The sequence below is a fragment of the Nocardiopsis trehalosi NBRC 14201 genome (genome assembly GCF_001552555.1).
GTDB classification, from domain to species: Bacteria; Actinomycetota; Actinomycetes; order Streptosporangiales; family Streptosporangiaceae; genus Nocardiopsis_B; species Nocardiopsis_B trehalosi.
This window is the reverse complement of record NZ_BCRK01000001.1, coordinates 1-56024: the sequence shown is the minus strand read 5'-3', so window position 1 is coordinate 56024 and position 56024 is coordinate 1. Positions and strand designations below refer to the sequence as shown.

At 75.7% G+C, this 56024-nt stretch carries 54 protein-coding genes and 2 pseudogenes (1 of these 56 running past the window's edge); 23 read left to right on the top strand and 33 right to left on the bottom strand.

The genetic code is table 11. The features are described 5' to 3' along the window. A protein-coding gene (locus NT8_RS00280; protein WP_217999035.1) for a HelD family protein crosses the window boundary here: on the bottom strand, positions 1–489 show its 5' end (the start). It extends 1476 nt beyond the left edge of the window; the window shows 489 of its 1965 coding nt (coding positions 1–489); its start codon is at positions 487–489; its stop codon lies off the left edge, out of view. Between the two features lie 555 nt (positions 490–1044). Between NT8_RS00280 and NT8_RS00275 the strand changes: the two genes are divergently transcribed. Next, the gene (locus NT8_RS00275) at positions 1045–1260 is read left to right on the top strand and encodes a hypothetical protein (protein ID WP_067962526.1); all 216 of its coding nucleotides are present in this window, start codon (positions 1045–1047) and stop codon (positions 1258–1260) included. Between the two features lie 462 nt (positions 1261–1722). On the opposite strand, the gene NT8_RS00270 is transcribed toward NT8_RS00275, so the two are convergent. Further along, positions 1723–2172 (bottom strand): SgcJ/EcaC family oxidoreductase, encoded by a 450-nt coding sequence (locus tag NT8_RS00270; RefSeq protein ID WP_217999034.1) that lies wholly within the window; start codon positions 2170–2172, stop codon positions 1723–1725. Between the two features lie 91 nt (positions 2173–2263). On the opposite strand from NT8_RS00270, the gene NT8_RS00265 reads away from it, so the two are divergent. Beyond that, on the top strand, positions 2264–2752 hold the full coding sequence (locus NT8_RS00265; RefSeq protein ID WP_067962517.1) for a MarR family winged helix-turn-helix transcriptional regulator: 489 nt from the start codon (positions 2264–2266) through the stop codon (positions 2750–2752). 939 nt (positions 2753–3691) lie between these two features. Here NT8_RS00265 and NT8_RS00255 read toward each other — a convergent pair. Continuing rightward, positions 3692–3874, bottom strand: coding sequence for a hypothetical protein (locus tag NT8_RS00255; RefSeq protein WP_067962511.1), 183 nt, complete (start codon positions 3872–3874; stop codon positions 3692–3694). Positions 3875–4041: 167 nt separating this feature from the next. Between NT8_RS00255 and NT8_RS00250 the strand changes: the two genes are divergently transcribed. Together NT8_RS00250 and NT8_RS00245 are read left to right on the top strand one after the other, a co-directional pair. Then, the gene (locus NT8_RS00250) at positions 4042–4701 is read left to right on the top strand and encodes a PhzF family phenazine biosynthesis protein (protein WP_245645974.1); all 660 of its coding nucleotides are present in this window, start codon (positions 4042–4044) and stop codon (positions 4699–4701) included. Between the two features lie 53 nt (positions 4702–4754). Next, entirely contained in the window at positions 4755–5438 is a 684-nt protein-coding gene (locus tag NT8_RS00245; RefSeq protein WP_067962507.1) for a maleylpyruvate isomerase family mycothiol-dependent enzyme, read from the top strand. A 220-nt stretch (positions 5439–5658) separates the two neighbouring features. Here NT8_RS00245 and NT8_RS00240 read toward each other — a convergent pair whose 3' ends face one another. After that, positions 5659–6621 (bottom strand): alpha/beta hydrolase, encoded by a 963-nt coding sequence (locus NT8_RS00240; RefSeq protein WP_067962501.1) that lies wholly within the window; start codon positions 6619–6621, stop codon positions 5659–5661. Positions 6622–6752: 131 nt separating this feature from the next. Here NT8_RS00240 and NT8_RS00235 point away from each other — a divergent pair, with 131 nt between their 5' ends. Continuing rightward, complete coding sequence (locus tag NT8_RS00235; RefSeq protein ID WP_067962499.1) at positions 6753–7406, top strand: TetR/AcrR family transcriptional regulator; 654 nt, start codon at positions 6753–6755, stop codon at positions 7404–7406. Between the two features lie 414 nt (positions 7407–7820). On the opposite strand, the gene NT8_RS00230 is transcribed toward NT8_RS00235, so the two are convergent. Then, positions 7821–8396, bottom strand: coding sequence for a helix-turn-helix domain-containing protein (locus tag NT8_RS00230; protein WP_067962497.1), 576 nt, complete (start codon positions 8394–8396; stop codon positions 7821–7823). A 435-nt stretch (positions 8397–8831) separates the two neighbouring features. Between NT8_RS00230 and NT8_RS00225 the strand changes: the two genes are divergently transcribed. From NT8_RS00225 to NT8_RS00215, 3 genes are all read left to right on the top strand, one after another. Next, a complete protein-coding gene (locus NT8_RS00225) occupies positions 8832–9539 on the top strand; it encodes a B3/B4 domain-containing protein (RefSeq protein ID WP_067962494.1) in 708 nt (235 codons plus the stop codon). 82 nt (positions 9540–9621) lie between these two features. Further along, positions 9622–10518 (top strand): dihydrodipicolinate synthase family protein, encoded by an 897-nt coding sequence (locus tag NT8_RS00220; protein ID WP_067962491.1) that lies wholly within the window; start codon positions 9622–9624, stop codon positions 10516–10518. A gap of 284 nt (positions 10519–10802) precedes the next feature. Further along, entirely contained in the window at positions 10803–11444 is a 642-nt protein-coding gene (locus NT8_RS00215; protein ID WP_067962488.1) for a GNAT family N-acetyltransferase, read from the top strand. 30 nt (positions 11445–11474) lie between these two features. On the opposite strand, the gene NT8_RS00210 is transcribed toward NT8_RS00215, so the two are convergent. The 3 genes from NT8_RS00210 to NT8_RS00200 form a co-directional block, all read right to left on the bottom strand. Next, positions 11475–11681, bottom strand: a complete 207-nt coding sequence (locus NT8_RS00210; RefSeq protein WP_067962471.1) for a hypothetical protein — start codon at positions 11679–11681, stop codon at positions 11475–11477. A gap of 112 nt (positions 11682–11793) precedes the next feature. Beyond that, the gene (locus NT8_RS00205; protein WP_067962468.1) at positions 11794–13086 is read right to left on the bottom strand and encodes an alpha/beta fold hydrolase; all 1293 of its coding nucleotides are present in this window, start codon (positions 13084–13086) and stop codon (positions 11794–11796) included. Between the two features lie 44 nt (positions 13087–13130). Then, a complete protein-coding gene (locus tag NT8_RS00200) occupies positions 13131–14366 on the bottom strand; it encodes an epoxide hydrolase family protein (protein ID WP_067962466.1) in 1236 nt (411 codons plus the stop codon). A gap of 468 nt (positions 14367–14834) precedes the next feature. On the opposite strand from NT8_RS00200, the gene NT8_RS00195 reads away from it, so the two are divergent. After that, the gene (locus tag NT8_RS00195; RefSeq protein ID WP_067962462.1) at positions 14835–16916 is read left to right on the top strand and encodes a prolyl oligopeptidase family serine peptidase; all 2082 of its coding nucleotides are present in this window, start codon (positions 14835–14837) and stop codon (positions 16914–16916) included. A gap of 15 nt (positions 16917–16931) precedes the next feature. Here NT8_RS00195 and NT8_RS00190 read toward each other — a convergent pair whose 3' ends face one another. Next, entirely contained in the window at positions 16932–17507 is a 576-nt protein-coding gene (locus NT8_RS00190) for a helix-turn-helix domain-containing protein (RefSeq protein WP_067962460.1), read from the bottom strand. A gap of 87 nt (positions 17508–17594) precedes the next feature. Here NT8_RS00190 and NT8_RS00185 point away from each other — a divergent pair, with 87 nt between their 5' ends. Continuing rightward, positions 17595–18224 (top strand): SAM-dependent methyltransferase, encoded by a 630-nt coding sequence (locus tag NT8_RS00185; RefSeq protein ID WP_067962458.1) that lies wholly within the window; start codon positions 17595–17597, stop codon positions 18222–18224. Between the two features lie 31 nt (positions 18225–18255). Beyond that, on the top strand, positions 18256–18747 hold the full coding sequence (locus NT8_RS00180; protein ID WP_067962455.1) for a DinB family protein: 492 nt from the start codon (positions 18256–18258) through the stop codon (positions 18745–18747). Between the two features lie 25 nt (positions 18748–18772). Here NT8_RS00180 and NT8_RS00175 read toward each other — a convergent pair whose 3' ends face one another. Further along, entirely contained in the window at positions 18773–19795 is a 1023-nt protein-coding gene (locus tag NT8_RS00175; RefSeq protein ID WP_067962453.1) for a saccharopine dehydrogenase NADP-binding domain-containing protein, read from the bottom strand. A gap of 114 nt (positions 19796–19909) precedes the next feature. On the opposite strand from NT8_RS00175, the gene NT8_RS00170 reads away from it, so the two are divergent. Beyond that, positions 19910–20878 carry a helix-turn-helix domain-containing protein gene (locus tag NT8_RS00170; RefSeq protein WP_067962452.1) on the top strand — a complete coding sequence of 323 codons (969 nt, stop codon included), beginning with the start codon at positions 19910–19912 and terminating at the stop codon, positions 20876–20878. 37 nt (positions 20879–20915) lie between these two features. Here the strand turns inward: NT8_RS00170 and NT8_RS00165 are convergent, their stop codons facing one another. Further along, a complete protein-coding gene (locus tag NT8_RS00165; RefSeq protein ID WP_067962449.1) occupies positions 20916–21338 on the bottom strand; it encodes a hypothetical protein in 423 nt (140 codons plus the stop codon). Positions 21339–21378: 40 nt separating this feature from the next. Then, positions 21379–22506, bottom strand: coding sequence for an alpha/beta hydrolase (locus NT8_RS00160; RefSeq protein WP_067962447.1), 1128 nt, complete (start codon positions 22504–22506; stop codon positions 21379–21381). A 173-nt stretch (positions 22507–22679) separates the two neighbouring features. Here NT8_RS00160 and NT8_RS00155 point away from each other — a divergent pair, with 173 nt between their 5' ends. Further along, entirely contained in the window at positions 22680–23366 is a 687-nt protein-coding gene (locus tag NT8_RS00155; protein ID WP_157515420.1) for a hypothetical protein, read from the top strand. Positions 23367–23650: 284 nt separating this feature from the next. On the opposite strand, the gene NT8_RS00150 is transcribed toward NT8_RS00155, so the two are convergent. The 7 genes and pseudogenes from NT8_RS00150 to NT8_RS00125 all read right to left on the bottom strand — a co-directional run bounded on the left by NT8_RS00150 (position 23651) and on the right by NT8_RS00125 (position 28105). Continuing rightward, positions 23651–24259 (bottom strand): hypothetical protein, encoded by a 609-nt coding sequence (locus NT8_RS00150; protein WP_067962441.1) that lies wholly within the window; start codon positions 24257–24259, stop codon positions 23651–23653. A 114-nt stretch (positions 24260–24373) separates the two neighbouring features. After that, positions 24374–25082 (bottom strand): annotated as a pseudogene (locus tag NT8_RS28190) (Tn3 family transposase); the annotation flags it as partial. A 34-nt stretch (positions 25083–25116) separates the two neighbouring features. Continuing rightward, positions 25117–25494, bottom strand: a pseudogene (locus tag NT8_RS00140) (DUF4158 domain-containing protein); the annotation flags it as partial. Beyond that, on the bottom strand, positions 25437–25592 hold the full coding sequence (locus NT8_RS31570) for a hypothetical protein (protein ID WP_449406606.1): 156 nt from the start codon (positions 25590–25592) through the stop codon (positions 25437–25439). The pseudogene NT8_RS00140 and the gene NT8_RS31570, both read right to left, overlap by 58 nt. Positions 25593–25767: 175 nt before the next feature. Continuing rightward, complete coding sequence (locus NT8_RS00135; protein ID WP_067962435.1) at positions 25768–26235, bottom strand: transposase; 468 nt, start codon at positions 26233–26235, stop codon at positions 25768–25770. Positions 26236–26387: 152 nt separating this feature from the next. Next, positions 26388–27128 (bottom strand): DUF3159 domain-containing protein, encoded by a 741-nt coding sequence (locus tag NT8_RS00130; RefSeq protein ID WP_245645972.1) that lies wholly within the window; start codon positions 27126–27128, stop codon positions 26388–26390. A gap of 317 nt (positions 27129–27445) precedes the next feature. Beyond that, positions 27446–28105, bottom strand: coding sequence for an SDR family NAD(P)-dependent oxidoreductase (locus NT8_RS00125; protein WP_067962715.1), 660 nt, complete (start codon positions 28103–28105; stop codon positions 27446–27448). A gap of 263 nt (positions 28106–28368) precedes the next feature. Between NT8_RS00125 and NT8_RS00120 the strand changes: the two genes are divergently transcribed. Further along, positions 28369–28971 (top strand): hypothetical protein, encoded by a 603-nt coding sequence (locus NT8_RS00120; RefSeq protein ID WP_067962428.1) that lies wholly within the window; start codon positions 28369–28371, stop codon positions 28969–28971. 120 nt (positions 28972–29091) lie between these two features. Then, positions 29092–29724, top strand: a complete 633-nt coding sequence (locus NT8_RS00115; protein ID WP_067962425.1) for a hypothetical protein — start codon at positions 29092–29094, stop codon at positions 29722–29724. Between the two features lie 117 nt (positions 29725–29841). On the opposite strand, the gene NT8_RS00110 is transcribed toward NT8_RS00115, so the two are convergent. Further along, positions 29842–35301 (bottom strand): ATP-binding protein, encoded by a 5460-nt coding sequence (locus NT8_RS00110; protein ID WP_067962424.1) that lies wholly within the window; start codon positions 35299–35301, stop codon positions 29842–29844. Positions 35302–35681: 380 nt separating this feature from the next. Beyond that, on the bottom strand, positions 35682–36845 hold the full coding sequence (locus tag NT8_RS00105; RefSeq protein WP_067962421.1) for an MFS transporter: 1164 nt from the start codon (positions 36843–36845) through the stop codon (positions 35682–35684). 54 nt (positions 36846–36899) lie between these two features. Here NT8_RS00105 and NT8_RS00100 point away from each other — a divergent pair, with 54 nt between their 5' ends. From NT8_RS00100 to bla, 3 genes are all read left to right on the top strand, one after another. Then, complete coding sequence (locus NT8_RS00100) at positions 36900–37646, top strand: AraC family transcriptional regulator (RefSeq protein WP_067962417.1); 747 nt, start codon at positions 36900–36902, stop codon at positions 37644–37646. A gap of 63 nt (positions 37647–37709) precedes the next feature. Next, positions 37710–38189: a MarR family winged helix-turn-helix transcriptional regulator gene (locus NT8_RS00095; protein WP_067962416.1), complete on the top strand. Its 480-nt coding sequence runs from the start codon at positions 37710–37712 to the stop codon at positions 38187–38189. A gap of 274 nt (positions 38190–38463) precedes the next feature. Continuing rightward, complete coding sequence (gene bla / locus NT8_RS00090) at positions 38464–39378, top strand: class A beta-lactamase (protein ID WP_067962415.1); 915 nt, start codon at positions 38464–38466, stop codon at positions 39376–39378. 49 nt (positions 39379–39427) lie between these two features. On the opposite strand, the gene NT8_RS00085 is transcribed toward bla, so the two are convergent. Both NT8_RS00085 and NT8_RS00080 read right to left on the bottom strand, forming a co-directional pair. Further along, positions 39428–40909: an MFS transporter gene (locus NT8_RS00085; RefSeq protein ID WP_067962413.1), complete on the bottom strand. Its 1482-nt coding sequence runs from the start codon at positions 40907–40909 to the stop codon at positions 39428–39430. A gap of 41 nt (positions 40910–40950) precedes the next feature. After that, on the bottom strand, positions 40951–42069 hold the full coding sequence (locus NT8_RS00080; protein ID WP_067962411.1) for an FAD-dependent monooxygenase: 1119 nt from the start codon (positions 42067–42069) through the stop codon (positions 40951–40953). A 205-nt stretch (positions 42070–42274) separates the two neighbouring features. Between NT8_RS00080 and NT8_RS00075 the strand changes: the two genes are divergently transcribed. Continuing rightward, positions 42275–42883 carry a TetR/AcrR family transcriptional regulator gene (locus NT8_RS00075; RefSeq protein ID WP_067962712.1) on the top strand — a complete coding sequence of 203 codons (609 nt, stop codon included), beginning with the start codon at positions 42275–42277 and terminating at the stop codon, positions 42881–42883. A 197-nt stretch (positions 42884–43080) separates the two neighbouring features. Here the strand turns inward: NT8_RS00075 and NT8_RS00070 are convergent, their stop codons facing one another. Further along, positions 43081–43962, bottom strand: a complete 882-nt coding sequence (locus NT8_RS00070; RefSeq protein WP_067962409.1) for a class I SAM-dependent methyltransferase — start codon at positions 43960–43962, stop codon at positions 43081–43083. A gap of 222 nt (positions 43963–44184) precedes the next feature. On the opposite strand from NT8_RS00070, the gene NT8_RS00065 reads away from it, so the two are divergent. Further along, on the top strand, positions 44185–44592 hold the full coding sequence (locus NT8_RS00065; RefSeq protein WP_067962407.1) for a YciI family protein: 408 nt from the start codon (positions 44185–44187) through the stop codon (positions 44590–44592). After that, positions 44589–45734: an RNA polymerase sigma factor gene (locus tag NT8_RS00060; protein ID WP_067962405.1), complete on the top strand. Its 1146-nt coding sequence runs from the start codon at positions 44589–44591 to the stop codon at positions 45732–45734. Before NT8_RS00065 ends, NT8_RS00060 begins: the two co-directional genes overlap by 4 nt. Positions 45735–45761: 27 nt before the next feature. Here NT8_RS00060 and thrS read toward each other — a convergent pair whose 3' ends face one another. The 4 genes from thrS to NT8_RS00040 all read right to left on the bottom strand — a co-directional run bounded on the left by thrS (position 45762) and on the right by NT8_RS00040 (position 49864). Continuing rightward, entirely contained in the window at positions 45762–47039 is a 1278-nt protein-coding gene (gene thrS, locus NT8_RS00055; protein ID WP_281203360.1) for a threonine--tRNA ligase, read from the bottom strand. A gap of 121 nt (positions 47040–47160) precedes the next feature. After that, a complete protein-coding gene (locus tag NT8_RS00050) occupies positions 47161–47580 on the bottom strand; it encodes an SgcJ/EcaC family oxidoreductase (RefSeq protein ID WP_157515419.1) in 420 nt (139 codons plus the stop codon). Positions 47581–47630: 50 nt separating this feature from the next. After that, positions 47631–49007, bottom strand: a complete 1377-nt coding sequence (locus NT8_RS00045) for a serine hydrolase domain-containing protein (protein ID WP_067962399.1) — start codon at positions 49005–49007, stop codon at positions 47631–47633. A gap of 350 nt (positions 49008–49357) precedes the next feature. Continuing rightward, entirely contained in the window at positions 49358–49864 is a 507-nt protein-coding gene (locus NT8_RS00040) for an FBP domain-containing protein (protein WP_067962396.1), read from the bottom strand. Between the two features lie 78 nt (positions 49865–49942). On the opposite strand from NT8_RS00040, the gene NT8_RS00035 reads away from it, so the two are divergent. Beyond that, complete coding sequence (locus tag NT8_RS00035; protein WP_067962394.1) at positions 49943–50527, top strand: TetR/AcrR family transcriptional regulator; 585 nt, start codon at positions 49943–49945, stop codon at positions 50525–50527. A gap of 128 nt (positions 50528–50655) precedes the next feature. Continuing rightward, positions 50656–52341 carry a bifunctional NAD(P)/FAD-dependent oxidoreductase/class I SAM-dependent methyltransferase gene (locus NT8_RS00030; protein WP_067962391.1) on the top strand — a complete coding sequence of 562 codons (1686 nt, stop codon included), beginning with the start codon at positions 50656–50658 and terminating at the stop codon, positions 52339–52341. 80 nt (positions 52342–52421) lie between these two features. On the opposite strand, the gene NT8_RS00025 is transcribed toward NT8_RS00030, so the two are convergent. The 5 genes from NT8_RS00025 to NT8_RS00005 all read right to left on the bottom strand — a co-directional run. Further along, a complete protein-coding gene (locus tag NT8_RS00025) occupies positions 52422–53180 on the bottom strand; it encodes a methyltransferase domain-containing protein (RefSeq protein WP_067962388.1) in 759 nt (252 codons plus the stop codon). 91 nt (positions 53181–53271) lie between these two features. Beyond that, positions 53272–53778 (bottom strand): hypothetical protein, encoded by a 507-nt coding sequence (locus NT8_RS00020; RefSeq protein ID WP_067962385.1) that lies wholly within the window; start codon positions 53776–53778, stop codon positions 53272–53274. 42 nt (positions 53779–53820) lie between these two features. Continuing rightward, positions 53821–54393, bottom strand: a complete 573-nt coding sequence (locus tag NT8_RS00015) for a GNAT family N-acetyltransferase (protein WP_067962380.1) — start codon at positions 54391–54393, stop codon at positions 53821–53823. A gap of 56 nt (positions 54394–54449) precedes the next feature. Next, entirely contained in the window at positions 54450–55085 is a 636-nt protein-coding gene (locus NT8_RS00010) for an isochorismatase family protein (RefSeq protein ID WP_174549490.1), read from the bottom strand. Between the two features lie 83 nt (positions 55086–55168). Then, positions 55169–56024 (bottom strand): GlxA family transcriptional regulator (locus NT8_RS00005; protein WP_067962375.1); only part of this gene is annotated, 856 nt, incomplete at its 5' end.

The following is a 56024-nucleotide window of genomic DNA, read 5'->3' as shown; positions in this document are numbered from 1 at the left end:
CTGCACCACGGTCACCCCGCGGTGGCGGGAGCGGACGATCGCGTCCTGCTCGGCCTGCAGTGTCGCGACGGCCGCGTGCATCCTGCCGGTACGCCGGGCCGACAGCGCCTCGGTCAACGGGCCGTCGCCCACGACGTCGTCGTCGGTCGGGGCGGACCCGTCCAGCAGTTCGTCGCTCACCGAGACGACCGTGCGCTCCTCGACGCGCAGGTGCCGGCGCCGCCGCAGGCCCATCGGGTGGACCGGTGTCGCCTCGTAGAAGGGCCGCGCCGCGTTGGCGCGCCAGTCCACGAGCAGGGGCAGGTCGTCGTCCTCCGTGCGCAGCCCGATGCGCCCGATGCGCAGGGCCGTGCCGTCCGTCCAGTCGACGCGCCCGAAGACCAGCCCTTTCTCGGCGCCCTCCAGCCGGCCGATCTCCTTGGCCAGGCGCTCGGCGGCGACCTGCCGCTCGTATGCCTCACCGGCGTTCTCCGCCGGGGCCTTCAGCACGCGCGCCCGTTGTTCGCGCGCCTCGGAAAGCCGCTCGGTGAGCAATTCATATAGGGAGGACACGTGATCCCGCTCTGATTCGACCGCGCGCACAGTGGGATCGTTCACATTCGACAACAGATGGCTCCTTCGATTCGCGCCACACCTTACAGCCGGGTTCGCGGTGGGATAAGTCTTGACTTGCCTGACGGGGTTTGCCCTCGTGACCAGGCATCCGGTTCGGCGCCCTCTTCCCGTCGTCGCGAACGAGCGGCCGATGTCGGGGGAGCGGCGTCGGCATTCATGACGGCCGACGGGTCGGCGTATCACGCATTACGCATATCCGCATATCGGTGATCGCACCCCTGGTGTGCACCCGCCTTATCAATAGGCCTGCCCTTGAAGGCCGGCGGCGTTCCGTCGCGCGGGGGAAACGCGCGGGAAAGGGCCGCCCGGGGGTTCGGTGCCGACCGAGGCCGCCCGCCACCGAACCGTGGCGTGCCGTGCGGCACGGCGTTCACGCCCCCTGGAGAACGGGTGCGGCGCCGTCGCGGAGGAAGGCGTACCGTCGCGGTCATGGGCGAGTCGACGGAACACGTGGTCCACCTGGCGGGCAAGGTCAAGAACGGCGTCGCCATGCCGCTGTGCCGTCGGGCGACCGCCGGGGACGTGGTCCGCGACGACCCGGACCGCGCCACGTGCGCACGCTGCCTGGACGCCGCCCGCGCCGACAGGGACGCGGCGGAGCGCTGGTACCGCGATCAGGGGGACCACTACGGCGAGACGCTCTGACCGGCCGCCGGTAGGCCTCGGCCCCTGGAGCCACGGCACCCGCGCGGCGCCGCGCGTATCGCGGCGATCACGCGGTCACCGGCCGCACCGGGCCGTCGACGAGTGAGCCTGGCTGGGAATGGGTGGGCGACATCCACGCGGGGCAGCTCCGGCAGCCCGCCCGGAGGAGAGCGTCGTGAACCTCGCACCGCCGGAGCGGAGCAGATCCTGAGCGTCTCGGAGACCCTGGGCAAGGCCATCGACCACTACGCCCGCCTTCTCCTGGACGCCCTCGACGCCCCGTTCGCCGACCCGGAGGCGGCCCGAAGGCGGCCCACTCGAACCGGCGGAGCGTGCTGAACACCTGTGTCGTCCGGCGCGGTCGCCCCGCGCTTCCGGCCAGGCCCCCGACGGTCACCGTCGGGGGCCTCGGCGTCGTGCCGCTCCTCGGGCGTCACTTCGGACATGCGTACTGGGGGTTCATCACCGCGCTGCGGGGATGAGGCCGGGGGAGGTCATGAAGGAGATGGCCTCCAGGAGCGGCTTGCGCTGGGTGTTGTGGAAGGCGGCGATGCGCCACTGCCCGTCCGCCTCGCGCACGAAGGTCAGGGTCTGCACCTTGGAGGGCTTCCCGGGGGCGCGGCCGCCCTTGTAGGTGTCGCCACGGCCGGTGACCACGGCGGTGTCCGGGCCGTAGAAGCGGATGTCGACGATCTCGTCGGCCAGCTTCGTGCCCTTGAGGTACTTGGCGAACAGGATGCGGTGGCTGCTCACGATCTCGGCCCTGCCGCTGTAGTACGTGCCGACGAACGTGATGTAGGTGGCGTCCTGGGTGAACAGACTGCCGTAGGCGTCGGCGTCGTGCCGTGCCCAGGTCTCCTTGAGCCGGGTCATCACCCCGGTGATCGCCGCCGTGTCGTCTTGGGTGTTCACATCGTCCTCGTGGTCGCTAAGATGAAGCATGCCTGCTTCAAAACATTATCTGCTTTCTTGCAACTATTAGCGTAGGGGGTGTCCTCGGCCGATGGCAACCGAGCCGACCGACGACCAGCACGTGATCATGCGCCGGTACCTCGACGCGGTGGGCCTGCACGGCATGGCCGCCGCCGAAGCCGCCGGTCTCCAGCCCACCGAGTGGTACGCGGTGAGCATCGTCGCGCTGGCCGGACGCATCACCTCCGGCGATCTCGCCGCGCGCGCCGGCCTGACCACCGGGGCGACGACCCGCCTGATCGACCGGCTGGAGAAGGCCGGTTATGTACGCCGCACCGCGGACCCCGCCGATCGCCGACGCGTGGTGGTCGAGGCCGTGGACGACATCTTCCCCGGGATCGAGAAGGTCGTCGGTCCGGCCCGCAGGCACATCGCGGCGGTCCTCGACCGCTACACGCCCGAGCAGCGCGAACTGCTCTTCGACTATTTCGCCCGTGCCGCCCCCGCGTACCGGGCCGCGACCGAAGAGATCCGCGCCAACTCCACCTACCGGCGCCGCCCCGGCCGCAAACGCAACTGAGGCCGAGGCGCGGGACAGACCGCTCGCACCTGCCGTGAGCCCCACCCGCCCATCGCCGCCAAGGCCGCGCACCCCGCTGACCTGCGCCTCGCCCCTTTCGGGCTTACCGCTCCATAGGGAGCCTGGGCGTCCGGCCGTGCGCCTACCAGGCCTGCCCGCCTCCCGCCGGGGCACTTCGCCGCTACTCGCGCGGCTTGTTCGAGCCGGCACTAGGGCACCTCGTTTTGCGGGCTGGATTTACGTAGCGTTGGTAACGTAACTATCGAACAGAAAACGATTGAGGCCAACACTATGAACATCCGAAGGAGGCGGATTCATCACTTCCGATAAGTGAACCTTATCGGGGGCGAGACGCAGCGTCTCGTTGAATTGCGTTGCAACGCTATTCGAGGGGGGTCGGAGTGGGTCGCCCGGGACTCGCGCTACTGGAAGGGGCTGCTCCCCCTGCTGACCGGCGCGTACCGCGTGGTCACCTTCGACGGCCGCGCCCGGGGCAGGTCCGGCACCCAGGCCGCCGAGGCCAACATCGAGTTCAACGAGGTCGTCGCCGGCTTCGCCGAGGACTACACCCGCATCCAGTGCCCGGTGGCGTTCATCAAGGCCACCGGCAAGCACATGGGGCCACCGAGGAGGAGGTCCGCACGATGCGCGCGAACCTCGACCCCATCCTCGCCGCCCACCCCAGCGTCACCGTCTTCGCCACCGTCCCCGCCAACCACAGCCAGATGGTGGCCAAGCACCCCGACACCATCGCCGCGGCCATCAAGGCGGTCGCCGCCCAGGTGCCCCACACCGCCCCCCGCCACTCCCGCAGCCGTCCCCCTGCCGTGGCCGCCCCGTTGGCCGCGCAGGGGGCCTCCCGACATTGGGAGGGCTTGAGGGGTCGAGCCGCCATCAGGTGGTGGCCGGTGGGGACGCCGGCTCCCGGCCCGGCCGGGTTCAGGCGGGGGCGACGACCTCCGCCTGGCAGGCGAAGCACATCAGCGTGTGCTCCACCACCTGGCCCTGCTCGAACCGCTGACCCGACTCGACGGCGTACTCGTCGCACTCGGGACACGTCCACGGGCCGGACTCGCCCTGCCTCGCCGAATCGATGATGTCGTTCCACTCGTCGTCACTCATCCCGGGATCCTACGGCTCTCCGGGACGTCGATCCGGCGGGCGGACCCCGCGATGGCGGGACGCTGCCGGCGGAGCGGTCCGCGCTCGCCGAGGCGGGGGAGGAGGATGCCGGCGGCCGTGCGCACCCCGTAGGCGCACCGGCCCGGGTGACCTGCTTGAATGCCCGGGTGACCCCTGACATCCTCTTCCTCCGCGTCTTCTGCGACCCGGACGGCGGCCACGGCAACGTCCTGGGCGTCGTGCGCGACGGCCGCGCCGTCCCCGACGAGGGGTCCCGGCAGGCCCTGGCCCGGGAACTGGGGCTCAGCGAAACGGTGTTCATCGACGACGCCCAGCGGGGCACCGTGGACATCTACACGCCGGGGGTGCGGCTCCCGTTCGCCGGGTACCCGCTCGTGGGCGTGGCCTGGCTGCTCGGTCTGGAGAGGTTGGAGCTTCCGGTGGGGAGCGTCCCGGTCCGCCGGGCCGACGGCTTCACGTGGATCGGCGCGCGAGCGGAGTGGGTGCCACCGCGCACGCTGCGGCAGTACGCCGACCCGCAGGAGGTCGCCGCGCTGGCGGTGCCGGAACCGGGGGAGTGGGTGTACGCCTGGGCCTGGCAGGACGAGGCCGCCGGGCGGATCCGGGCGCGGGGGTTCCCGGGCCGTGGCGACGGCATCGACGAGGACGAGGCCACCGGAGCCGCGGCGCTCCTGCTCGCCGACCGGTTGGGGCGGGCCGTCGCGGTCACCCAGGGCAGCGGGTCGCTGATCATGGCGGCCCCCGGCTCCGACGGGACGACGCATATCGGCGGACGCGTCCGCGCCGTTGCGGAACCCGCGTACTGACGCCGGGTCATGGCACCCGGGTGCCCGCCCCGGCCGTTGGTAGCGTCACCGGCATGAATCCGGATCGTGTGCTCGAAGCGTTCCGTCGGGAGTGCGGGGCGCTCACCGACGCGGTGTCAGGACTGTCCGAGGCCGAGTGGGGCCTGCCGACACGCTGCACCCCCTGGACCGTACGTGACCTGCTCGGGCACGTGTGCGTCGTGGTCGACTGGCTTCCGGGGATGCTGGACGCGCCGGCCCCGGGCGAGGTCGAGATCTCCGCAGCGGAGTACTACCGCCCGGACGACCGCTTCTCGCCCCGGACCAACGGTGCCCGGATCGCCCTGGCCCAGGACCGGGCGGCGGAGTCGGCCGACGGTCCCGCCCTCGCCGAGGACCTCCGCGCGACCTGGCGGCGGGTGGACCGGCTGTGCCGGGTCGAGCCGGCCGGCCGTACCGTGCGGACGCGCCATGGTGACGCCATGCTCCTGTCGGAGTTCCTGCTCACCCGCGTGGTCGAAGTCGCCGTCCACGGCCTGGACCTGGCCGACGCGCTCGGACGCGCACCCTGGCTCACCCCGTCGGCCGGTGACGCCGTTCTGGAACTGCTCCTCGGCGCGGAGCGGATGGCGGCCCCCGACGAACTCGGGTGGAGCCGGCCGCGCTTCCTGCGCAAGGCCACGGGCCGCGACCCGCTGGACGCAGCAGAGACCGCCCGGGTGGAACGGCTCGGCATCCGCTGGCTCGCCCTGGGCTGACGTCCGCCCCTCGCTGCGACGAGACCATCTCGGGGGAGAGCCGGGGATGGCCGCCGCCGACGTTCGACGTGCCTTCGTGGTGTGAAGACCTGACGGCCGCGCCGCCGGGCGATCCCGGCGCGGGGTCCGCGTCCGTGGCCGTGTGCGTCTCGTGCCCAGTCGAGGCCGAGTCGGGAGACCGCTGGGCCGTCGGGTTCAAGGGGGGTGCGTCGTTCCTCCGTCACTCCGCCAGGGCCGCGCGGAGGAAATCGAGGATCTCCGCCTGGGCGGCCTCAGCTCGTAGTTCCACGCCGGGCAGAGTGAGGAACGCGTGCCGCGCTTCCGGGTATTCGGAAAGCCGAACGGAGGTCCCTGCCGCGCGCAGTCGCTCGGCGTAGCGGCGGCCGTGGTCGGCGACCGCGTCCTCGGTGGGCACCACCACGAGCGCCGGAGCCAGTCGGCTCAGGTCGTCCGCGTACAGCGGCGAGACTGCGCGGGCGTCGGCTCCCGGCGGGACGGCGAGCCGCTGGAACAGCCGCAGCAGCGGCAGGGCCGGGGTGGGGCTGTATGCGTACTCGGCGACGGAGGGGTGGTCGAACATCGTCCCGGTCACGTCGACCGCGGGGTTGACCAGCACCTGCGCCTTGAGCTCCAGCCCGGCCTCCCTGGCCCGGATGGCCGTCAGGGCGCTGATCAGCGCGCCGCAGCTCTCACCGAAGACGGCCGCGCGCGCCGGGTCGACGCCCCACTGCGCGGCGTGCCGCACCACATGCTGGACCACGTCCCAGCCGTCGTCGGCGGCGTTCGCGAGCGGAGTGCCGGCGTCGAGGAGGCGGTGCTCGACCGAGACGACGAGGGCGGGCAGGCGGGCGGCGAGGTGGCTGTTGGTCCAGTCGCACTGCACCGCTGTGCCCACGAAGCTGCCTCCGTGGACGTGGACCACGAGCGGCAGGTCGGTGCGGGCTGCGGTTTCGGCGGCTCCCGCCGGGGCCGGCCGGTACACGCGGACCGGCAGGTCGCGGCCGGGCAGCGCGATCTGCCGCCAGGCGATCGCGGCGCCGGGGTCCGGCTCTCCGAGGATCGCCCGCGCCGCGCTGGAGGCCCGCCAGTGGTTCTCCGCGTCGCGATAGGCGAGCAGTTCCTCGGTCGTGATCACCGAGTAGTCAGGCTCCGTCGGCCGCGTCGCGGTCGTGGTCTCGCTCATGTCTCCTTCTCCCCTCCCGGCCGGATTCCGGGTGTGGCGTTGTGGCCGGACACTGCATTGCCCTCATTATGCACGCAGTGCGTGCATCGGCAAGCGCGTAGGCTAGGCTGAGCACGGACGAGAGGGGCGGGATGACTGGCCGCAGGCGATGGTCGACCGAGGAGATCCTGGACACCGCGGCGGAACTGCTGCGCACGAGCGACGCCGAGTCGTTCAGCGTGCGCAAACTCGCCGCAGCGCTCGGGACCGACTCCTCCAGCCTCTACCGGCACTTCCGCAACAAGACCGAACTGCTCCGCGCGGTTGCCGACCGGATTCTGCTGGCCGCCATGGACGGCCACCACCCCGCGGGCGACTGGAAGCAGCGCATCACCACCCTGGCCCTACGCCTGCGTGAGGCCTTCGGCGAACAGCCCCAACTCGCAGGGGTGTGGGGGCACTACGGGTCCGGCGGCACCGGCTCCCGATTGGTCATGGAGGAGCTGCTGCAGGCCCTGCGCACGTCCGGCCTGCCCGACGCGGAGGTCCCGGCGCGCTACCACCGCATCGTGATCCTCCTCGCCGCGCTGATCGCCTCCGAGGCCGGTATCACCACCCTCACCCCCAAGAAGTACGAACAGGGCATGGAGCAGTTCCGTGTCGCGGTACTCGGCGCGGACCCCGAAAGCTTCCCCGCCCTGGCATACTTCGCCCGCGACATCCGCCCCCTCGGAGCAGATCGCCGCGCCGCATTCGATGAGATCCTCGCCGCCCACCTCGCCCACATCGAGGCCCGGATTCCCTGACGTGCCGGATGACGGATGCGATGCGGTCGGGTCACGCCGCCGCCGCAGGCCCATGGGAGGCCGGATGCAGGAGTGGCCGTACTGGAGCGGGGAGAGCCGGGCGATCGTTCAGAGCCGACGTTCTTCAGTCGTGGCAGCGGGTTGAAGCCGAGCATGTGGGCGATCTCCGTCTCCGCACATGGCACAGCGTCGGCAGCAGCGTGTACCGCACCGGCCCGCCAGTCCGCCATCAGCTTCTCCGACACGTCCCCGAACAGCTCCGGCGGAAGCTGGAGCCCGCGCACCCGCTGGAGCTTGTTCACCTCCGCCGGCAGGCTGTCCGCCGCGCCGGCGTCCTCGGCGATCAGGTCCTCCAGTCGGGACCGAGTCGGATCGGGATGTCGTCCGACCCCGCCGCCCCGGCCCGCCGACGGGTCACGCGGGGCCGGGCGGCAGGTGGACGGTCATGATCAGGTGGCAGGTCGCGGTGCCCGAACCGCGGTAGGTGTGGGGGGCGTCGCCGTCGAAGGTGGCGGTCTGCCCCGCCTCGACCGCGTGCTCGGTGCCGCCGACGGTCAGCGTCATCCGCCCGGCGGTGACGCTGACGGTCTCCACGACACCGGTCTGGTGCGGGTGGCTGCGGTACTCCTCGCCGGGTTCCAGTCTCCACCGCCACACCTCGGCCGGGGCCGGCCCCGAGGTGGTCAGCATGAGCCGGGCCTCACCACCGCGCTCGCCGGTCCACAGGGGCGGGGCGGCGTCGGCGCCCACCACCCGGACGCGCTGCCGGGGGCCGCCGTCCACCAGCGCGGACACGGAGACGCCGAGGGTGTCGGCGAGGCGGACCAGGGTGGCGAAGTTCGGGTTGCCCTGGGCGTTCTCCAGGGCGACCAGGGCCCCCTTGCTGACCTTGGCGCGGCGGCCGAGTTCGTCCAGGGACACACCGGCGCGGGTGCGGGCCGCGCGGACGTTGTGTGCGAGCGTCCGCAGTGCCGCCTCGGCCTCGGCCATCGGGTTCACCCTTTCGCGTAGCGGGGCGGCGCACCGCACGGCCCGCCGGTCCGCACCGCGTGGTCGGCCGGTTCGCGGCGGCCGGTCGGTGCGTTGTACGGTGTAGTCGTTCTGTTGATGGTAAGGGATGTACCACCTGTGACCGCTCCGCCTCCGGCGCCGACCGCGCCCATGCGCCGCCCGCCGCGCCACCGCCGGACGTCGGCGCCGGGGCCGGGGCCGGTCGAAACCGCCGAGCGTGTGCGCCGGTGTCGCGCGCCCATGCGCCGCGCCGGTGGCGGGCGTCGGCACCGGTCACCACCCGGCCCGCCGACCTCGCTCCCGCCGAGCGTGTGCGCCGGGCCGACTCACCGGCCGGGTCCGCCGCGCCGCCGCCGTCCTCCCCACCCGCACCCGACCCGCGGCCCCGGCCGCCGTCCTGGAACGGACCGCCCGATGACGACCTTCCACATCAGCCCCGCTGTCGCCGACGCCTTCCCCGACGCCCTCGTCGCCGTCGTCACCGCCACCGGCCTGCGCGGCGGCGAACCCTGGCCCGCCACCACCGCCGCCCTGGCCGACCTGGAGGCGCGGCTCGCCGAGGGCTCCTGGCACCCGGCCGACGAGAACGACCCCCGCATCGAGGCGTGGCACGCCGCCTACCGCGCCTTCGGCACCAACCCCCGCCGCGTCCGGCCCAGCGTCGACGCCCTGGGCCGCCGACTCGCGAAGAAGGGCTCCCTGCCCCGGATCAACCCGGCCGTCGACTCCTACAACGCCGTCTCCGTCCGCCACGGCCTGCCCGCCGGCGCCTTCGACCTCGACCAGGTCACCGGTGACGTCGAGATCCGCCACGCCGACGGTGACGAGTCCTTCACCCCGCTCGGTGAGCCCGGTACCGTCGAGAACCCCAAGCCCGGCGAGGTCGTCTACACCGACACCACCGGCGTGCTCACCCGGCACTGGAACCACCGCGACGCCCACCGCACCCGCGTCACCGAGGACTCCACCCGCGTCGCCTTCCTCCTGGAGACCGTCGCCGCCACCCGCGACGGGCACCTGCTCACGGCGGCGGCCGACGACCTGCGGGCCCTGCTCCGGCCGCACTGCGACGCGAGCACCGTGCACTACCTCGGCCCGGCCCGCGCCCGCACCACCGCCTGACCACCGCCCCGCCGGCCCGGCCGCATCAGGCACGAGGCCGGGGCGCACCGCAGGACCACCCGCACCCCCTTGGAGGTTCGCCGTGTTCACCGGACTGAGCGCCTTCCCGCTCACCCCCGTCGCCGGCAACGGCGGCGTCGACGAGCGGGCGTTCGCCGCGCTGGTCCGCCGGCTCGCCGCCGCCGGCGTCGATTCGATCGGGGCGCTCGGCTCCACCGGTTCCTACGCCTACCTGACCCGTGAGGAGCGAGCCCGCGTCGCCCGCCTCGCGGTCGAGCACGCCGACGGGGTGCCGGTCATCGTCGGCATCGGGGCGCTGCGCACCCGCCACGTGCTCCAGGCCGCCGAGGACGCGCAGAACGCCGGCGCGTCCGGCGTCCTGCTGGCGCCGGTGTCCTATCAGCCGCTGACCGACGAGGACGTCTTCGGCCTGTTCGAGGAGGTCACCGCGGCCCTGTCGGTCCCACTGGTGGTCTACGACAACCCCCGCACCACGCACTTCGCCTTCACCGACGAGCTGTACGCCCGGCTGGCCCGGCTGCCGCGGGTGGCCGCCCTCAAGATCCCCCCGCTTCCCGCCGACCCCGGATCGGCCCGGGCCCGGGTCGAGCACCTGCGCCGGCTCCTGCCCGACACCGTCGCGGTGGGGATCAGCGGAGACGCGGCGGCGGTCAGGGGTCTGAACGCGGGATGCGACGCCTGGTACTCGGTGCTCGCCGGGACCTTCCCCGAGCCGGCGCTCGCGCTCGTCCGCGCCGCGCAGGCCGGGCAGCACCGGTGGGCCGAAGAGGAGTCGCGCCGGCTCCAGCCCCTGTGGGACCTGTTCGCCCGGCACGGCGGTCTGCGGGTCGTCGCCGCGGCCGCCGCGCACCTGGGCCTGACCGCCCACCGCAACCTCCCGCTGCCGCTGCGCGGCCTGGACGCCGAGGAGCGCTCCCACCTCGCGACGGTGATCGAGCGGCTCCGGCTGCACACCTGACGGCCGACGGCCCGCCGCCCTCCTCGCGCACCCGGGAGGGCGGACGCCGCCCCAGCGGCGGGCGCCCCTCTCGCGCCCGCCCGCCTCCGCCGCCCGCACCGCCCGCGATGACCGGCCGCGACGCCGCGCGCGTGGCCGCTTGCGCGGGCCGTCTCGTGCTGCTGGCATTCGGGCACGGGAGCCCGACCAGCCGGTCTCCCCGCCGACCGCACCGCCGGGTGCTCACGCGGCCCGCGAACGCCGGAGGCGGACGGGCCCGCACCACCACAGGAGGACCCGCACCGATGAGCCTGCACATCACCACCGCCGCCGCCACCGACATCGACGCGTGCGCCCGCGTCATCGCCCGCGCCCTGGAGCAGGACCCCGTGCTCTACGACATCCTGCCCGGCGACCGCGACCGCCTCCACCGGCTCACCTTGTTCCATATCGCGGAACTGCGCACCGGCCCCGCCCGCAGCGGCGCCATCGACGTCGCCCGCTCCGACGACGACGACGGCGCGATCCTGGGGGTGGCCGCCTGGGAGGGGCCGCACCGACGCCGCACCGCCGACATCCGGCACCGCCTGCGGGCGCTGCCGCTGTACGCGCGCGCGATCGGGCTCCGCCACCTGGGCGCGGCGGCCTCGGCGCTGTCGCGGTTCGACGCGGTCCGGCCCCGCGTGGACCACTGGTACCTGGCCGACATCGCCGTCGACGGCCGGGCGCGTGGCCTGGGGGTCGGTTCCGCGCTGCTCGCCCACCGCCTGGCCGCCGTCGACCGGCACCGGCTGCCCGCCTTCCTTGAGGCCACCACACCGGGCAGTCGGCGGCTGTACGAGCGGTTCGGGTTCGCGGCGACGGAACGGGTCGCCATCCCCAGCGGCCCCATGGCCATGCTCCGGCCGGCCGCCGCACCCCCGTCCGACGGCGGCACCGCCGCCTGACCGTCCCGGGGACGTGCGGAGCCGGTGCGGTCACGCCCCTTCGGCGGGCGGAACCTCCCGAGGCGGGGCGGCGATCGGGCGGAAGAGGGTGGCGGGGGTGCGGCGCGGGCGGCGGCCGCCCCAGTGGGGCAGGCCCCCGGCGGCGCCGGGCAGGGTGAGTGCGGCGCGGATCGCGGCCGCCGAACCGCCCCGGCCCGGCTCGTGGCGGGGGTGCTGATCGCCCTGGTCAGGTGTCATGTGGCCATCATCGGGCCCGGACCCGGGATCGCGGGGGCGCCCCGCCGCCCATCGGCCGGACGAGGCTGGACCGCCCCGGCGCGCCGGCCCTCGGGCGGCGCGGGCGGCGGCCTCACGGTGCCGCGCGGAGGAGGCCGATGAGGCGGTCCAGGACGGCCCCGTCGCTCGTGCGCAGGCCGTCGTGGCGGTGGTCGCCGGTGATCCACGGCCGCAGGCCGCGGATGGTCCGGGCGGTGGCGACCGACAGGTCCCGGTCGAGGTACATGTCGTCCTCGTAGATGGCGGCCGCGACGGGCACGGTGGTGGCGCGCAGGCGGTCGACGTCGTAGAGGGCGGGCCAGGCCGCGCGCTCGGCGAGCACGTGCGCGGCCGCGCGGAACGGCCGCAGCGCCGGGTCGGTGTCGAACATCCAGGGGTAGATCATCTCCCCGGTGAACAGCACGGGCGCGCCCGAATCGAGCGCAGCGGCGGCGTCGAAGGCGGGGAACTCGTCCCGGACGCGGTGCGCCGACCAGCGTGTGGCGCCGTCCCCCTGGGCGTAGGTCGCCTCGTGCAGGAGGGAGTACAGCGGCCCGCCGGCGATGTCGGACAGCGCGCGGTCGACCCCGGCCAGGAAGGCGTCCGACGGCTCGGTCCCTCCGGTGAACGGGTCTTCGAGGAGGTAGTGCAGGCGCCGGCCGCCCCCGGTACCGCCGAGGAGGTTGCCCAGGGACTGGAAGGCCTCGACGGTCAGCAGCCGCCCGCTCGGCAGGACGGTCCGGTGGTCGCGCAGGTACCGGGCGACGGTGCGGGCCCGCTCGCCGTCACCCGGGAAGCGGTCGGCGTGCTCGGCGTTCGCGGCGATCACCCGGGGGTACAGCGCGCGGTAGACCTCGTCGGCGGAGGCGCTCACCCCGGGCAGCCCGCCGGTGATGAACGCCTCGGCCAGCCCCTCCGGGGCGAAGGAGAGGTAGGTGACCGCGCACAGGCCGCCGAAGCTCTGCCCCAGCACGCTCCACGGCCGGTCCCCGATGAGTGCCCGGCGGATCGCCTCGGCGTCGCGCACGATCGCGTCGGCGCGGAAGTGCGCCAGGTAGTGCGCCAGGGCGCGCGGATCACCGACCCGGCGCGGCAGCCGGCCGTCGACGGGGGTGGACCTGCCGGTGCCGCGCTGGTCCAGCAGCAGCACGCGGTAGTCGCGCGCGGCCCGGCGCAGCCAGCCCTCCCCGCCGAGCGGGCGGGGGGCGGCGGCGCCGGGGCCGCCGCCCAGGAAGAGCAGCCACGGCAGGTCCCGGTCCGCACGTGCGGCGTCGCGCACCTCACGCGCGTACACCCGGATGCGCCGGCCGTCGGGCCGGTCGTGGTCGAGCGGGACGGTGAAGGTGTGGTCGGCCGTCACCAGGCCGGATGGGCGGGGCGCCGCCATACCGCTGTTCCCTTCGGAGCGCCGGGCGGCGGTGCCGGGGCCTGTCAGGGCCTGCGGCCGTGGAAGGTGCGGCGCAGGTCGGCCACCCAGGCGTCGGGGTTCTCCCAGGGGATGAAGTGGCCGCCGTGGTCGTGGGCGGTGACGTTGACGTGGTTGAACCAGGCGGCCTGCGGACCGTTCCGGAACGCCGCGACGCGCTCGGCGGCGGTGTGGACGCCGGGCGGGTTCTCGTAGGTGACGAAGGTGAGGCCGACCGGGGCCTGCACGACCGGGGTGCGGTCGTGGGCGGGGGCCCAGGGGTAGCGGTTGGCGTTGGCGTAGTAGCGCAGCGACGTGGCGATGGAGTTGTTCGCCCAGTAGATCGTGGCGTGGGTGAGCAGGTCGTCCTTGCTGAAGACGGATTCGACGTCGCCGCCGTTGTCGCTCCAGGCGTTCCAGCGCTCCAGCAGCCAGGCGAGGAGCCCGGCGGGCGAGTCGCTCAGCCCGTGGGCGAGGGTGGCGCCGTCGAGCATGTGCACGTTGAGGTGGGTCGCCGAGCGGTGGTCCAGCTCGATGATCCGGGCGCGGACGTCGGCGGGCTGGTCGTCGGTCAGGGGCCGGTTCCGGGCGAAGTCCCAGGCCCGGGGGCCGTTGAAGAAGTCGAGCGGCAGCCCGGAGCCGATGTGGATGCCGTACAGCTCGTCGGCGTACTTGTGGCCGAGCTGGCTGGAGACGATCCCGCCGATGTCGCAGCCCCCGGCGGCGTACTTCGCGTACCCCAGGGTCTCGGTCATCAGGGTGTGCCAGAGGTCGGCGACCTTCCAGAAGTTGACGTCCGGGAAGCCGGTGAGCGGTCCTGGGAAACCGAAGCCGGGCAGCGACGGCACGATGACGTCGAAGGCGTCGGCGGGGTCGCCGCCGAACGCGGCCGGGTCGGCGAGCGGGTCGACCACCTTCGACCAGTGCCAGAACGTCCACGGCCAGCCGTGGGTGAGGATCAGCGGGATGGGGCGGGGGCCGCGGCCGGGCTTGCGCATGAAGTGCACCGGGACGCCGGCGACGTCCACCCGGTAGTGCTCGTAGGCGTTGACGGCGGCCTCGGCCTTGCGCCAGTCGAAGCCGTCCCGCCAGTAGGCGACCAGCTCGCGGAGGTAGGCCTCGGGGACGCCGTAGGACCAGTCGTCGTTCCCCTCGTCCAGCGGCGGACGGGTCGACGCCAGGCGGGCGCGCAGGTCGTCGAGTACCTCGTCGGGCACGTGGATCGGAGCGGGCTGCAAGGGGAAGGGCTGCGGGGTGCTCATCGCGGTGTTCCTCACTGGGCGTGCCGTCGGCGGACGGGCGGCGGGCAACGGCGAGCGCCCAGGAACACCGACATTTCCGGCGCAGAAGTGCGTCGCCAATACAACCACATCCACTGCCGGTCCCTCACGGGGATAACGGCGGACACGCCGTCCGGCCGGCCGGACGCCCCGTTACACCGGCTATCTCCGCGATCCCGCACGCCCGGCGCGGGGAACTGCCCGGCCTGGGCCACCCGGCCGCCGACAACGGCGGCGCCCACAACTCGTCGCGCAGCGCCTGCGCGCCTTCTTCCGCCGCTGATCACGGCCCCGGCCGGACCGCCGCAACGGACGTCCGGGCGTCCGGTGCCGGGAATCGGTGGACGGGCGCGGGGGGGCGGGGGCGGGCCCGGATAAGGTGCCCGGGACGACAACGGAGTCGACCGCCGTCCGCTGCGCCGGCGGCGGGGACGGGGAGTGAGGTGCGCGGTGGCCGGTGCGGCCGGGGTGGCCCGCAAGCAGGGGAGTACGGCGGACCTGAAGACCGCCCGGGGCAACCCGGACCGGAGCGTCTACTGCTACCGGCCCGATCCGCCGGGCGGTGAGCCCGGCATGTGGGCGCTGTGCACGTGGGACCGCGCCTCCGGCGCGCAGCGCCGGCTGACCGACCCCCGGCACGGCGTGACCGACGCCGCGATCTCGGCGGACGGCACGTGGGTGTACTGGTTCAAGCCGACCGGGCCCGGTTCCGAGGCGGGCTCCTGGGTCAAGCAGCCCTTCGACAGCGCACCCGGGGACGAGGTCCCCGTCGCCCCGGGGCTGCCGCCCGGGTGCCCGCGCGGGTACTCCGCCGCCGCCGGGGCGTTCGCCTTCGCCCTGGACTTCATCGGCGACCTGCCCCCGGACGGGAAGAGGTTCACCGTCTACGTCGCCGGAGCCGACGGCGCCGTCCGCCCGATCGCCGCCGACGACGACGTGATCCTGCACGCGGTGGCGCTCTCCGCGGACGGCCGACGGGTCGCCTTCGCCAACGGCCCCATCGGCGGCGAGTGGTCCGAGGTGCGCCGCACCTCCGACGGCGCCCGCGTCCGCGAGGTCGGCGACCGCGAGGGGGTCTCGGTCATCCCGGTGGAGTTCAGCCCGGACGCCCGCTCCCACGAACTGCTCCTGCTCTGCGAGGGCGAGGGCGCCGACCGGCGCGGCCTGATGGTGGCCGACGCCGACGACCCGTCCGACGAGCGGCGGCTGTCCACGACCGGGGTCGACGGCGAACTCGTCCACCGCTGGGCCTCGTGGTGGGTGACCGAGGCCCGGTACGCCCCGGACGGGCGGACCGTGGTCGGCGCGTTCTCGGACGGCTTCGACCACCGCGTCCACCGCTACGACCTCTCCCGCCCCCAGGACCCTCCGGCGCTCGTCGCCACGGAACCCGGCACCCTGCGGAACGTGACCGCCCGCCCGGACGGCGGCGTCGAGTACGAGTGGCGCAACGTCTTCACCTCGGGGGAGTACCGCTCCACCGGCGGCGGCCGGTTCCCGTTCCCCCGGGCCAAGCGGCCGGGCCTGCGCGAGCGCGACGCCCGCGTGGAGCGGCTGTGGACCGACGTCCCCGAGGGGCGGCTCTCCACCGTCGTGCTGACCCCGTCGGCGCCGCCGCCCCCGGGCGGATACCCGCTGCTCCTGGGCGTGCACGGCGGCCCGGTCAGCAACATCATCGACCAGCCCCTGCCGAAGCTGTACGAGGCCGCCGTCCAGGCGGGGGCCATGCTCGTCCTCCCCGACTACCTGGGGTCGGGCGGGTACGGCCGCGCCTGGCGCACGGGCATCTACGGCAAGGGCGGCACCACCGAACTGGACCACTTGCAGGCCGCCGTCGACGCCGTCGTGGCGCGCGGCGCCGCCGACCCCCGGCTGGCCGTGAACCCCGACCGCATGGCGGCCTACGGCTACTCCTACGGCGGCTTCCTCGCCACCCTCCTCATGACCCGGGGGTTCCCGGCGGCGGTCGTCGGCGCCCCCCTGCTCGACCCCGAGACCAACCACGCCGACCCCGCCGTGGCGGCCACCATGAAGCTCACCCACGAGATGCACCTCGGCGGGCCGCCGGACGCGTCCGAGGAGGTCCGCGCGGCCTGGCACCGGGCGTCGGCCCTGCGGCACGTCGACGGCATCACCGGAACGCTGCACGTCATCCGCTTCACCCTGGACTCGCGCTACGGCTACGCCCAGGCGAAGGCGTTCGAGGAGGAGGCCCGCCGGCTCGGCAAGGACAACATCACCTTCACCGACATCGTCGACGGGCACGACGGCGACCGGCGGTCGCCGGAGCTGGCGAAGAGCGTCGACAGGGTCGAGACCACGCGGCTGTTCGCCCTGCTCGGCCTCGGCCTCCCGCAGGATCCGTCCCTGCCCTCGGGCGCCCGCGCGACAGCGGACCTCGCCCCGGCCCGCCCCGTGGACGCGCTGCTGGGCAAGGACGCGGCCGGGCGCGGCCCCCGCCGCGACCCCGGGCTACCGCCCGGGCGCCGCCCCGGCGGAGGACCGGCGCCGCGGCCGCGCGCGAAGGGCTAGGCCCCCGCGGCGCGGTCAGGCGCCTCGGCGGACGTGGGCGCGGACCCCCTGCGGGTCGAACAGGACGAGCAGTTCGACCGCGCCGCCGTCGGCGCCGCCCAGCCAGTGCGGCAGCGAGGTGGTGAACTCGGCGGCCTCGCCGGGCGGCAGGACCAGGTCGCGCTCACCCACCACGAGGCGCAGGCGGCCGTTGAGCACGTACAGCCACTCGGAGCCCTCGTGCGTCTGCGGGTCCGGTTCGAGCGGCTCCGGCCGGGCGGGGATGATCATCTTGAACGCCTGCGTCCCGCCCGGCCGCCGCGACAGTGGGACGAAGACCATCCCGAACCGCCGGATCGGCTTCAGGTGGATGCGGGGGTCCCCGGTGCGCGGCGCGCCGACCAGGTCGTCCAGCGGCACGTCGTAGGTGCGGGCCAGCGGCAGCAGCAGTTCCAGGGTCGCCCGGCGCCGCCCGCCCTCCAGCCGGGACAGGGTGCTCTCCGAGATCCCGGTCGCCGCCGCGAGGGCGGCGAGGGTGATGCCGCGTTCGCGCCGCAGCGCGCGCAGCCGGGGCCCGACCACGTCGAGCACGTCCTCCGTCGCACCGTCCACGGGCCCATCTTGCCAGAACGGCAAGAACGCGTGCCGGATCGCCGCGTCCCCGGCGAGACTGGCCGCACCCCGACGGAAGGAACCCCGATGAGCAGCACCGACGACGCGGTCGCGTTCTGGGACGGCGTCTACGCGGCCCGGCCCGCCGCCACCGACCCCCGGCCGAACGTCCGCCTCACCGAGACGGCCACCGACCTGCCGCCCGGCCGCGCGCTGGACCTCGGCTGCGGCGCAGGCGGCGACGCCCTGTGGCTGGCCCGGCGCGGGTGGCGCGTCACCGCCGTCGACATCTCGGCCGTGGCGGTCGACCGGCTGACCGACCTCGCCCGCGCCCACGGCCTGGGCGACCGGGTCGCCGCCGAGCGGCACGACCTGGGCGCGTTCGCCCCGCAGGGGCCGTTCGACCTGGTCAGCGCCCACTACCTGCACACCCCCCTCGACCTGGACCGGGCCGGCGTCCTGCGCGCGGCCGCGCACGCCCTGGCCCCGGGCGGGCTGCTGCTCGTGGTCGACCACGGTTCGATCGCGCCGTGGTCGTGGAACCAGGACCCCGAGGCGCGGCACCCGACGCCGCACGAGGTCGCGGCGGGGATCGCCCTGGACCCGGCGGGCTGGACGGTCGAACGGGCCGACGCCCCCCGCCGGATCGCCACCGGCCCGGACGGGAGCACCGCCGAGGTCACCGACCACGTCCTGCTCGTCCGCCGCACCGCCTGACCGCCGCCCGCCCGCGACGAAGGAGACCACCATGCCCCCCGCCACGCGCCGCGCCGACACCCCGCCGCCCCGGACCGGGACCGGCGAGGCCGAGGTCCTGCGCGCCTTCCTCGACTACCTGCGCGCCTCGATCGCCGCGAAGGTCGAGGACGCCCCCGAACCGGGGGTCCGCGCGGCCGCGGTGCCGTCGGGCACCAACCTGCTCGGCCTGCTCACCCACCTGGACGCCGTCGAACGCGCGACCTTCCTCGGGGAGGAGGTCACCGACTGGCCGGCGACGTTCCGGGCCGCGCCCGGGGACGGCGCCGCCGACGTGGTCGCCCGCTACCGGGGCACGGTCGCGCGGGCCAACTTCGTCCTCGACGGGTGCGCCGACCTCCGGGCGCCGGTTCCCCGGCCGTGCCCCGGCCGCCCCGCGCCCAGCGTGCGGTGGGCGCTCGTCCACCTGATCGAGGAGACCGGCCGGCACGCCGGGCACGCCGACATCATCCGCGAACTGATCGACGGCGCGACCGGGCGCTGACCCCGCGCGGCCGCCGCCCCCGCTGTTAGGGCCGCGCCTCCCAGGCGATGTGCGGGGACAGCGCGCGCAGGAAGTCGGGGGCGTCGAACAGCGCCCCCGCCGAGACGGCGCCCGAGGTCCGGGCCCGCCCGGTGAGGACGCGGTCGACGGCCTCCACCACGAGCGGAGCGGTGACGGCGTAGATGTCCCGGCCGCGCGCCACCGCGCGCCGCTCCCGCCCGCCGGAGCGGACGACGACGTCCACGAGGAAGGTCTCGGCGGGGCGCCCGTCCGCCCCGGCCGGGGCGGACGCGTCCGCGCCCGACAGCTCCCGGGCGGCCTCGGCCGTCATGTAGGTGCGCACCTCCGGGACGGCCAGGTGGTGGGGGACGGTGACCACGTCGGCCATCGTGAACTCCCCGATGACGGTTCGCGGCCCCATCGGCTCGGGGAAGGGCCACTCCAGGGTGGGCGGGTCGTCGTGGCGGTACTCCAGCCGGCCGTTCGCGAAGCGGACGCGCCGGCCGCCCCGCCGCTCGCGGGAGACCGCGCCCGCGGCCACGGTCCCGGCGGTGGGGTGCCACCCGCTCAGCCCGTAGGCGACGTGCACCTCGTCGGCCGCCGTCCAGTCGCCCATCGCCGCCGTGGCCAGCAGGTCGCCGAGGCCGCCGAAGAAGGCCATCGCGGGCAGGACCACCGTCCCGGCGGCGCGGGCGCGGTCGGCGAACCGCGCGAGCGTGTCGGCGTTGGCCTCGATCTCGGCCGCCACGTCCACGTAGGGGATTCCGGCGCGCAGCGCCGCCTCGGCCACCGGGCCGGCGGTCGTGGCGAAGGGCCCGGCGCAGTTGACGACCGCCGCCGTCCCGGCCAGCGCGCGGTCGAGCGCCGCCGGGTCGTCGACCGCCGCCGGACGGGCCTCCGCCCCGGTGGCGGCGGCCGCCGCCTTCAGCCGGTCGGCGTCGCGGCCGGACAGGACCGGCGTGAACCCGCGCTCCCGCAGCCGCTCCACGACGAAGCGCCCGGTGTGGCCGTACGCGCCGTACACCGCCACCATCGGTCCTGTTCCCACGGGTCCTCCTCCGCTCGACCGGTCCGCCCTCGCGATCCGCCGTCGTGATCATCATGGCGGCGCCGGGCGCCGCCGACGAGTGTCCGGAACGCCATTGCTCGTACAATTCCGGACATGACCACCGTCGCGCTGGCCGTCACCGACGGCATGCTGCACCTGGAGCTGTCGCTGGCGTACGAGGTCTTCGGCACCGACCTGACCCACGTGGCCGATCCCTGGTACGACTTCGCGGTCTGCGGGGCGGGCGCGGTGCGCGTCGGCCGGTTCCTGGTGGAGCCCGACCACGGCCTGGACCACCTGGCGCGCGCGGACACGGTGATCGTCCCGGGCTGGGCCGACGTCGACGCCGCCCCGCCCGCCGACCTGGTCGACGCCGTGCGCGCGGCCCACGACGCGGGCGCGCGCGTGGCCTCCCTGTGCACGGGCGCGTTCGTGCTGGCCGCCGCCGGCCTGCTGGACGGGCGGCGCGCGACCACGCACTGGGCGCACACCCGCGCCCTCGCCGACCGCCACCCCCGGGTGCGCGTCGACCCGGACGTGCTCTACGTGGACGGCGGCAGCGTGCTGACCTCCGCCGGCAAGGCGGCGGCCATGGACCTGTGCCTGCACCTGGTCCGCCTCGACCACGGCGCGTCGATCGCCAACACGGTCGCCCGCCGCCTGGTCGTGCCGCCGCACCGCGACGGCGGCCAGGCCCAGTTCGTCACCGCCCCGCTGCCCGCCCCGGGCCACCACCCGCTCGCCGAGCTGCTGCCCTGGGTGATCGAGCGGCTGGACCGGCCGCTGACCGTGGCGGACCTGGCCCGGCGGGCGCGGATGAGCACGCGCACCCTGGGCCGGCACTTCCGGTCGGTCACCGGGACCACCCCGCTGCAATGGCTGCTGACCGAGCGCATCCGCCACGCCCAGGCGCTCCTGGAGACCACCGACGACGGCGTCGACGCCATCGCGGCGGCGACCGGCATGGGCACCGCCACGACGCTGCGCCGCAACTTCAACCGCGTCGTCGGCGTCCCCCCGGACACCTACCGCCGCACCTTCCGCGCCCGCACGGCCCCGGGCCCGGCGCTCCGCACCGGTTGAGCCGGCGGAATTCCGGCACCGCGCAGCCGGGGGAACGCTAGGGGCGGAGCGGGGGGAACGGGGTCGACGGGTCGGGGTCGCGGTAGCGGGGCGACTCCACCCACAGGGCCACGCCCGCACCGTCGCGCTGGACGACCGCCGTGTAGCGGAACCCCTCGGGGTCGCGGGCGGTGGCGTCGGCCGCCCCGTCGGGGTAGCGGCGCAGCGTCCCCGGCCAGCCCCGCGCCAGCCAGGCGGCGTGCAGGTCCGCCACCGCCCGGCCCGCCGCGCCCGCCCCGGCCGCGTACACGAAGTTCGCCGACGCCGTGTACACGGCCCCGTCCCCGGTGCCCGCCTCCGACGGTTCGGCGCGCGCCGTGTCGGCGAGCGTGAACTCCAGCGGCCCCGCCAGCAGCGCGCCGAGAGCGGCGCCGCGCTCCCGGACCTGCTCGGCGGCCGCCGCCTTGGCCTTGGTCTCCATGCCGTCCTCCTCCGTGTCGATATCCCTCGCCCGGCCGGCCTCAGTGGCGGGACCGCCGCTCCGGTCGGGGGGACCCCCGCCCGTGGCCGCGCCCGTCGGCCGCCGCATCCCGGTCGGCGCGGACGGGCCGCCCCGCCGCCGCCCCCCACCACTCGCCGAGCCGCGCCGGGCGCCCGATGCCGCGTTCGGCGGGGGCGGCCACCCGGTCCAGGAGGTTGCAGACGAGGTAGACGGCGCTGATGTAGGAGGCGGCGTCCTCCCGCGCATAGGCGTGGTGCCCGATCCGCCCGGAGTCGACCCGTCGGCCGCCGAACGACGGAGCGGCCGGGTTCGCCCCGTGCACCGCCGCCGGGGTGTACACGATCGGGTCGATCGGCGACCCGGCGGCGAAGAACCGGTCGGGGTCGATGTGCAGGTCGCGGACGGACTGGACGTGCCGCCCCATGCCCGGGGCGCCGCTGACCAGGACCGCGTCGGCCGGGAAGCCCGGGGTCGCGGAGAGGGCGTGGCCGAGGAGGACCGCGCCGTAACTGCGCGCGTAGACGGTCTGCCACGCGGGCGGGCCGTCGGCCCGCGCCGCCCGGAGGCCGTGCAGGAACCGGGTCAGCGCGGGGTGGCCGCGCCGGGCGAGCTCTTCGCCCAGCGCGTCCGGCACGATCCGGTCCGGCGTCTTGTAACCGAGCCAGTAGACGGTCGCGGTGGAGCCCGGCGCGCCGGTGACCGTGTCGGCGCGGCGGCGCATCCGGCGGGAGATGTCCATCCCGGGCACCAGGTACCGCTGGTCCCGGGTGTTGTTGCCCGTGCCGGGCACGAGGACGTTGACGTTGGCGGCGCGGTCGGGGTCGCCGAAGGCCACCGCGAGCTGCCCGTCCGTGGCGTCGGGGGCGCTCGGCGGCCGGAACAGCAGGAGCAGGGCGCGGTCGCGGGGGTCGGTGTCGGGCCCGCCGATCTCGGTGAGCAGTGCCCGCGCGCCCGGGTCGCCGGTACGGGCGATGTGGGCGGCGAGGACCGCCCGGTTGGCGCGGTCGCGCACGGCGGACGGCAGTCCGTCGAGGCCGCCGACGTCGGCGGGGCGCTCCGCGAGCAGCCGGTCGCGGTCGCCGTCGCCGAGGGCGTTCCACCATGCCCGGGCGTCGCCGGGCGCGCCACCCGTCGGCACCTCGGTCATGGCTGCTCCTCGTCTGCACGGGCGCGCCAGCACGCGGCCGCGCCTCTCGGGCCGGACGCGGATGATCTTGCCAGAGGTGCCGCCGCCGGGAGCCGGTGGGGCCGGGTGTCCCCGGGCCCACCGGCTCCCGCGGGCCGTTCCCGGCGAGCGGGCCGCTACCATCCTGATCCGGGGTGCCCTCCGGACCGGCCGGGGGGCGGCACGTGTGGGGGGCGCTGATGGCGGGGACGTCGGACGGGCAGGCGCCCACCGAAGGGCCGCGGAAGGCCGCCAAGAAGCCTACGGACGAAGAGGTGCTCGCCGAGGCGCTGCGGAAGGCCGCCGAGCAGCCCACCGAGGAGCTGCGGGAGCGGGCGCGCGAGCGCGCGCGCCGCGTCTACGCGCGCAAGGGCGTCGTGCAGATCGGCGCCTTCGGCGGCCTGTTCGGCATCCCCGTGGTCCTGGTCGCCCTGGAGGCAGTGGGGGCGCTGCCGGCGTGGGTGACCTCGGGCCCGCTCTCGCCGCTGCTGGCGGTGGGGATCGTCATGGCCGGCGTCTACGGGTGGGCCGAGGGGGCGCGCCGGTTCCTGCGCCTGCGCGACCGGATCGACGACCGGCGCTACGAGCGCCGGCAGCGGGCGTCCGCACCCACCACCACCGCAGACGCGCCCCGGGAGGCGGCCCCCGCCCCGGCCGCCGAGCGGCCGCACGCCGCCACTGCGCGGGAGCGGGTCGCCGCCGAGCCGCCGCGTTCCGCCACGGCCCCGATGACGCCGCCGGTCGCGGCCGCGCTCGCCCACCGCCCCCCGGCGGCGGACGCCGCCGCGCCACCCGCCCGAAAGGTCGACCTCCGCAAGCGCCCCCCGGCCCCGCGCCGCTGACCCCCGCCCCGGCCCGCCGCGGCCGCCGGTCCACCCAGGGCCTCCACGGGGGGCAGACGAGATAAGGCCGAAAGGGGCAACGGCCCGGTGAGACGGCCTTCTGCGCGGTCGAGGCGCCTTACACCCGGCCGACAACGCCACCACCGTTTCGGTGCCGACCGGCGCCAACGGCGCGGCCCGCGACGAGCCGTTCTACTTCCTGCTGCCCTGACGCCTCGGGGCCGGCCGCGCTGCGCGGCCGGCCCACCCCTCGGAGGTGACGGGTGCCACCGGCGACTTGGCCGCTAGAACTCGTCGTACCACTTGCCCGCGTCCTGGCCCTCCCGCGTCGCGTAGATGCCCTTCTTGCGCACGGGGACGGCCTCGCCGGGCAGGTCGACCTCCTCGAAGCGCCACGTCTGGTTGGGGGCGCTCCCGCGCTCCGCCGCGACGGCCCAGTACCCGCCGTCGCCGGAGGCCAGCAGGGTGGCGACCTTGTCCTCGTGCGGGCCCGGCCAGAACATCTTGTCGCGGGCCGTCCACTGGGTCTGGCCCTCCTGGCCCCAGCCCTGCAGGCCCAGCCCGACCGGTTTGGAGGCGCCGTCCAGGTGCCCGACGTGCAGGGAGAACGCGCTGCGAATGTCCTTGTCGGCGTTGACCAGGTGCCACCACGCCTCCCCGTAGCTCTCCAGCTCGCAGAAGAACCACGCCTCGGCCCGGTCGTGTCGGGGCCTGCGCACGGTCAGGACCTGGTCGTTGGTGTGGGAGTAGGGGATGAAGCCCTCTTCGCCGGTCAGGCGGTCGTGGGCCTTCTGGGCGCCGTGGGTGGTGCCCCCGTGCGCGGCGGCCAGGCACAGCCCGGTGCCCTCGTTGACGATGCGGAAGAACTTCGCGCTCGGAAACCCGTGACCCACGTGACTCCTCGGATGTGAATTGTTACTACCTGCGACGAGCTGAGGTTAGCAGCGCACCGGGCCGCCCGGCGCCGTTCCGGCCATCCGCCCCCCTCGGGAGCGCCTCCTCGCCGGTCAGGCGGCGAGGTCGCCGTCGAAGTCGACCCCGGCCAGCACGGGGTTGAACGCCTCGGGGGTGACGCCGAGTTCGTCGGTGGCATAGGCCCCGAAGCGGGTGAATTGGGCGCGCAGATACGGGGAGGGCGCGCCGAGGTCGGCGGGGGTGATCGTCCACCCCTCGGCGACCAGGCCGCGCACGACGTCGGCGATGTCCAGGGCGTTGTGGAAGACGACCAGGTTGGCCGGCAGGGTGTTGAGCTTGATGAGCTTCCCCTGCTCGGCGGGGTCGTTGTCGGCGAGGACCCCGTTGTCGCCGAACACCAGCCACTGGGCGAAGCCGTTGTAGGACTCGACCTTGTTGGTGGCCGCGGTGACGCGGACCCGCAGGGCGGGGTCGGCCAGGTAGCGCAGCAGCGCCACCGTGCGCACCGACCGGCCGACCTCGCGGAACACCTTGTAGACGCGGTTCTTGCGGGAGTTGGAGCGCAGCCGGCGCATCAGGGTGGCCGAAGGCAGCCGGCCCGCCGAGATGGACAGGGCGACCTGCATGAGGTCGCGCCAGTGCCGCTCGATCAGCCGCCAGTCGATGGTGTTGCGGCCCGCCTCGCCGTAGAGGCCGCCGGCGCGGGGGGTAGAGCGCGTGCTCGCAGGCGCGGAAGAAGGTGAGGTCGCGGAAGTTGCGGATGCGCGGCATCAGGTCGAACCCGAACAGGGTGGCCAGGGTGGGCGTTGACTTCGGCACGGATCCGGGCGGCCATCTCGCCCAGCGTGGTGAAGCCCGGCAGTTCCCGTGACGCCTCGATCAGGCGCTCCAGCGCGATGTTGATCAGGTCGGGCGGGTCGGTCTTGATGCGCGCGGCCTCCTCGATCGCAGCGGCGGCCACCGCGCGCGCCCGGCGCTGGTCATAGACGGCGCCCTGACGGACGCGGATCTGCCTGCGGTGCCAGGCCGCGGTGCGGCCGGCCCCGTGGTCGGGCTCCACGCCCGGCCCCAACTCCAGGCAGCGCCGCACGTGGTCGACCACCACCTCGGGGACCTCGCCGGGGCCGGGGAGGCGCGCCATCTCCTGGTAGCACTTCAGCGCCAGGACCAGCGCGAAGAAGGACTCGGGGGCGTGGGTGCGCTCGGCGGCCACGCCTTCTCCTCGGCGGTGGGGGTGAAGAACACGTGCAGGGTCCGGGCGGAGGTGAGTCGCTTGAACTGGGGGTAGGCCGTGCGCTCGATCGAGGTCACCGGCGGGCCCTCTCCGACCAGGGGGTACCGAACGCGGCACACGCTAGCGAGGACGAACAGGGCACCGGCGGCGGTTCACCGAATCGCAACCAAACGCACTCAGCTCATCACAGGTTGACGATTCCGAGGGCGCTGATCAGCCCGTTCCACTATTCCGGCGTACTTGGTCTGCCCCCTACACCGCGCCGCCGGTGTTGCGGATCATCCGCTGCAGCACCTTGACCGCGGTGACGTAGTCGGCGTCGTCCACGCCCTCGTGGATGCGGGAGCGGATCGCCGGGGCGTTCCGCTTGAGGTCGACGCGGGCCGCCTCGCCCGCCTCGGTGATGCGCAGCCGCCCCTCGCCGTCGCGGTCGAGCCATCCGCGCTCCAGCAGCACCTCGGCCTCCGCCGTGAGGTCGTCCTCGGGCCGCAGGTAGGCGGCCATGGCCCGGTCGAGTTCCGGCACGGTCCGGCCGTGTCCGTCGGGGGCGAGGTCGTGCACCGACAGGTTGCGCAGCAGCCAGAACTGCGGCTGGGTGTAGCCGAGTTCGGCCTGGCGCGCACGGGTGAACGCGATGAGGGCCTCGTAGGCGGCCCCGGTCCAGTAGGCGGCCGGCTGCGCGGCGAGCGCGGCGTCTTCGGTGGAGATGGTCCTCGTCATGTGCGGTGCCTTCCCGGAGCGTCCGATACGCCCACCGTAGAACCTCAACGATTGTTGAGGTCAAGGTGCGGACGCGTCCACCGCGACGGCGCACGGCACGGCCCCCGTACCGCGTCGCGGTCGGGGGCCGGGTGCCGGAGGGCCGGGGCGGTTCACGCGCCGGCGGAGGGGGAGGGGGCGGCCGGGGTGAGGCGCTTGGTGGTGCGGCGGAAGGCCCACACGACGACCAGCGCGGCCAGGGCCGTCAGCGGGAAGCCGGTGAGCGTGTCGGCGATCGCCAGCCCGGTCGTGGAGCCGGAGAGGTAGAGCCACTGGCGCACGATGAACCGGCCGGCGAGCACGGCCAGCACCGTGCCGGTGGCGAGGTCGTGGGCGAACCGGCTGGGGGCGTCGCCGCGCCAGTCGTGGGCACCGCCGTGCAGCGCGTTCCAGATGACGCCCGTCAGCGGCCGGCGCACCACCAGTGTGGCCAGGACCAGCACCGCGCCCGCCAGGGACGCCCAGATGCCGATGAGGAAGAAGTCGTCGGCCGACCCGGTCCACGCCGATACGCCGCCGGCCGCCGCGACGCCGAACACGCCGCCCATCGCCGACATGAACGCCTCGCCGCGCCACATCCGGAAAACCCCCAGCGCCACGGCCGCGGCGAGCGCCACCGCGATCGCCACCGTCAGGGTGGTGAAGGGCACCGCCGCCGCGAACCCCACGACCGGCAGCGTGGAGTACACCATGCCCCACGGCCCGCCCATGCCGTCGAGCACGGCCTGCCGGAGGTCGACGGGGCGCTCCTCCGCGGCGGCCGCGCCGGTGCCGCCGGCCGGGCGGGGGGTGTGCGGTCCGGTGCGGGGGTCGGTGTCGGGCCGGTCGGTGCGGTCGTGCTGCATGGCGATCATCACGCCTCCCTGGTGCGTACGGTCGGTCGGTTCCCCGGGGCCTCGGTCCGGTCGGGGCCGGTCCGGCGGCCGCCGGGGCATACTCCGATTCCACCGGAGGACGCCCTGACGCGGCAGTGCGGCCGTGTCACCATCGCGCCGTGACATTTTCGTGCCGGAGGCATGACGTGGCGTCACTGATGCCCGCCCGGCCGTAGCCACACGCTGAGCGTCCGCGCGGGGGGCACGGCGGCCGCGCCCCGCACCGGCCGCACGCCGGCTCTCCTCCGGGCGGGCCGCCCGCGACGCGGTCCCGCCCGCCCGGTCCGCCGGCCGGGTCAGACCGCCGAGCCGCCGTACAGCACCTCCCGCTCCCAGCGCCCGCGCGGCTGGATGTGCAGCCGCCAGTAGTGCTCGGCGATGTCGTCCGGGTCGAACGCGGTGCCCGGCGCCACCGGGCCGGCGACGGTGACGCTGGCCGCGTGCACGCCGGCCGGACCGTACGCCTGGTCGACCATGTCCACCAGGGTCCGCACCCCGGCCTTGCCGAGGGAGAGGGTGAGGTACTCCGCCTTCGGCTCCGGCATGCCGCCGGTGACGAGGAAGGTCCCGCCCCCGCGCCGCGCCATCCCCGGGGCCGCGTGCGCGGCCGCGGTGAACGCCCCGACCACGTTGACCGCCCACGCGTCCAGGTGGTCGCGCGTGGAGAGCCCGCCGAACGTGTCCGGCCGGATGAGCGCCGCGTTGTAGACGACGGCATCGGGCGGCCCGACCTCGGCGGCCGCCGCGTCCAGGGCCGCGCGCAGCGCCGCCTCGTCGGCGGCGTCCGCGGTCTGCCGGGACACCGGGACGCCGAAGGGGGCGAGGTCCCCGGCCGTCCCGTCGAGCGTCGCCGCGCTGCGGGCGACGAGCGCGACCGGCAGGCCCTCCCGCGCGAACCGCCGGGCGACCGACCGACCGATCCCCGGCCCCGCCCCGATGACCACCACTCCCGGCATGACCGCCTCCTCCATGCTTTTCCGCTGACGGCGGGAGACTAGGGGTTCACATCGATGTGAGGTCAAGCCGGAGGGGCGGCCGGACACCCGCGTTGCCACCCGGTGAACAGCGGACGGCCGTAGGGACAATGGGCGCCCGCTCCCGCCCGTCCGGCGCGGCCCGGTGCTAATCTCACCGTCCCGAAGCCCCGGACCCGCCTCGGTGCCGGGGCGGCGGCCCGGCCCGAGGGGAGGCGGCCATCAGATCCCTGCTGCGCTACCGGGTGGGCATCCGCACCGGCATCCTCGGCATGGCGGCGATGCTCGGGGTCTCCGGCGACTACATCGGCACCCTCGACGGCTCGGCCTGGTACCAGCGCGGCTGGATGATCGCGGTGGCGCTGGTGCTCTTCGGCGCGCACGTCGGCGTGGAGATGCTGAACACGCGGGAGGACCGCCGGCTCGCCCGCGCCCTGGACGACGCCCGCGACCGGCTGGAGGAGGCCGAGGAGGACCTGGACCGGCTGCACGCCCAGCGCGACGAGCTGTCCCGCAGCGTCGCCGCGCTGCGCGCGGAGTCGGAGATCGACAAGGCGCGGCTGAAGCGCACCGCCCAGGAGTCCGACGGCCTCGCCTGGCTCGTCAGCGACCGGGGCCGGGCCGCGCTGGACGGCCTGCGCGACTTCGCCGACCACCTGGCCGTCGCGCACGGGACCGACGACAGCCGCGCGCAGGTGCTGCGCCGCCGCGAGCAGCACCGGGACGCGGCCGCGCCCGCCCCGCTGCGCCGGGTCGTCCCGCGCGTGGCCCTCCAGCTCGCCGCCGGGCTCCTGGCGGCGCTGGCCTTCGGCGCGGTGGTCTACGGGATCGAGGTGTACCTCGACTGACCGGGCGCCGCCCGCCCGGGCGGCACCGATCGGGTGAGGGGAACGGAGAGCACCCGGGCGGCGCGGTGCCGCACCGGTCGACGGCCACCTGCCGTGGCCCCGCACGGAAGGTGCGCGAACATGCGTGAACGGTTCCGCCTCGCGTGGACGGCGCTCGTCATCGGGGCGGTGGTGCCGGCCGCCGCCGGGTGCGGCCTCCAGGCCACCGAGACGGTCGACATCGTCGGCTTCACCAGCGCCCACGGGGAGGCCTGCACGTCCCTGGTGGTCATCTCGGGGACCGACGGCGAGTACGTCCGCGAAGGCGACGAGACCGAGAGCAGCCTCGACTGCGAGTCCCCGCCGCCGGACCGCGCCCCGGTCGACCGGGACCGGCGGTCCCTGGTCGACCCCGACCCCGAACGGGACTGGGACCAGCCGCAGCTGCTCACCGCGACCGACGCGCACGGGCGCGCGTGCACCCTGGTCGCGATGGTGCTGGCCAGCGGGCAGGTGGACGAGACGACGATCGACTGCGACTACCCGCCCGAGGGCCGCACGCCCGGCCCGGCCTCGCGGGGGCTGCCGCCCGACCCCGATCCCGAATCCGACCCCGACCGCGTGAGCGTCGCGACCTTCGCCGACGGCCACGGCCGCGCCTGCACCACCTCCACGGCCACGGGCGGGATCGGCGTCGAGATCGCGCTGAGCTGCGAGTACGACGACGGGGAGGCCGCGCGGACCGAGCCCGCAGAGACCGTGATGCCCCGCTGAACGGCCCCGCTGCGTCCCCGGCCCGCGCCGCGCGCGGCCGCCGCCACCCCGCCGGCCCCGGACGCGCGGGGGCGGGAGCGCGTCGCCGCGCCCCCGCCCCCGCGTGGCGGACCGGTGTCAGCCCAGGCGGGCCTCGATGGCCTCGATGACCTTCGGGCGCAGCTCCGCGGCGCGGATGACCGCGTCGACCGAGCCGACCTCGACCGCCCGCTGGATGCTGTGCACGCGGTCGAACTCCGCGGCGACCTCGCCCAGCTTCTCGGCGCGCACGGCCGAGCGCAGCTCGTCCAGCTCCGCGGTGAGCGCGGCGCGGTCGGTGCCCGAGGACTCCGCGACGCGGCCCTCCAGCCCCCGCACGCGCGGGTCGGCCGCTGTGCGGGCGTCGACCTCGCCGGAGAACACCACCGCGGCGGCGGGGGCACCGCCCAGCACCGAGGCGAACGAGCCCTCCAGCGCGAGCACGGTCATGTTCGGGTTGAGCGCCTTGGAGAACACCACGAACGCGCCGCCGTGGTACCGCGAGATGACGCAGAACACGATGGGGCCGCGGAAGTTGACGATCGCCCGGCCGATCTCGGCGCCGTACTCCAGCTGGAGCTTGCGCATCGACTCCGGGGAGCCGTCGAAGCCCGACAGGTTCGCCAGCACCACCAGCGGCCGGTTGCCGCTGGCCGCGTTGATCGCCCGCGCCGCCTTCTTGGACGACCGCGGGAACAGGGTGCCCGCGGTGTAGGTGTCGGGGCCGTCGGTGGGCGGGAAGCCGCGCCGGGGCACCGACCGCGACTCGATGCCGAGCAGGCACACCGGGATGCCGCCGAGGTGCACGTCCTGCACCGCCGCCGTCTCGGCGTCGGCCATGCCCGCCCACCGCTCCAGCACCGGGTGGTCCTGGTCGGCGAGCGCCCGCATGACCGTGCGGATGTCGAACGGCTTCTTGCGGTCGGGGTTGGCCTCGGCGGAGAAGATCTCCCCGACCGTGGTGAAGTCGCTGCCCGGCGCGCTGTGCGGGAAGTCGGAGATGTCGCGGTCGGCGGGGTCGGTGGTCTCCGCCCGGCGTGGCGCGGCCTCACCCGGGGCCACGTAGGTGTGGTCGTAGTGGGCCATCAGCACGTCGCGCGCCGCCGTCAGGTTCGGCGCCCAGTACTGCGCCTGCCCGTTGGGACCCATGACCCGGTCGTAGCCGCCGATGCCGAAGTTGTCCTCGGCCGACACGCCGCCGGAGAAGTCGAGCGACTGCTTGCCGGTGAGCACCATCGCGGAGTCCGGGGTCATCACCAGGACGCCCTTGGTGTGCATGAGCATCGTCGCCTCGGCGTTCCAGTACGGCTGCGCGCCGACGTTGATGCCCGCGACCACGATGTTGATCTCGCCGCCGTCCTGGGTGAACTCGACGATGCGCTTGAGCGCGGCCGCCACCCAGTCCATGTTCTCCGTGCCCGACTCCATGGAGATCCGGGCGCCCGCCGACAGCGCGTACCACTCCACCGGGACGCGCATGCGCTCGGCCAGGTCCAGTGCCGCCGACACCCGGCGGCACTCGCCCTCCGACAGCGCGCCGAGGGCCTTGGTGGGGTCGCCGAGGAGCACCACCCGGGTGACGCCCTGCGGGTGGCGCGGGGTCGGCGTGGTGACGACGCCCGCGACGATCGCCGCGGTGTTGCGGCCCTTGGGCCGGTCGACCGGCACCAGCCGGTGGTCGGCGTCGAGGTCGTACTCGGTGAAGTCGCCCAGCCGGTCGGTCAGCTCGTAGGGGTAGACCGTGTTGCGGCTGCTCGCGCGCAGCACCTTGAGCCGGTAGTCGTCCACCGGCTCGACCGGCGCGGTGTCGGGTGGGCCGATGGTCAGCTCGGCCTCGCCGGTGGCGGTGAAGGAGATGCGCACGGCCGACTTGGCCAGCTCCCCGGTGCGGGGGTCGCGCTGGCGCGCGATGAACAGGATCTCCTCCAGGCCGGCGCCCGCGGTGGTCGGCAGCACCCGCTTGGCGAGCATCTCCAGCTCCGCGCGGGTGAGGTCGCTGGGCGGCCACACGTAGACGACGATCCGGTTGGTGGGGAAGCGCTTCTTGGCGGGCCGCCGCGCCTGGGCGGTGCGGATCGCGTCGAGGCAGGCGGCGACGGTGTCCTCGGCCGTCGGCAGGGCGACCAGCCGGCCGTCGTGCTCGCGCAGCTCGGTGAGGTCGCGGACCTGGGCGAACGCAACGAGGCGGTCGTCGGACAGGTTCTCCCGCGCCACGCACCGGAAGAGGTAGACCTCCTCGTCCGACGACGGCAGCCGGGTCAGGTCGAACTCGCTCAGCCGCTCCATCTGCATGCGCTGCGCGATGTAGGGGTGCAGGCCGCGGATGAGCCGCTCCTCGGCCATGCCGGCGTCCGACGGGCGGAACGTGAAGTGGTGGTGCATCACCGCGCTGTTGCTGCCGGCGACGGTGGTGGTGAGCCGGCGGACCTGGGGCGGCAGCGGGTGCGCGGCGACGACCTCGTGCAGCGCGGCCGCCATCGCGTCGGTGCCCTCGGGCTGCTTCTCCCAGGCGAGGTAGATGTCGGCGTCGACGGCGTCCTCGCCGGCGGCCAGCTCCGCCAGCCCGCGCAGCGCGTCGCCCAGCGCCGCGAAGGGCACGGCGGCGGAGGCCACGGCGGAGTCGGCGCGCTCGGCGACGACGAACGCGCGGCCGGCGGCCTCGCTGGTGCGGACCCGGGTGAGGCCCTTGTTGCCGTAGTAGCGGCGGGTCAGCACCTCCAGCATGACCGTGTTGTCGAGGTCGGGACGGAGGAGCCGGCGGCCCAGCAGCCGCACCAGCGGCTCGGTGCTGCGCACCATCTCGGCGATGCGCTCGGCGCGGTCCGGGGCGTCGGGGTGGGCGTCGAGGTGGCGCAGGTTCCGGCGGACGTCGGCGTAGACGCGGGCGCGGGTGCGGCGCAGCAGCGGCCGGCCGAACCAGGCGAACACCACGCCCCGGGCGAGGTCGGCGACGGCGGGGAAGCGGACCTGGGTGGCGGCCACCAGCCGCTCCAGGGCCAGCCCCGCGGGTTCGCGCAGGGTCTCGTCGGGGGCCGGCTCGCGCAGCCAGGCGCGCAGCAGCGCCGTGACGGCCGCGGCGTCGGCGGTCGCCCGCTGCTGGGCCAGGAAGACGCGGAACACCGCGGCCTCCAGTTCGGGGGTGCGCTCCAGGTCGGTGACCCCGTAGTGCGCGAGGGCCTTGGCGAGCTTGGCCTGGAAGCGCTCGGGCAGCCCGGCCCGTTCCACGTCGAGGCTCTGCAGGTAGGCGTGGAAGTACTCGCGGGCGCTGTGCACGTGGGTGTCGCCGCCGCTGTCGTCGCCGGCGGGCCGGTTGCGGCTCAGCTCGGCGAGGTCGGCGAACACCTCGACCAGGTCCAGCTCCCCGGCCAGGACCGGCGCGCCCTCGGCCGCCGCGTCGGCGCGGGCGGCGAGGTAGCCGTCGAGGACGCGGCGCTCGTCGTGCGGGTCGACGTCGAAGCCCAGCAGGAGGCTGCGCAGGTCCTCGCGGCCGCGCTGCGCCCGCTCCCGCGCCGGGGCCGCCTCGGCGGTGGCGGGCAGGTCCAGCTCGACGGCCGGGGACGCCCCGGCCTCCTCGGCGTCGTCGCCGCCGAGGGGCTCCAGCCGCAGCAGCGGGGCGCCGGTCTCGACCTGGCTGCCGACGGAGACGGAGCACTCCTTGAGCCGCGCCCGGAACGGCGCGCGCAGCACCGTCTCCATCTTCATGCTCTCCAGCACCAGCACCGGTGCGCCGGCCTCGACCTCCGCGCCGACCTCCAGCGGGGTGGCGACGACCAGCGCGGGGGTGGGCGAGCGGACGACGCCGCCCTCGTCGCGGCTCACCCGGTGGGCGACGCCGTCGACCTCCACCAGGTGGACGGGGCCGTGCGTGCCGGTGAGCAGCCGGTAGCGGGCGCCGTTGACGGTGATGCGCCCGGTGTGGCGGTCGTAGCGGTCGAGCTCGACGTCGGCGGTGCGGACCGCGCCGCCCGCCTCGATGCCGACCCGGAACCGGTGGGCGCCGACCCGGGCGACGCGCACCCGGTAGCCGGTGCCGCGCAGCTTGAGGTCGAGCGGCCGGCCGCCGGCGTGCCGCACCTGGGGGCGGCCGCCGAACGCCGTGGAGAGCAGGCGCTGCCGTTCGACGCGCTCCTCCTCCTCGTACGCCTCGATGGCGGCGGCGGCCAGGGCGACGGCGGAGTGGCGGTGCCCGATCAGCCCGCCCTCGCGCCGGACGCGGTCGATCCAGCCGGTGTCGGCGGTGGCGCCGACGACCTCGGGCCGGTCGAGCAGGTCGAGCACGAAGCTCTTGTTGGTGGCGCCGCCCTCGATGATGACGGCGGTCTGCGCCATGGCGCGGCGCAGCCGGCCGAGCGCCTCGTCGCGGTCGCGGCCGTAGGCGATGATCTTGGCGATCATGGAGTCGAAGTCGGCGGGGATGGTGTCGCCCTCGGCGACCCCGGTGTCGACGCGGATGCCGGGGCCGACGGGCAGGTCCAGCCGGGCGATGCGGCCGGGGGAGGGCGCGAAGTCGCGGTCGGGGTCCTCGGCGTTGAGCCGGGCCTCGATGGCGTGCCCGCGCTCCTCGGGCGGCGTGCCGGTGAGCCGGCCGCCCGACGCCACGTGCAGCTGGGCGCGGACCAGGTCGAACCCGGTGGTGGCCTCGGTGATCGGGTGCTCGACCTGGAGCCGGGTGTTGACCTCCAGGAACGCGAACATGCGGTCGCCGGGGTGGTAGAGGAACTCGACGGTGGCGGCGCCGCGGTAGCCGACGGCGACGGCCAGCCGCTCCGCCGACGCCTTGAGCTCGGCCGTCTGCGCGGCGTCGAGCACCGGCGACGCCGACTCCTCGATGACCTTCTGGTTGCGCCGCTGCACCGAGCAGTCGCGGACGCCGAGCGCCCACGCGGTGCCCTGGCCGTCGGCGATCACCTGCACCTCGACGTGCCGGGCGCCGGTGACCAGGCGCTCCAGGAACACCACGCCGCTGCCGAAGGCGCGCGCCGCCTCCTGGCTGGTGCGCTCGTAGGCGTCGGCGAGTTCGGCCTCGTCGGTGACGACGCGGATGCCGCGCCCGCCGCCGCCGGCGGTGGCCTTCAGCATCAGCGGGTAGCCGATCTCGGCCGCGGCGGCGAGGGCGGCGTCGAGGGTGTCGACGGAGCCGCGGCTCCACGGCGCGACCGGGACGCCGACCTCCTCGGCGATCAGCTTCGCGCCGATCTTGTCGCCGAGCCGGCGCATGGCGTCGGCGCTGGGGCCGACGAAGGTGATGCCGAGGGTCTCGCAGAGTTCGGCGAAGGCCGGGTCCTCGGCGACGAAGCCCCAGCCGACCCAGGCGGCGTCGGCCCCGCTGGCGACCAGGGCGCGCTCGAGCGCCTTGAGGTCGAGGTAGGGGCGCGCGGACGCGGGACCGAGGTCGTAGGCGAGGTCGGCCTCGCGGACGAAGGCGGCCGCGCGGTCGACGTCGGTGTGCAGGGCGACGGTCTCGATCCGTGTCCCGGTCTCCGCGGCGAGGCCGCGTACGGCGTGGATGAGCCGCATCGCGGCCTCACCCCGGTTGACGATGGCGACACGACTGAACACCCGAACAAGCCCCCTTGGAGAACGGCGATGTGCGCGGCCGGGGCACGGCGGCCCCGACCCTGGTCCACCCTTCCGTCTCGCGGGCGCGCGCGCCATGTCGGACTGCGTGAAGGCTGGGCCGCTTCAGTTGTGGGAAACGTCCAAAAACGAAAGGAACGCCCGTGTCCGGGGAAGGGGCGGCCGCGGGGCGGTCCAGCGCCGGTCGAGCACGGCCCGAACCGCCGTCGAGCCGGGGTCCGGCGACCGGGCCGCCGGGTCGGTCGGCGTGCGGCGGGGCGCGGGTCAGCACGGGGCCGCGTTCCGGCGAGCGGCGCGGTGGGGCGGCCGGGCGCGAGGGGCGGTAGGGCCGATCCCCGCGCCCGGCGTGCGGCGGGGCGCGGTCAGGCGGGGGCCGGTTCGCGCAGGCGGCGCAGCAGGAGCCAGCCGACGGCGGGCAGCGCGATCAGCGGGGCGAGGGCGGTCTGCAGGGACGCCGCGTCGGCGAGGGCCCCGATGAACGGCCCGGCCACGCCGCCCACGCTCACCGTCAGCCCGAGGGTGACGCCGCCGGCGGTGCCGACCCGGCCGGGCAGGTAGTCCTGGCCCAGGGTGATGTGCAGCGAGAAGGGGACGTAGAGCCCGGCCGAGGTCAGCGCCACGAAGAGGTACAGCAGCGGGCCGGGGACGAACACGATCCCCGCGACGGCCAGGACGGTCAGGGCGTAGGACCAGCGGACCACCGGCAGCCGCCCGAAGCGGGTGGCCAGCCGGCCGCCCGCGACCGTGCCCACCGCCCCGCCCAGGTAGAGCAGGAACAGCGCCGCGGTCCCCGCGGCCTCGCCCCCGCCGGTGCGCTGGGTGGCGTAGAGGGCGACGAAGGCGCTCAGCCCGACGAACACGATGGACCGGCACACCACCGCCCCGGACAGCCGCAGGAACGACGGCCAGTCGTCGGGCCCGGCCGGGGCCGGGGCGCCCCCGCCGCCTGCGGGCGTGCGGGCGGCGACCGCGCGCAGGGCCGCGGCGCTGAACACCGCGCCGAGCAGCGCCGGTACCACCAGCAGCGGCGAGGCGTCCAGGCCGCCCACCGCCGCGACCCCGGTCACCAGCAGCGGTGAGGCGGCGAACCCGAGGTTGCCGCCGAGGGAGAACCAGCCCATGGCCGTGTGGCTGCCGCGGCTCGCCGCGCGCGCCACCCGGGCCGCCTCGGGGTGGTAGGCGGCCACGCCGAGACCGGAGAGGGCGACGGCGGCCAGCGTCAGCGCGTAGGAGCCGGTGACCCCGCTGAGGGCGATCCCCAGCCCGGCGACGACGGTGCTGGCGGGCAGCAGCCACGGCATCCGCCACCGGTCGGTCGCCGCCCCGAACAGCGGCTGCACCACCGAGGAGAGCAGCGACGCGGCCAGGACGACACCCGACGCGGCGGCGTAGGTGTACTCCCGTTCGGCCACGAGGAAGGGGACGAGGGCCGCGACGGCGCCCTGGTGCACGTCCACGCAGGCGTGGCCGATGGAGAGCAGGGCGATGGGCGCGGTGCGGCGGGTGGAGGCGCGGTCGGTCGTCACCCCGTGATCATGGCGGCGCCGCAACGTGTCGCGCTTCCGATAAAGTGCCAGGTGATGCCGGACATCCGCCACACCCCCGAGGCGCCCACCGACACCCGCGTCCTGGCGGCGGGGGAGCGCATCGACGCCCACCGCCACGACGACCACCAGATCGTCTACGCGGGTTCGGGCGTGCTGGCCGTCACCACCGACGCCGGCACCTGGTTCGCCCCGGGCACGCGCGCCATCTGGATCCCGGCGGGCACCGTGCACGCGCACCGCGCGCACGGCGACACCGACCTGCGCCTGCTGGGCCTGCCCGCGTGGGTCAACCCGCTGGGCCTGACCGCGCCCACGGTGCTCGCGGTCGACCCGCTGCTGCGCGAGCTGATCCTGGCCTACACCGGCGACCCGGCCGGGACCGGCCCCGAGCGGCGGCGGCTGCGCGCGGTCCTGCTCGACCGGCTCCGGGCGTCGCCGGAGCGCGCGGTCCACCTGCCCGCGGCGGCCGACCCCCGGCTGGCGGCGGTGTGCGCGCTGCTGCACGAGGACCCCGCCGACGGCCGGACCCTGGCGGCCCTCGGCGCGCGGGCGGGGGTCGGCGAGCGGACGCTGAGCCGGCTGTTCCGCGCCGAGTTCGGCATGACGTTCCCGCAGTGGCGCACGCAGTTGCGCCTGTACCACGCGCTGCGGCTGCTGGCCGAGGGGGCGACGGTGACGGCGGTCGCCCACCGCTGCGGCTGGTCCTCCACGAGCGCGTTCATCGACGTGTTCCGCCGCGCCTTCGGCCGCACCCCCGGGGCGCACCACCGGCGGGGCTGACCGGTCGCGGCCATCGGGGCGCGAGCACCCTCGCCGATTGACCGTTCAAGTTAACATGGCCGGATGAGCGCCGACGGGACCCGGTGGCTGGACGCGGAGGACGAGGAGACCTGGCTGACGCTCGTCAGCCTGCTGATGCGGCTGCCCGCCGCCCTGGACGCCCAGCTGCAGCGCGACGCGGGGATCAGCCACTTCGAGTACCAGGTCCTGGCCGGGCTGTCGATGGCGCCCGACCGCACCCTGCGGATGAGCGACCTCGCCGCGTTCGCCGACTGCTCCCTGTCCCGGCTGTCCCACACGGTCAAGCGCCTGGAGCGGCAGGGGTGGGTCCACCGCACGCCCGACCCCGCCGACGGCCGCTACACCCTGGCCGTGCTCGGCGCCGACGGCTGGGACAAGGTCGTCGCCACCGCCCCGGGGCACGTCGCGGCGGTGCGCCGGATGCTGGTCGACCCGACCACGCGGGCCCAGCGCCGCCAATTGCGCGAGATCGCCCGCCGCGTCGTCGACGCCATCGGCGACGACGACGCCGGCCCCCGGTGACCGCCGTCCGACCGCGCCCGAACCCGCCGCGCCCCGACCGGGAACGACCCGCCCGCGCGTCCGCGGATCGCCGTCCCCGGACGCGTCGGGGGCGGCCGGAACACCGGTCCGGCCTGGCCGTATGCCGGGATCGCATCGAAGCGATCGTTTCCGTCTTCGACGGTATGGCGGTGGCGGGTGAGACTGCTGGGCAGCGGGGTCGCGGCAGGGCCGGGGCCGCCCGGCCGCGGCCCCGCCCCGACCACCTTTCCGCCATTGGACAGGACGTTCCACAATGCCCGACCTGCTGTTCCGGCGCACCGGTATCGCCGCCGCCGCGCTGCTGATCACCCCTCTCGCGGCCTGCGGGGCGGCCGCCGAGCCGGCCGCCCCCGTGGCCGACACCGCGTCCCCGGCGCCGTCGCCGGCCCCGACGGACGCGGAGTTCGAGCGGCTGGAGGAGGAGTACGACGCCCGCCTGGGCGTCTACGCCTACGACACCGGCAGCGAGGAGACCATCGCCTTCAACGCCGACGACCGGTTCGCGTTCAACTCCACGTTCAAGGTCCTGGCCGTGGGGGCGCTGCTCCAGGACCGGACCCTGGAGGACCTGGAGGAGGTCGTCCACTTCACCGAGGAGGACCTCGTCAACTGGTCCCCGATCACCGAGCAGCACGTCGACACCGGGATGTCGCTGCGCGAGGTGAGCGACGCCGCCGTGCGCTACAGCGACAACACGGCGGCCAACCTGCTGTTCGAGGAGCTGGGCGGCCCGGAGGGCTTCGAGGCGGCGCTGCGCGAGATCGGCGACGACGTCACCAACTCCGACCGCATCGAGCCCGACCTCAGCTCGGCCGTGCCCGGCGACGACCGCGACACCAGCACCCCGAGGGCGATGGCCACCAGCCTCGGCGAGTACACGCTCGGCGCGACCCTCGCGGCGGACGAGCGGGAGTTCATCACCGACCTGCTGGTCCGCAACACCACCGGTGACGCGCTCATCCGCGCCGGGGTGCCCGACGACTGGAAGGTCGGCGACAAGACCGGCAACGGCGGGTACGGCTCGCGCAACGACATCGCGCTGCTCTGGCCGCCGGAGGGCGACCCCATCCTGCTGGCGGTCATGTCCAGCCGGGACCAGGAGGACGCCGAGCACGACGACGCCCTCATCGCGGACTCCGCCGCCGTCGTCGTCGAGGCGATGGGCTGACCCGCCGGGCCGGACCCGCGGCCGGGGCGCCCCCGCCCCGGCCGTCGGGCTATCGCCCGGCCTCGCCGGCCGGCACGGTGGGCGCCGTCGCCGCGGCGGGAGCGCCGGAGCGGCCGCGCACCAGCAGGAGCGCGGGCACGGCGGCGAGGGCGAAGAGCACGCCCGCCATCCCGACGTAGAGGTACACCCCGGCCGCCGAGCTGACCGGGGCGCCGTTGGCGGCGGCCCCGGAGGCGGGGCTCGCCTGGAGCACCGCACCCCCGGCGATGTTGACGACGACCGAGCCGAGCGCGAGCACGACCGAGACCACACCGGCGATCGTGCCCTGCCGCTCGGGTGCCGCCAGGTCGGTCGCCAGGTTGTAGCCGGAGGCGCCGATCGCGCCGGCGGCAACGCCGATCACGGTGCCGCAGGCCACGGCCAGCGGGAGCACCGACACCCCCGCCAGCATCGCGAAGGTCGCCACCGCGCCGAGGGCGATGCCGCCGAGGAGGGGCGGCGCGGGCCCGAACCGCCCCGCGAGCCATCCCGCGCAGATGCCGCCGACGACGATGCCGAGGTTGGGAGCGGCCATCAGCACCGCGACGGCCTCCCCCTCGCCCAGCCCGTAGCCGAGCCCCAGGTCGGGCGGCACCTGGGCGATGACGCCCGTCAGCTGGAGCATGCTCCGGAACGAGCCCGCCGACAGGACCAGTGCCAGCAGCGTCAGCAGGATCGGGCGCGTGAGGGCCCGCAGGTCGATGACGGGCTCGGCCACCCGCAGCGCCAGCACCACCCAGGCGGCCAGCGCGGCGGCGCCACCCAGCAGCAGGGCGAGGGTGCCCTCGGACTGCCAGCCGAGGCTTCCGCCGAGGCTGACGTAGGCGAGCACCGCGCCGAGGCCGCCGCCGAGCAGCAGGGCGCCGACCACGTCGACCCGGCCGGTGCCGCGGACCGGCGACTCCGGTATGACGGCGCGCACGCCGACCGCGGCCGCCGCGGCGAGCAGCGCCGCCGCGGCGAACACGCTCCGGTAGCCGAACGCCTCGATGACCGGCGCCATCAGGAACGGTTCGACGATTCCGACGATCGAGGAACCGGACGTCACCAGCCCGACCACGGCCATGGCCACCCCCGGAGAGCAGATCTGGCGTGTCAGGGCCACCGTGAGGAAGACCGCCGCGAAGGCGGCGCCCTGGAGGAAGCGCCCCGCCAGGAAGATCCACACATTGGGTGCGACCAGGCAGACCAGCGCCCCGGCGCAGGCCAGGACCAGCGTGGCGACGAGGGCCCGGCGCTTGCCGAGGATGTCGGAGCTCTTGGCGCGCAGCGGCGACCAGATCGCCCCGGCCAGCATCGCGCTCGCGTTCAGCCACGCCGCCTGGTCGGTGCCGAAGTGCGCCATCAGCTGGGGCAGGACCATCATCGGCGAGCCCATGGCCACGTCGGCCAGGACGTTGGCGAGGGTCAGGACGGCCGCCCAGAGGACGAGCCGCCCGCTCCAGCGGTGCTCTGGGCCGCCCGGTGCGGGCGTGTCCGGCGTGTCTGTCATGCGGTCCCTCCAATGGGGGGTGGGGGCGCGGCGCGCCGGGTTCACGGTGCTTTGGCGGCGGCGGCCCGCAGCGCCGCGTTGCGGGCGGCGATGGCGGCCCAGGTGGGGGGAAGCATGCGGTCGCGGCCGCTGTCGGCGCGGCTCTGGGCGGAGGCGGCGTAGGGGCGCTGCCGGGCCTCGTACCGCGCGAGCGCGGCGGCGTGGTCGCCGCCGCTCCGGTGGAGTTCCTCGGCGAGGAAGCGGGCGCCGGTGAGCGCCAGTGAGGTCCCCCGGCCGGACAGGAAGGCCGGGCAGTAGCCGGCGTCGCCGACGAGGACGACACGGCCGCGGTGCCAGGAGGGGAGGTGGATCTGGCTCGCGGCGGCGAAGTAGAGGCCGGGGTCGGCGCGGGCCGCGTCGAGCAGTTCGGGGATCCGCCACGACCGGTGGCCCGCGAAGGCGTCGAGGAGGATCCGCTTCTGCGCGTCCAGGTCGCGGTGGTCGTGGTCGACCGGGTCCGAGCGGAACTGGAAGACGGCGACGGCCCCGCCGCCGTACCGGAAGACGCCCGCCATCCGGCCGGGGACGTTGTAGACCGCATTGGCGCCCTCGGCGCGCGCCTCACCGGGGAGGTCGGCGAGCGCGAAGTAGGCGCCGAGGTGCCGCGTGTACTCCTCCTCAGGCCCGAACACCAGGCCGCGCACCGCGGAGTGCTGGCCGTCGGCGCCGACCACCAGGTCGTAGCGCCCGGTGCGGCCCGACGCGAAGCGCACCTCGACGCCGTCGGCCCCGCCGTCGATCAGCGCCGCGATGGAGTCGCCGAAGCGGATCGCCGCGGTGTCGGGAAGCGCGTCGGCGAGGACGCGCACGAGGTCCTCGCGGAGCAGTTCGATGTCGTCGGCGGAGTCGTTGATCTGGGCCAGCGGGAGCGGGGCCACCCGCTCGCCCGCGCTGTCGACGAACCAGGTGCGCTCCGACATGTCGACCCGGTGCCGTCGGATCCGCGCCAGCAGCCCCATGCCGTCCACGGTCGCGATCGCGTCGCCGCGGATGTCGATGGGTGTGCCCCGAAGCCGCAGGCCGCGGCCGTACTCGACCACGGTGACGTCGTGGCCGCGGGTGCCGAGCTGGATCGCGCAGGCGAGCCCCGCGATTCCGGCTCCGGATACAAGGATGTGCACGTGTGGGCTCCAGGTCTGACTGAGGGGTGGAGACGGCCGGGCGGCCCCGGGGTGCGGTACGGCCCCCGAGGCCGCCACCGGAGGCCGACCGATAAAAGCAACTTTTAGTTGCTTTTATGGAGCCTACTTACCATCGGCTTGCACCGCAACGCCGGACCTGGCCACAATCGGCACCCGAGCGACGGAATAGGAGGTGGGCGCGGCGATGACCGACAGAACCGCCGACCGGCCGCCCGCGCGCCGCCCCGGGGGCCGCAACGCGCAGGTGCGGGCGCGGATTCTCGCCGCGACCGCCGAACTGGTGGCCCGCGACGGCGTCGCGGGTTTCCGCTATGAGGAGGTCGCCGAGTCCGCCGGCGTGCACAAGACGAGCGTCTACCGCAACTGGCCCGACCGCGAGGACCTGGTGGTCGAGGCCATGCTGCGCTACGCCGAGGACCTCGCCTCGGTCGCCGACACAGGCGACATCCACCGCGACCTGGTGGACTTCCTGGTGGCCCTCGCCGGCGGCCTGGAGACGCCGTTCGGCCGCACGCTCGAACAGGCGCTGCTGCCCGCCGGGCAGAGCACCGCGGTGCGCCAGGCGCTGTCCCGGATCCTCGACCGGCGCGTAGCCGCCATGCGCGAGCGGGTGGACGCCGCCGTCGAACGGGGCGAACTGCCCCCGGTCGACAGCGCGTTCCTGGGCGAGATGATCTCCGGCCCGGTGCACCTCGTCGTCAACCGGGGCACGCGCCGGTTCACCCGCGCGGATGCCGAGCGCGTGGTGGGTGTGGTGCTCACCGGCATCCGGGCCACGGCGCCGCACGGCTGACTCGGGCGCCGTGCCGGCCCGGCACGGCGCCCGGGTCAGCGGTTCAGCGGCCGGCGGTGCACGCCTCGATGACCCGGGTCGGCCGCGCGGTCGGCACCGCGAACAGGGCGGACCAGCCCCGTCACCGAACCGTCGCCCAGGTCACCGCTCAACCGCTGGATCCTGTAGCGATCCTCCTCGACCCCAGGCTCCGAGCGTCAGGCCCCGGCCAGCCGGAACTGCCAGACGAGCATCGCGGGCACGCCGTGGTCGGCCGCCCGCGCCGCCTCCGGGACGAGGGCGGCCAGGCTCCACGGCCAGGCGTCCCACGGGCCGGGGCCGGCGGCCGGCGCAGCGGGGGCGGCGGGCGGGGGGACGGGCTCCTCGCAGCGCAGCGGGCGCAGCCCCAGCGGCAGCGCCGCGCGCAGGTAGTCGCCGGTGCGGTGCAGGTGCGCGGGCAGCCGGGCCGGGCGGCCCGCGCCGTCGCGGACGGCCGGCGCCGAGCCGCGCGCCACCCGCTCGGGGTGGACGTCGGACAGCACCAGGTGCCCGCCCGGGCGCAGCACCCGGGCGAACTCGGCGAACACGGGGGCGAGGTCGGGGACGTGGGTCAGCGCCAGCGCGCACACCACCAGGTCGGCGGCCGCGTCGGCGACCGGGAGCCGGTGCAGGTCGCCCCGGCGCAGGTCGGCCTCCGGCACGCGGCGCCGCGCCCGGTCGAGCATGTCGGGCGAGGCGTCGACGCCGATGGTGCGGTGGCCGCGCGCGACCAGCCCGGCGGTGTGGCGCCCGGTGCCGCACGCGGCGTCCAGGGCGGTACCGGCGGGGAGGGTGTCGAGGACGGCGTCGACCACGGGGGTGTCGGCGAACGCCGTGTTGGGGGCGGTGTCGTAGGTCGCCGCCCAGGAGCGGTAGCCGGCGACCGGGTCGACGCGGTCGACGTCGACGGCGGCGTCCGCCAGATCGGGGTCGTCGAGCAGCCGCCGGACCTCGGCCAGGCGGGCGTCGACGAACGCGCGGTCGTGCCCGCCGGTGAAGGCGCGCAGCAGGGCGGCGCCCTCGACGCCGAGCAGGTAGGCCAGCGGATGCTCGTGGATCACGCGGCGAGGCTAGTGTGGCCGCGCCGGGGGCGCCACCGGTTTACCGGCCGCCGGCGGGCCGGTGCCGGGGCCCGCCCCGGGTGTGCGGCGGCGCCGCACGGGGCCGGGGACCGGTCGGCGGGTTTTTTTCCGGATCGGCGCGCCTCCGGTGTCGAGAACGCGGCGCGGGCTCCGTCCCCGGGGTACGAGTGGCCGAAAGGGCCGCGACGAAGGAGGACCGACATGAAGTACCTGCTGCTCAAGCACTACCGGGGTGGCCCGGACCCCGTCTCCGCCTACGAGCCGATGGACCGGTGGACGCCGGAGGAGGTCGACGCGCACGTGGGGTACATGAACGACTTCGCCGACCGGCTCAAGGAGACGGGCGAATACGTGGACTCCCAGGCACTGGCGCCCGGGGGCGCGTTCGTCCGCTCCGACGGCGAGGGGCGCCCGCCGGTGACCGACGGCCCGTTCGCCGAGACCAAGGACCTCATCGCCGGCTGGATGATCATCGACGTCGACTCCTGGGACCGCGCGGTCGAGCTCGCCGGGGAGCTGTCGGCCGCCCCCGGCCCCGGCGGCGAGCCGATCCGCGAATGGCTGGAGGTCCGCCCGTTCCTCACCGGGTCGGCCTCGACCACCGAGTGAACACCTCGCTGCCGCGGGACCTCGTCCCCGCGGTGATCGGCGTCCTCGTCCGGCGCGGGGCCGACTTCGCGTCGGCCGAGGACGCCGTCCAGGAGGCCCTGATCCGGGCGCTGCGGACCTGGCCGGACGACCCGCCGCGCGATCCGAAGGGCTGGCTGGTCGCCGCCGCGTGGCACCGGTTCCTCGACGCCGCCCGCGCCGAGGCGTCGCGCCGGGGGCGGGAGCTCGCCGTGGAGGCCGAGCCCGCGCCCGGCCCGGTGCCGGCCCGGGACGACACGCTGCGGCTCTACTTCCTGTGCGCGCACCCCGCCCTACCGCCGAACCAGGCCGTCGCCCTGACGCTGCGCGCGGTCGGCGGCCTGACCACGCGCCAGATCGCGGCGGCCCACCTCGTGCCCGAGGCGACCATGGCGCAGCGGATCAGCCGGGCCAAGCGGCGGATCGCCGGGCTGCCGCTCGACCGGCCCGGTGGCCTGGCGACGGTCCTGCGGGTGCTCTACCTCGTCTTCAACGAGGGGTACGGCGGGGACGTCGACCTGGCGGCCGAGGCGATCCGGCTCGCCCGCCGGCTCGCCGCCCTGACCGGCGAGCCCGAGGCCGCGGGCCTGCTCGCGCTGATGCTGCTGCACCACGCGCGCCGGGCGTCGCGCACCGGTCCCGGCGGGCGCCTGGTGCCGCTCGCCGAGCAGGACCGGTCCCGCTGGGACACCGCCCTGATCACCGAGGGCGTGGCCGTCCTGCAGGGCGCGCTGGCCCGCGACCGGCTGGGCGAGTACCAGGCGCAGGCCGCGATCGCCGCCCTGCACGCGGACGCCCCGAGCACCGCCGCGACCGACTGGGTGCAGATCGTGGAGTGGTACGACGAACTGCTGGCCCTCACCGCCAGCCCGGTGGTGCGGCTCAACCGCGCGGTGGCGGTCGGGGAGGCCGACGGGGCCCCGGCCGGCCTGGCGGCGCTGGCCGAGGTCGACCCGGGCCTGCCCCGCTACGCCGCGGCAGCGGCCTACCTGCACGAACGGGCCGGTGACCGCGCCCGCGCCGCCGCCCTGTACGCCGAGGCCGCCCGCGCCGCCACCAGTGTGCCGGAGCGCGACCACCTCACCCGGGAGGCCGCCCGGGTGCGGCGGCCGCCCCGATCGTGAGCGCGTCGGCGCCCGGCCGCCGCGCGGCTACGCGGCCTCGTCCCACAGGGCGGTGCCGCGCGCCGCGACGCGGGCGGCGATGCGCGACAGCGCCGCGTCGGCGGGCAGCGGGTCGAGACGGCGCCCGTCGCGCAGGCGCGGCGCCACCCGGCCGTCCGCCGCCTCGCGGGCGCCCACGACCACCTGGTAGGGGACCAGCCGGGCGGCCCGCACCCGGGCGCCGAGGCCGCCCCGCTCCGGGCCGGCCGCCTCGGCGCGCAGTCCGAGGGCGGCGGCGCGGCGCACGACCTCGTCGGCCCACGGGATCTCCGCGTCGGTGACCGGCAGCACCGCCACCTGCAGCGGGGCCAGCCAGGCGGGGAAGGCGCCGCCGTGCACCTCCACCAGGTGGGCGACCGCCCGCTCCGCGCTGCCGATGACGCTGCGGTGCACCATGACCGGCCGGTGCCGGGCGCCGTCGGCGCCGACGTAGCGCAGGTCGAACCGCGCGGGCTGGTGGAGGTCGACCTGCACGGTCGACAGGGTCGCCTCGCGCCCGGCGGCGTCGGCGACCTGGACGTCGATCTTGGGCCCGTAGAACGCGGCCTCGCCCCCGGCGGCCTCGTAGTCCAGCCCGGCGTCGTCGAGCACGGCGGTCAGCAGGGCCGAGGCGCGCTCCCACATCCCGGGGCCGGTGACGTACTTGCCGCCCGGTCCGGGCAGGGAGAGCCGGTAGCGGGCGGGGCGGATGCCCAGATCGGCGTAGGCGGCCCGGATCATGTCCAGGGCGGCGCCCGCCTCGGCGGCCACCTGGTCCAGGGTGCAGAAGATGTGCGCGTCGTTGAGCTGGATGGCGCGCACCCGGGTCAGCCCGCCCAGCACCCCCGACGGCTCGGACCGGAACATGGCGCCGAGTTCGGCCACCCGCAGCGGCAGGTCGCGGTGGCTGCGGCCCCGGGAGCGGTAGACCAGGGCGTGGTGGGGGCACAGGCTGGGGCGCAGCACCATCTCCTCGCCGCTCACGTCCATGGGCGGGAACATGTCGTCGCGGTAGTGGTCCCAGTGGCCGGAGATCTCGTACAGCTCCCGTTTGCCGAGGACGGGGGTGTACACGTGGCGGTAGCCGGCGCGGCGCTCGGCGTCGCGGACGTACTCCTCCAGGGCGTGGCGCACGGCGGCGCCGTCGGGCAGCCAGAAGGGCAGCCCGGAGCCGATCAGCGGATCGGAGTCGAACAGGCCGAGGTCGCGGCCGAGGCGGCGGTGGTCGGGCATCGTGGTCTCCTCGCGGGACGGGGCGGGAGACCACGCGGCGAAGCCCCGGGGCAACCGCCCCGGGGCTTCGCGTTTCAGGTACAGGTCAGCGCGCCGGGACGAGGTCCGGCGTCGTCGTCATGGCGGCACGCTGCATGGCGGAGACGATAGCAGACCCCCGGGGCCGCCCGCCCGGTCAGGCGGGCAGGATCTCGGTGTTCTGGCAGGCGGTGAGCAGCCACCGGCCGTCCTCCTTCGCCATCACGTACAGGGGGCTGCCCGGGTTGCCCTCCGGGGCGCCGTCGAGGGTGCGGTATTGGGCGTGGGCGCGCACGGCGGCGACGTCGGGGCGGAGGAACAGGACGTCCACCACCTCGTAGGTGACCGTGCGGTTCGCCATGGCGCCGGGCAGCACCTCGCGGGTGAAGGCGGCGATCTCGTCGCGGCCGGTGAGCCGCCGGCCGTGGCCGGTGGTCCAGATCGCGTCGTGCCGGAAGAGGCCGATGAACTCCTCCGGCAGTTCGTTGCGCTGGGAGTGCTCCAGGGCCGCGACGACCTGCGTCAGCGCGGCGGTGTCGGCGGTGCGGGCGGCGGTGACCGCCGTTTCGGTGTCCATGTCCGCCATTGTGGAACCTCAACATTCGTTGAGGTCAAGCCTCCGCCCGGTCAGGCGGTCTTGGGGGCGGCGCGCATGCCGATGTAGGCGCAGGGGGTGCCGTCGATGAGGGTGGAGAACACGACCGGCATCCAGTCCTCGGCGAACGCGCCCTCGCCCGCCGCGGCGAAGACGGTGTCGGAGTAGGGCACCAGGTCGGCCTCGATGGCGGGGGAGAGGCCGGCCATGCCGTCGACGAAGTCGTAGCGGATCCGGGGCCGCCCGGCCTGCTCGGCGACGGTGATGACGACGCCCTCGCGCCGGTAGGTGCCCGTGAACGGCGTGATGTCGACGGCGGGCGGGGTGGCGGCGGGGGCGAACGGCTCCGGCATCTCCACGCCGGCCAGGTCGGACAGCAGGTCGCGGTAGAGGTCGGCGTAGAGGCGCCGGGCGCCGCCGCCGTTGGTGAGCAGGGCGACGGCCACGCCCGCCTCCGGGACCACGCGCAGGTAGCCGTACTGGCCGATGGTCGCGCCGTCGTGGCCGAAGCCGGGGGTGCCGTTCCAGTCGTAGAGGGTCCAGCCCAGCCCCCACCCGTCGGACTCCACCGTCCACTTGTCCGGGCTGTCGGTCTGGCGGGTCCGCATGAGCGCGGTGGCGTCGGCGGAGAGCAGGCGGGTGCCGTCGGGGGCGGCGCCGCCGTCGAGGTGCATGCGGGCGAGGCGGACGAGGTCGGCGGCGGTGGAGCAGAGCACGCCGCCGTAGGGCCCGGCCGAGCGGGGCAGCGCGTTCCACCGGGCGGCGGGCTCGGGGTCGGCGCCCGGTTCGCCGAGGTGGCTCATCGCGGCCGGGAACCGCAGGACGTCCTCGGGCAGGGTGACGGTCGAGGTGAGGCCGAAGGGTTCGCACAGCCGGGTGCGCAGCGCCTCGTCCCAGGTCTGGCCGGTCAGCACCTCGACCACGCGGCCCAGGACGTTGTAGCCCACGCTGCTGTAGGAGATGGCGGTGCCGGGCGGGCAGTCCAGGGCCACGCCCCGGGCGGCGTCGACGTAGCGGGCCAGGCAGTCGTCGCCGCGCCCGGTGTCCAGGGTGAAGTCGCAGGTGAGGCCACTGGTGTGGCTGAGCAGGCGGCGGATGGTGATGCCGGGGGTGGCCTCGGGGTCGGCGGCGGAGAAGTCGGGGAGCACGTCGGTGACGGGCGCGTCGAGATCGAGGTCGCCGGAGTCGACGAGCCGCATGACCAGGGTCGCGGTGTGCAGCTTGGTGATCGAGCCGACCTGGAAGACCGCGTCGGGGGTGACGGGCACCCCGGTGCCGCGGTGGAGCACGCCGGTGGCCAGCGTGTGGACCTCGCCGTCGGCGAGCACCGCGAGGGAGGCGCCCGGGACGTGGTGGGCGGCCCGCAGCGTGTCGAGGCGGCGCTGCCAGCGGGCGGTGCCGAAGGCCATGGGTGCTCCTCATCGGGGGTGGGGCGGGGCGCCGGTGCCGGCCGTCCGCCGTAAGCGGGCGCCGCCGATGCGTACGCCTTCGCTCGATGCGAACACTGTACGCACGCCCGTAACGGCGGTCAAGCCGGGTGGTCCGGGAGGGGTCGGGCGTTCGAAGGGCCGGACACGCGGCGGCCCCCGCACCGCCGTGCGGGGGCCGGGACCGGCGTCGGCGGTGCGGGGTGGCGACCGCCCCGCCGGCGCCGACCTTGGCCGTGGCGTCGGCCCCGCGCCCGGGGCGGCGCGCGCGGCGGGCGGGCACCGGCGGCGAGGGGCGCGACCGCCCTGCTCGATGCCGCCCGCCGGCGCGGCTACGCCGGGGCGGCGCCCGTGACGCGGTCGAGGAAGGCGGCGAGCGCGGCGCGGAGGCGGTCGACCTGCTCCTCGACGGTCAGCGACTCGTCGAGGCGGCCGCCGGCCTCGGGGGTGCGCAGGCCGCGCACGTACAGCGGGCAGCCGAGGTCGGCGCAGATGTAGAGGCCGACCGAGTTGTGCTCACGGCCGGCGCGGCCCGCCCGGCGGGCGGTCATCAGCGCGACCCCGCTGCCGGGGTGGGTGGTCAGGCAGACCGAGCACAGCCCGCGGTGCAGGAAGCCGCGCTTGCGCGCCGCCGACCGCAGGACCACCCCGACGGGCCGGCCGCCGTGCTCGGCCACCAGGTAGGCGCGGTCGGGCGACTGGTGGTCGCGCCAGCCCAGGAAGTCGAGGTCGGGCCAGGGGCGGGTGCCGAGGTCGCGCGGCAGGGGGAGGCGGTGGGCCTCGCCTTTCGAGCAGTTGACGAAGGACGCGCGGATGTCCTTCTCGATCAGGGGCTCCATGGAGGGCGACGCTACAGAGCCTAGGTATCCTAGGCAAATGATTATCCCCCCTAGTCCCCGCCTTCCCGGAGGTGCGCCGTGCCGCGCGCCGGCCTGACCGCCGACCGGGTGACCGCGGCGGCCGCCGACCTCGCCGACCGCGTCGGGTTCGACAACGTCACCCTCTCCGCCCTCGCCCGCGGGTTCGGCGTCAAGGACGCCAGCCTCTACTTCCACGTCCGCAACCTGCGCGAACTCCGCGAGCGCGTGGCCGTCCTCGCCGTGGGCGAGCAGACCGACCGGATCGCCGTCGCCGTGGCGGGGCGGGCCGGGCGCGACGCGCTCGCCGGGTTCGCCGGCGCCTACCGGGCCTACGCCCTGGAGCATCCGGGCCGCTACGCCGCCACGCAGCTGCGGATCGGCGACCACCCCCTGACCGCCTCGCCCGCGCACCGGCGCAGCGCCGAGCTGATGGTGGCCGTGATGCGCGGCTACGCCCTCGCCGACCCCGACCTCACCGACGCGGTGCGGCTGCTCCGCGCCACCGTGCACGGCTACATCGACCTGGAGGCCACCGGCCAGTTCCTGCACGAGCGCGACGTCGAGGCGTCGTGGGAGCGGATCGTCGACGCCCTGCACGCCACGTTCAGCGCCTGGCGCACCGGCGCGGTCGGCGGCGGGTGAGGTCGGGCCGGTCGGGGCGGCCGCAGGCCCGCGCGGAGGAATTTTTGCGGTAACGGCAAAGATGTTTGTCATTCCGTCGGTGCGTGACGCATGATCGCGGCATCGGATCGACGGAGGGGAACCGCACCATGGGCTCCACGCAGCACACCGGCGCATCGGGCGCCGAACCGCACTACGAGGTCGTCGTCATCGGCGGCGGCGCCGCCGGGCTGGGCGCCGCGCTCACCCTGAGCCGGGCGCGCCGCTCGGTGCTGGTGGTCGACGCCGGCCACCCGCGCAACGCCCCCGCCGAGGGCGTCCACGCCTACCTGGGCCGCGAGGGCACCCCGCCCCTGCGGCTGCTCGCCGACGGCCGCGAGGAGGTCGCCGGGTACGGGGGCGAGTTCCGCGACGGCACCGCCACGGCGGTCGAACGCCGCCCCGACGGGCGCCTGCGCGTCGTCCTGGACGGCGGCGCCGCCGTCACCGGCGACCGCCTGGTGCTGGCCACCGGCCTGGTGGACGAGCTGCCGGAGGTGCCCGGCCTGGCCGAGCGGTTCGGCCGCGACGTCCTGCACTGCCCCTACTGCCACGGGTGGGAGGTCCGCGACCGGCCGGTGGGCGTCCTGGCGACCGGCCCGCTGGCGGTCCACCAGGCCCTGCTGTGGCGGCAGTGGTCCGGCGACGTGACCCTGTTCCGGCACACCGCCGCCGACCTGTCCGACGACGACCACGAGCGGCTGGCCGCCCGGGGCGTTCCGGTGGTCGAGGGCACCGTCACCGGGCTGGAGACCGCCGACGACCGCCTGACCGGGGTGGTGGTCGAGGGCGGCCGCGTGTTCCCCGTCGCGGTCCTCGCCGTCGCGCCGCGCTTCACCGCCCGCACCGGCCCCTATGCCGGCCTCGGCCTGTCCGTCGTCGAGCAGGAGGTGAACGGCCACGTGATGGGCACCCGGATCGACGCCGACCCCACCGGGCGCACCGCCGCCCCCGGCGTGTGGGTGGCGGGCAACGCCACCTCCCTCGCCGAGCAGGCCATCGGGTCGGCCGCGGCGGGCGTGCGCGCCGGCGCCGCCGTCAACGCCGACCTGATCGAGGAGGAGACCCGGCGCGCCGTCGCCGCCCGCGCCGCCGGAGCCGCCGGCGGCCCGGCGCACGCCGGCCACGGGCACGGCCACGGCGCGGGCTCCGCGGCCGCAGGGCCGGACCCCGCCCTCCCGCCCGCCGAGTTCTGGGACGGGTTCTACCGCGAGCGCGACCGGGTCTGGAGCGGCCGCGCCAACGACGCCCTCGTCCGCGAGGCGGGCGGCCTGCCGCCCGGCCGGGCGCTGGACCTGGGCTGCGGCGAGGGCGCCGACGCGGTGTGGCTGGCCGGACGCGGGTGGAAGGTCACCGCGGTCGACATCTCCGCGGTGGCGCTGGAGCGGGCCGCCCGCCACGCCGCCGACGCGGGGGTCGGCGACCGCATCACCTGGGAGCGGGCCGACCTGGAGGAGTTCGTCCCCGACGGCGGGTTCGACCTGGTGAGCGCCCAGTTCCTGCACGCGCCGGGGGAGCTGGCGCGCGAGGCCATCCTGCGCCGCGCCGCGGCCGCCGTGGCGCCGGGCGGGGTGCTGCTGGTGGAGAGCCACGCCACCGGGCCGTCGTGGGACCCGGACGCGCACGGCGGGATGGTCTTCCCCACCCCCGAGGAGGTCCTGGCGGCGCTGGAGCTGGAGGAAGGGCGCTGGGAGGTGCTGCGCTGCGCCGAGCACGAACGCGCGCAGACCGCGCCCGACGGCAGCGTGGGGCACCGGACCGACTCGACGGTGCTGGTGCGGCGGCGCCCCGCCTGAGCGGGTCGACTGAGGGAGCCGGGTGAGCGCCCCGCCTGAGTCGGGCCGGCTCCGGCGGGGTGCCGCCGGAGCCGCCCGGCTCACCCGGGCCGGCGGGCCTCGATGAGGAACCGGGCGGAGTGGGCGACGAACGGGCCTTCGGCGGTGATGCGGTCGTGCAGGTCGCGCAGCCGGTCGCGGTAGGCCTCGACGGTGAACCCGGGCACCATCCAGATGACCTTCCGCAGGAAGTACACCACCGCGCCGATGTCGAAGAACTCCACGCGCAGGCGCTCGGACCGCAGGTCGACCACGTCGAGCCCGGCCTCGCGCGCCGCGCGGCGGGCGTCCTCGGGGCGCCGGTGGGCGCGCGCCTCGTCCTGGGGGCCGAGGAAGAACTCGACCAGCTCGAAGACGCTGGCCGGGCCGACCTGCTGCGACAGGTAGGTGCCGCCGGGGCGCAGCACCCGGGCGATCTCCGACCACCACACGGTCACCGGGTGGCGGCTGGTGACCAGGTCGAACGCGGCGTCGGCGAACGGCAGCGGCGGCTCGTCGGGGTCGGCGACCACCACCGCGCCCAGGGGGTGCAGCCGGGCGGTGGCCACCGCGACGTTGGGCGGCCAGGACTCGGTGGCGGCCGCGAGCGGGGGCAGCGGTGCGGCGCCGGCCAGGACCTCGCCGCCGCCGGTCTGGACGTCGAGGGAGGCCGCGGCCCGCGCGAGCCGCTCGCGCAGCAGACGCCGGTAGCCCCAGGAGGGGCGCTGCTCGGTGGCCCGGCCGTCGAGCCAGGAGAAGTCCCACCCGGCCACGGGCGCCGCCGCGCCCTCGGCCACCAGTTCGTCGAAACTCCGCTCCATCCCCCGATCATCCCCGCCCCCCGCAGCCCCACGCCACCGCTTTACGCCGCGAGTCGCGCCCACCCACCGGACCGGGCACGAGGCGGAACGGTCACCGGCCGGCCCCCGGCGGGACGGCGGTCGGCCTGGCCGGGGCGGCCGCGAGGTCGCGGGACAGGTGGGAGCGGTGCAGGCGCCGGGTGCGCCATAGCCGCGCCAGGTCGGCGCGGGTCTGGTGGGACAGCTGCACGTGGAAGTAGTTGACGTGCTCCAGGACGGCGAACGCCCACAGCCCGGCGCCCGGCCACACGTGCGTTGCCGGCGCCCCGCCGACCGCCGCGCCCGCCACGACCGCGGCCCCGGCCGCGAGCAGCACCGGGTTGGCCGCCCGCAGGACCCGCAGCGCGCCCAGCCCCTCCGGGAGGGCGGCCCGCGACCGCAGCTGGCGGACCTTGAGCCACCAGTAGGCGGCCCCCTCGGCCAGCAGCAGGGCCACCAGCGCGTAGCCGACCGTGTTGGCGGCGGACGCGGGCATGCCCAGCATCGCGTACAGGGCGACCCCGATCAGGGGGATGTTGACCAGTTCCAGCACGGCGAGGGTGCGCAGGCGTGACCGCATGCCCCGATTGTCGCGGAACGGCGGAGCGGCGGCGTCCGCCGGTCAGGGGGAGGTGCCGGCCGCCCGTCCCGGCCGGGGGTCGTCCTCCGCCCCACCCGTCCGCAGCAGCCCGGGCAGGCCCACGAGCACGCGGTGCTCCCCGCCGTAGTGGAACCCGCGCCCCACGTCGAGCAGGCCCAGCCGCGCGGCCACCCGCAGGCTGGCCGTGTTGTCGACGTGGACCAGCGCCCACACCGCGTCGAGCCGCAGGTCGGCGAGCCCGTACCGGATCAGGGCCCGGGCCGCCTCGGTGGCCAGTCCCGCCCCGGCGTAGGCGGACCCCACGTACCAGCCGATCTCGCACAGCCCGCCGGGCAGCTCCGCCGACGGGTGCAGGTGCGCCAACCCGGCGACCCGGCCGCCGTGGAGCAGCGCCCAGTGGCCGAGCCCGTCGGGGCCGCCGTAGGCCAGCCGGCGCCGGACCATCTCCTCGGCCGCCGCACGGTCGGACAGGTCGGCACCGAGGTGCGCGCTCATGGCGGGGTCGGCGAACAGGTCGGCCACCGCCCGGGTGTGGTCCGCCGCAAGGGGGACGAGGTCCAGGCGCGCGGTGCGCAGGGCCGGTACGCGGATCATGTCCCGATGGTGCCACGGCCACCGGCACCGAAGGCGCGGCGGCCGCGGCGCGGGTGTCAGGCGGGCAGGGCGTCGACCGTGGGGACGACCACGCCGAACAGGTCGCCGATGGTGGTCAGCGCCGCCGCCTGCAGGGCGGCGGCCGGGAGCACGGTGCCGTCCGGGCCGCTCAGGGAGCGGGTGGCGGTGGCCTCGGCGACGACGGTGGGCCGGTAGCCGCGCGCGAAGGCGCCCTGGGCGGTATGGTCGACGCACATGTGGGTCATGAACCCGGCGATGACCAGGTCCGCGCCGCTGCCCGGGGCCGCGCCCCGGGCGGTCAGCACCGCCTCCAGGTCCGTGCCGTGGAAGGCGTCCGGGACCTGCTTGACCACGACCTCCTCGCCGTCCACCGGGGCGACGGCGTCGCTGATGGCGCCGATCTCGGCGCGGATGTCGTAGGGCGAGCCCTCCCCGCCGTCGTTGACGACGTGCACGACCGGCGTGCCGGCGGCGCGGGCCCGCGCCAGCAGGCGGGCGCCGGCCGCGAGGGCCTCCTCGGCGCCCTCCAGCGCCATGACGCCGGAGCGGTAGGTGTTCTGGAAGTCGACCAGGACCAGCACGGAGTCGCCGAGCCGGGCCGGGCGCCGGTCCAGTCCGACGACGTCGCGCAGGGCGGCGGAGGGCGTGGTCACGGGGGTGTTCGCGGACATGATGGTGCCTTTCACGGTGGTTTCGGGCATGGCGGAGCCGTCCGCCCCTCGGACGGGGGCGGAGATCAGAGGTGGGGGAGGGGTCAGGCGGTGCTGGTGCGGAAGCGGCGCCGGTAGGCGCCGGGGGTGGTGGCGAGCCGCCGCCGGAACGCCCGGTGCAGGGTCTCCGCCGAGCCGAGCCCGGCGGCGGCCGCGACCCGGGCGAGCGGGTCGTCGGTGGTCTCCAGCAGGCGCCGGGCGGCCTCGACCCGGGCCGCCTCGACGTAGGCGGCGGGGCCGACGCCGGTCTCGGCCGTGAACACGCGGGCCAGGTGCCGCTCGCTCACGCACATCCGGGCGGCGAGCACCGGCGCCGACAGGTCCTGGTCGAGGTGGTCGGCGATCCACAGCCGCAGGTCGTCGATGTCGCGGCGGGCGGAGGCGGGCCGGCTCAGCGGGACGGAGAACTGGCTCTGCCCGCCCTGCCGCTTGAGGTACATCACCAGCTGCCGGGCCACCGCCAGCGCGGCGTCCTCGCCCCGGTCCTCGGCGACCAGGGCGAGCGCGAGGTCCAGGCAGGCGCTGATGCCGGCCCCCGTCCACAGCCGGCCCCGGTCGGTGCGGACGAAGATCGGGTCCGGGTCGACCGTCACCTCGGGGTGGGCGGCGGCGAGCTGGGCGGCGGTCGACCAGTGGGTGGTGGCCGTGCGCCCGTCGAGCAGGCCGGCGGCGGCCAGCACGTGCGCGCCCACGCACACCGACGCCACCCGCCGGGCGTGGGGCGCGGTGGCCCGCACCCAGGCCACGACGCCGGGGTCGACCCGCGCCACGGGGCCCGCCTCGGTCATGTCGACCGCGCCGGGGACGATCAGCGTGTCGACGTCCGCGCCGACCTCGTCGAAGGCGAGGTCGGCCACCAGCCGCACGCCCGCCGAGGTGCGGACCGGCCCGGCGGCGGGT

Bases quoted from the DNA above. Each gene is read 5' to 3' on its own strand.
- NT8_RS00230 (WP_067962497.1), bottom strand. From the start codon at position 8,396: ATGGCCGAGGCCGAGGCGGCACTGCGGACGCTCGCACACAACGTCCGC.
- NT8_RS00095 (WP_067962416.1), top strand. From the start codon at position 37,710: ATGAGCGCCGACGGGACCCGGTGGCTGGACGCGGAGGACGAGGAGACC.
- bla (WP_067962415.1), top strand. From the start codon at position 38,464: ATGCCCGACCTGCTGTTCCGGCGCACCGGTATCGCCGCCGCCGCGCTG.
- NT8_RS00115 (WP_067962425.1), top strand. From the start codon at position 29,092: ATGCGTGAACGGTTCCGCCTCGCGTGGACGGCGCTCGTCATCGGGGCG.
- NT8_RS00160 (WP_067962447.1), bottom strand. From the start codon at position 22,506: ATGACCGAGGTGCCGACGGGTGGCGCGCCCGGCGACGCCCGGGCATGG.
- NT8_RS00025 (WP_067962388.1), bottom strand. From the start codon at position 53,180: ATGGAGCGGAGTTTCGACGAACTGGTGGCCGAGGGCGCGGCGGCGCCC.
- NT8_RS00075 (WP_067962712.1), top strand. From the start codon at position 42,275: ATGACCGACAGAACCGCCGACCGGCCGCCCGCGCGCCGCCCCGGGGGC.
- NT8_RS00215 (WP_067962488.1), top strand. From the start codon at position 10,803: ATGAGCCTGCACATCACCACCGCCGCCGCCACCGACATCGACGCGTGC.
- NT8_RS00255 (WP_067962511.1), bottom strand. From the start codon at position 3,874: ATGAGTGACGACGAGTGGAACGACATCATCGATTCGGCGAGGCAGGGC.
- NT8_RS00030 (WP_067962391.1), top strand. From the start codon at position 50,656: ATGGGCTCCACGCAGCACACCGGCGCATCGGGCGCCGAACCGCACTAC.
- NT8_RS00265 (WP_067962517.1), top strand. From the start codon at position 2,264: ATGGCAACCGAGCCGACCGACGACCAGCACGTGATCATGCGCCGGTAC.
- NT8_RS00085 (WP_067962413.1), bottom strand. From the start codon at position 40,909: ATGACAGACACGCCGGACACGCCCGCACCGGGCGGCCCAGAGCACCGC.
- NT8_RS00165 (WP_067962449.1), bottom strand. From the start codon at position 21,338: ATGGAGACCAAGGCCAAGGCGGCGGCCGCCGAGCAGGTCCGGGAGCGC.
- NT8_RS00275 (WP_067962526.1), top strand. From the start codon at position 1,045: ATGGGCGAGTCGACGGAACACGTGGTCCACCTGGCGGGCAAGGTCAAG.
- NT8_RS00235 (WP_067962499.1), top strand. From the start codon at position 6,753: ATGACTGGCCGCAGGCGATGGTCGACCGAGGAGATCCTGGACACCGCG.
- NT8_RS00010 (WP_174549490.1), bottom strand. From the start codon at position 55,085: ATGTCCGCGAACACCCCCGTGACCACGCCCTCCGCCGCCCTGCGCGAC.
- NT8_RS00050 (WP_157515419.1), bottom strand. From the start codon at position 47,580: ATGGACACCGAAACGGCGGTCACCGCCGCCCGCACCGCCGACACCGCC.
- NT8_RS00045 (WP_067962399.1), bottom strand. From the start codon at position 49,007: ATGGCCTTCGGCACCGCCCGCTGGCAGCGCCGCCTCGACACGCTGCGG.
- NT8_RS00185 (WP_067962458.1), top strand. From the start codon at position 17,595: ATGAGCAGCACCGACGACGCGGTCGCGTTCTGGGACGGCGTCTACGCG.
- NT8_RS00180 (WP_067962455.1), top strand. From the start codon at position 18,256: ATGCCCCCCGCCACGCGCCGCGCCGACACCCCGCCGCCCCGGACCGGG.
- NT8_RS00200 (WP_067962466.1), bottom strand. From the start codon at position 14,366: ATGAGCACCCCGCAGCCCTTCCCCTTGCAGCCCGCTCCGATCCACGTG.
- NT8_RS00245 (WP_067962507.1), top strand. From the start codon at position 4,755: ATGAATCCGGATCGTGTGCTCGAAGCGTTCCGTCGGGAGTGCGGGGCG.
- NT8_RS00130 (WP_245645972.1), bottom strand. From the start codon at position 27,128: ATGATCGCCATGCAGCACGACCGCACCGACCGGCCCGACACCGACCCC.
- NT8_RS00065 (WP_067962407.1), top strand. From the start codon at position 44,185: ATGAAGTACCTGCTGCTCAAGCACTACCGGGGTGGCCCGGACCCCGTC.
- NT8_RS00225 (WP_067962494.1), top strand. From the start codon at position 8,832: ATGACGACCTTCCACATCAGCCCCGCTGTCGCCGACGCCTTCCCCGAC.
- NT8_RS00210 (WP_067962471.1), bottom strand. From the start codon at position 11,681: ATGACACCTGACCAGGGCGATCAGCACCCCCGCCACGAGCCGGGCCGG.
- NT8_RS00015 (WP_067962380.1), bottom strand. From the start codon at position 54,393: ATGATCCGCGTACCGGCCCTGCGCACCGCGCGCCTGGACCTCGTCCCC.
- NT8_RS00100 (WP_067962417.1), top strand. From the start codon at position 36,900: ATGCCGGACATCCGCCACACCCCCGAGGCGCCCACCGACACCCGCGTC.
- NT8_RS00020 (WP_067962385.1), bottom strand. From the start codon at position 53,778: ATGCGGTCACGCCTGCGCACCCTCGCCGTGCTGGAACTGGTCAACATC.
- NT8_RS00170 (WP_067962452.1), top strand. From the start codon at position 19,910: ATGACCACCGTCGCGCTGGCCGTCACCGACGGCATGCTGCACCTGGAG.
- NT8_RS00125 (WP_067962715.1), bottom strand. From the start codon at position 28,105: ATGCCGGGAGTGGTGGTCATCGGGGCGGGGCCGGGGATCGGTCGGTCG.
- NT8_RS00135 (WP_067962435.1), bottom strand. From the start codon at position 26,235: ATGACGAGGACCATCTCCACCGAAGACGCCGCGCTCGCCGCGCAGCCG.
- NT8_RS00040 (WP_067962396.1), bottom strand. From the start codon at position 49,864: ATGGAGCCCCTGATCGAGAAGGACATCCGCGCGTCCTTCGTCAACTGC.
- NT8_RS00205 (WP_067962468.1), bottom strand. From the start codon at position 13,086: ATGGCGGCGCCCCGCCCATCCGGCCTGGTGACGGCCGACCACACCTTC.
- NT8_RS00240 (WP_067962501.1), bottom strand. From the start codon at position 6,621: ATGAGCGAGACCACGACCGCGACGCGGCCGACGGAGCCTGACTACTCG.